The following is a 55939-nucleotide window of genomic DNA, read 5'->3' as shown; positions in this document are numbered from 1 at the left end:
GTTTCAAAAAGAAAATTACTTCCATCTACAGAGGGAAGGTAGAAATTTGGAGCAGGATCTCCAAGGGTGATATCAGCCATATGGTGACCTCCTTTATGATTCATTGCATCTCTTACCAAACGTATGCGGCTCCTTGTTCAGTGGTTCTTAAAATAATGGATCATCCATAAGCATAACCAATTGGGGTTAATATCAAACCATCTTCCAACTGGACAATCTCCATCTATATCTTATAGAATCATTCTATTAATCCAAGGTATAGATGAAGGTGGAGGGTATATGAAGAAAAGGTGGAAATATATTGGTATTAGTCTTCTTGTCTTAGCTGCAGCTGGAGTAGCAGCTTTTCTGATTTGGACACAGCAGACATATAAAGCATCTCCGGAATTGGAAGAAAGGACGGAAATTCCGTCCCGTATAGATGGGTGGATCACTTACATTCCGCAAGGTGCCGTCAAAGGAGGAATCGTCCTTTATCCAGGAGCGAAAGTAGAGCCGGAAGCATACAGCTATATTGCCGAAAATTTAGCAGATGATGGATATGTAACAGGAATTCCTGAAGTCACCCTTAATCTTGCCATGTTGGACAGCGATAAAGCAGAACAATTGATCGATGACTATCCGAATGTTAAGCACTGGTATGTTGGCGGTCATTCCCTTGGAGGGGTCGCAGCTGCATCTTTTGCCTCCAGGAATATGAATGAGGTCGACGGGTTAATTTTACTGGCCTCCTACCCTGCCGGAGATGATTTGTCCGGAACTGACTTTCCCATCCTTTCGATATACGGGGAGAAGGATGGACTGACGACGCTTGATAAGGTCGAAGAGACAAAAAAGCTGCTTTCCAATCAGACGACTTGGAAGGAAATACCTGGTGGTAATCACGGTCAGTTTGGTGTTTACGGTCCTCAAAAAGGAGATAAGGAAGCTGAAATAACCGTATGGGAGCAGCAGGACATCATTATAAACGATATGACGGACTGGATACAGGACATGGAAGAGTAAGCAAATGCATGTCCCAACCAGGCAATATAACACTAAAGAAAATCCGAACAGACCTGAATTGGTCGTTCGGATTTTCTTTAGGAGTGGGAATGATCATTTACCTATATGAGGATCGATCCCATAAGGATGGCCGTCATGAGGAGCGGAAACATCCAATCTTTCTTACGGATAGTCATGGGTCTGTAAAAGGTACGATTCCAACTACCTGTAAACCCTTTGGATTCCATTGCGACAGCCGTACGTTCTGCCTTTCGGATGGCTCCTGCTAGTAGAGGTATGAGATAACGCTGGTATTGCATCCATCTTCCTTGCAGGCTGGAAGCGTATTCGATGCCCCGGATCCGGTGGGCTGCACGGATTTGTTGGAATTCGTCCTTCATCATGGGAAGAAAGCGGTAGCCTGCCAAAATGCCATAGGCGAGTTTTGGTGGCAGCCGAAGCTGCTGCATCAAGCTTAATAAAAACTCCACCATATTTGTCGTAAAGACAAACAATAAGGAAAGCGATGCAAATGCGATGATGCGGAAGGATAAAGATAATGCCATCAGCCAATCTTCTTTTGGGACGACCCATCCGAACAAGGAAACCGTTTCCTTAGCATCTGCAGGAACGTCCGCGAATGCGATGGTTGTCCATAACATCCCAAAGGAGAAGATGGAAAATATCATTAAATAGATCACATACAACTTCTTATTTACATTTCCGAACAAAAAAGTGACGGCAATTGTTGCAGCAGAGAAAACCGCCGGGGTGACAGGATCGTATCGTAAAGCCAGCACGAAGACAACGGCGAGGATCGTCAATGCTTTCACTGTCGGGTTAACGTTATGAAAAGACATGAGTCCGCTCCTTTGCGTCCCTTGAGGATGTCAGTTGCAGCCTCGGGGGTGTTTCCAAATGGTAATCTTCCAATGATTCTATTTCCCATAGTTCTTCCGTAGGTCCGTCCCATTGAATACCGCCTTCCTGGATAACGATTGTCCTTGTTGCAAAACGGTCGACAAGCTCCATGTCATGAGTGATCATGATGATGGAGGTGCCCTGGTCGTGTTTTTCTTTCAGGATCTGCATAAGACTTTCGGTAGAACCAGCATCCTGACCGAATGTCGGCTCGTCCAGAATAAGTAGATTGACATCCAAAACGAGCATGGTGGCGACACTGAGTCTCCGTTTCTGTCCTTGACTCAAAAGGAATGGATGAGAATGTTCCAAGCCTTCCAATTGACAGAGTCGAAGCGTCTTCCGGACTATTTCCTTCGTCTCTTGTTCATCCATTTCTCGCTCTTTCAAACTGTAGGACACTTCCTCAAATACAGAATCTGTTATGAATTGGTGTTCGGGATTTTGAAAAACATAACCGATTTCGCGGCGAAGAAGCTTCTCTTTCCAGCGTGTGATCGATCTTCCTTGGAAAGCAACATCTCCGTTGGACGGCTTTATAATACCCGCTAAAAGCTTGGAAAGACTGCTTTTTCCACTTCCGTTCGCTCCAACGACGGCCACCCATTCCTCAGGATGGATATCCAAATGGATATTATGAAGGACTTCTTTCCATGCCACGTTATTTGCTGACAATAGCGTTCCCTCAGTCGCCGGCTTTTTTATTTCGGGAGCTGGTAAAGGAATTGGCAGCGATACATACTCACCTATGCTCAGCGGTAGCTTTCCCTTCCATCCAAGAGCCATGGCAGTGCGGGCAGAGTAGGGGAGCCAGACGCCTTCTTTCATCAAGGTAGGCCCATAGGTTTTCAAATTTTCCAGAAGTGGTCCCTCACTAAACATATGTCCATCTTTCTCAAGGACGATTACGCGTGTAAGAAGAGAAAGCCAGCCTTCCAACCGGTGTTCGATGACTACTAAAGTCAGTTTACGCTTACGCTTTATTTCTGAGAGAATCTCGATGAATTCTCTAGCCGAAACCGGGTCCAGATTCGCTGTTGGTTCATCTAATATCAGCACATCCGGCTCCATTACGAGTGTACAGGCAAGAGCCAGTTTCTGCTTTTGGCCGCCGGAAAGGACGTGGATTTTTTCTTTCTTGTATTGTTCCAGACCAACCCAGGAGAGCGCCTGTTCGATAAGATCCTGCATTTGCGAAGGAGGTACGGCCAAATTCTCAAGACCAAAAGCTACTTCCTCCTCTACTGTAAGCATACAAAACTGCGTTTCAGGATCCTGAAATACGACGCCTACTTTTTTTGCTGCTTCTCCCGGTTTATAGGTGCACGCATCTTTTCCTGCTATCTTGACGGTACCGGTCATGGTGCCGTCAAGTTCTTCAGGGTAAAGCCCCGTCAGGCAATGCACCAGGGAACTTTTTCCCGAGCCACTTGGACCAAGTACCAAAACGCTGTCTCCTTGTGCGACATTTAAATTTATATCCTTAAGTACCGGCTGCGGGTGTTGGTCATAAGTCAACGATAAATGGTCAACTTCAAAAATCATTTTCATTATGCCGCCCGCTTCCTACGACGTTCTTTACCCAGAGCAAATCCTGACAGCACTCCTGTTTTGGCAAGGGCATCGGCAATTGCTTTTCCTGCCAGCCCGGAGATGAGAGCTCCACTTAGAAGTCTAATGATGAACATAGCTGCTACGTAATCCGTACTTAAGGCGCTGTACCCCAGGCGGAAATATTCCCAGAAAAAGCTGAACACGGCAGCCATCATACCGGAGAGCATAAGTGTAAGGAGTTGGTAACTCTTATAACGGGTGATGGCGAAGGCGGTCTCTGCCCCAAGTCCTTGAATGACGCCTGTCAAAATGAGCATCGGTCCGGACGCATTCCCGAGCAGCATTTCCACAGTGGCGGCAATGGTTTCCGATAAGAATGCAGCGCCTGGTTTCCTTAGTATGTAGGCGGCGATAATGGAGACAATGAACCATATTCCATATATGAAGTCATATCCAATCGGACCCATTAATCCGGACAGAACTTTGCCTACAGGTAGAAAAGCTAAGTAAACAACAGCGAATACGACGGCAAGAACAGACATGACGACGATTTCTTTTAATTTCCAGTTCTTCATTCCTCCTCCTCCTTTTTAGATGGGCTGTTTGCAGAAATGCTCACAGTCATCACGGTGTGGGAGGATCCACCGGCTTCTGTTTCCTTAAACACGTTTTCCAAACCGTGAAAGATGTCGTGGATATCCCCCTCCAGCCTGGTGGAATAGTGGGCAGGTGTTACAGAAATGCCTTGTTCTCTCATCCTTTCAATCTTTTCGTAAATCGTTTCCATATACTTACCTCCACCTAAAGGGTATAGAGAAAACTTAGCTGCCACCGCCTGTTTGACAGCTGCTGTATTCCTGTTCATCACGTTAGATGTTTCATCCAGGTACACATCACCAGTAGAATCGCCAGGGCAGCCGATGGAAAACGTCCCCTGAAATGCGGCATGAACCCCTGTGACGGCGGTATGGTGAAAGACGGCTTTGGCTACGTCAAAGACGTGTTCCAAACGTCCGCGAACCGTCGTCGTAACATGATCCGTTTTCATCCATACTTTGGATGTGTCGGTCTGTTGAAGGCTTGTCATGATCATATCCTGAAAGTCATTACACATAGGATGGACAGAAAAAGAGCAGCCGGCAATTTTTGAATTTCCACATACTTGAGTCATATAATTTCCTCCTTTTTTAAACACAAAAAAACTGCATTCCATGGGAATGCAGTCCAACAATCGAAAAGAAAAGCCAAAAAAGAAGTCTGATCGCGAGAGTCAGGCTGCACTTCCCCACGCTAGTATTATCTAGTTCGGGTGCTAAGGGTCGGATAAACCTCTCAGCCGCAAATGCAGCTCCCCCAGTGCAAGTTCCATGTTATGCAGTTGTCTTGGATGCCTTCATCTTAGCGAATATTTTAATTTTTGTAAATGGTTGTTTTTCTTGAAACGTATGCAGGGGTCCGGTCGTAGAATGTAGTAGTATAAAATTTCCATAAAGGAGAGATGGTATGAGCAATCAGCAATCCCTTCGATTCACGTCAAAGAAAAGCAAGTGGTTATCCGTCTTCTTGGTTCTGGTAATGGGAGTGGTACTTATTGATGCGATAGGCGGACTGGAGTGGGGGGTATTTATGATTCCCGGCCTTTCGAATTCTTACATTGCCAAGGTGATCTTTGCAGTTGTTATAAGTGCGCTCGTCGGCTGGATATATTTTGGGACACGATATATCATCGATCACGAGGAGTTGAAAATCGTCTACGGTCCTTTCCGGAAGCGTGTACCGCTTGACCAAATCAGGAGAGTGGAGGAAGTGAAGGATATACTTCAGGCACCTGCCCTTTCCTTTGACCGCCTGGAAATTCACTATGGAACAGCGGAGTCCATTAAAGTATCCCCGAAAAATAAATCGCTGTTTCTGAAGGAGATTGGGAGTAGATGAGAAAGTACGGAGCACTTTCATGAATATATACAAAAAACAGGAGACAGCTAAGGGAAAGTGGGATTCCTTTTTTAAGGATAACTGGGACAGTCCATATATGATCGTATCAAGCGGGATCTACGATTGCAGGAAGTTAGATGGGTTCACATATGTGGGGGAAAAAGCAGAAATTATCGGTCTCATCACATACGTGGAGAGTGAGGAGGAAGTGGAAATCGTATCTCTGGACAGGTTGAGGGAAGGAAGAGGGATAGGTTCTCTTCTGATTGATAGAGTCGAGAGTGTAGCAGATGGTCGAAGGATTAAGGTAATCACGACGAATGAAAATATTCATGCTATCCGTTTCTATCAGCGCAGAGGCTTCCGATTGAAGTCCGTCGTTAGAGGAGCGGTTGAAAAAGCGAGATTAGTAAAACCATCCATCCCCCGCTTTTCTTCTACAGGGATACCAATTTTGGATGAAATCGTTTTGGTGAAAGGAGATGGGGAAGGTGAGTGAAATGACTCTGGTGAAGCCTGCCTTGAAGTGGAAGGATGCTTACATAAATTATTATAAGGAATGGCTGGAAAGTGGAGAAACGATGATACCATGGGTCATAGAGAAAGATCCGTATGCTTTTGACGAGATGATAGAATTCCTGGAAAATAATGAACGAGGAGTCTATCTTCCTCCCGGGTGGGTACCGGACACCACCTATTGGATGATGGATAAACAAGAACGAATAATCGGTGTTACCAACATACGCCACAAATTGACAGATCGTCTGAGAAAAGAAGGCGGTCATATAGGATATGGTATCCGACCTTCGGAAAGAAGGAATGGTTATGCAACGACATTACTGCGCCTTTCATTGGAGAAAGCCTGGGAAATGAAGATAACGGATGTCCTTGTCGTATGTGATCAGTGGAATACAGGGTCCTGGAAAGCTATTTTGAAAAATGGGGGGAAGGAAGACCAAGACTTCGTGGAAGAGGACGGCAACGTAGTCAAGCGGTTTTGGATAAGCAGAAAATAAAAAGAAAGCAGGCCGGTGAATAAGGTCTGCTTTCTTATATGGTTATAATTTAATAAGTTTAATTTTGTAGGATTGTTCCCCGTCATTGAGGGCGATATATGGGACTCTTTCAAAGGGGAAATACTCAATTGCCCGTGGAATAATCTCCATCTTATCAAAGAGCTCCTTACTGCTTATCAAGTCATGGAGGTCAACGTGGAATTCTTTCCCGCTGACAGAGGAAAACCTGGCGGAACCATAGCCTTCTTCCAACATATGTTTCAAAATATCCATGGAATGCTCCTTACAACGAAAAGAATAGATGTAACTACTCTTATACTTTCCCGATATAATTTTTCTCAAACCTACCCATAAAAAGATCCAGGAACCTGCAGGTTCCTGGATCTTTTTTGCGTTTAATAATATGGGGAGATCATTAGGTAAACAATGACGCCTGTCAGGCTGACATAGAGCCAGAGGGGCATCGTCCAGCGGGCAATCTTCCTGTGTTTGTCGACGCGCATGGAAAGCCCCCGGAATAGTGTAACAAGTGCTAATGGTACGATCAGCGCTGCAAGAACGATATGGGTGATCAGGATGAAGTAATAGATAGGTACGATTATTCCTTCCCCACCAAAATGAGTAGACTCAGCCATCGAATGGTAGGTCAGGTAAGAAATTAAGAACAATGCTGTTGTTGTGAAAGCGGCGAAAATGAACCGTTTATGCCATTTAATATTCTTTCGAATAATCATAAACAACGCTGCCAATAGAAAAACGAACGTAAAGGAATTAAAAACTGCATTTAATAGAGGAAGCAGTGTAATATCAAAACCTGTATCGCCTTCTATTTCAGGTACAAATAATAGTGCCACAACAATGGCGTTAATGACAATTGAAAGCCCCACGACCCAAGGGACGTAATTGAAATCTTTTTTAATCTCCATGTGAAATTCACCATCTCTCTTTAAGTTGTCCAATCTAAGTATATTAAAAAAAACCGAGAAATTCACTAATGAAGATACAGCTGTCGTGACAAAAATAGTAACTTTATGGGTTCTCTGTGTAGAAATTTCTGAAAATAATGATTGTAAAACGCTTACAAAGGCATTATACTATCACTAAACCGATTTACTAAACCGATTTATTAAACTTAAAAGAAAGAGTCGATGTATAAAATGACAGTGACAATAGCCGATGTGGCAAAGCATGCAGATGTATCGAAGAGCACGGTTTCTCAATATTTGAATAAACGCTACACGTACATGGGGGAAAAGACAAAGGAAAGAATTGAAGCTTCGATTCAGGAGCTTGGTTACCAGCCTAATATCGTAGCGCGGAGTTTAAAGCAGAAATCCACAAAGACAATAGGTGTCATTGTAGCGAATATCCTGCACACATTTACTACAGAAGTAACAAGAGCGATCGAAGACTATTGCCACGGGGAAGATTTCCATACGATTATTTGTAACGCAGATGATGATCCTGTCAAAGAAAGACATTATATTGAAATGCTGCGGGCGAAGCAGGTGGATGGGCTGATCATTTTCCCTACAGGGAACAATCTTAGCTTGTATAGACAAATGAAGGACGCTTCGTACCCTGTCGTGTTTCTCGACCGCACGATAACCGACGTCCACATTCCGACCGTATCGCTTGATAATCGAAAAGCATCCAAACTTGCGGTCGACCACCTAGTAGAAGAAGGGTATGAGCGGATCGCTGTTATTACGACATCCATCCTTGAGCATATTTCTACTAGGATAGATAGAATCGAAGGTTACAAAGAAGCGATGAGTAACCATGGCATCGCGGTTTCAGAAGATTATATTGTCAGCGCTGAACCTCAGGGCCTGACAGACCAATTGGAAGAGCTGTTGAGATTGGATACACCTCCGGATGCTCTCCTGGCCGGTAACGACCTCGTTTTGATCGAAATTTTGAAATATGCCAAAAGGAAGAATGTGGTTATACCGGATGAATTGGCGTTGATAGGAATTGACGATGTTTCCTTCGCAGGATTTTACTCTCCGGCCATTACCACCGTTGCTCAACCAACTTTTAAAATGGGGAAAAAGGCCGCGGAACTGCTTCTCAATCAAATTACTAAAAAAGAGATACGGGAGTCTGATCTTCGGTTCCAGCCGACTTTGATGATCCGAGACTCTCTAAAGAAGGGGAAAGGAGATGGTGATGGGAAATGAAAGATGTTGCGACGATAGGAGATGCAATGATTACATTTGACCCTTTGAAAAAAGGACCGCTGAGGAATGTTCATACGTTTGAGCGTAAAGCAGGGGGCGCTGAGTTTAACTTCGCCATTGGCTGCGCAAGACTTGGGCTTGAAACTGCTTGGATCAGCCGACTTGGAAAGGATGAATTCGGAAAGTATATTCGCAATTTTGCAAGAGGGGAAGGAATTGACGTATCAGAAGTGAAGCTTGTGGACGGACACCCTACCTCCATTAATTTCAAGGAGATCAAAGAGGATGGAAGTGGCAGCACGTTCTATTACAGGAGTGATTCCCCTACACAGACACTCACAGAACAGACGTTCAATATGGATTTCATCCGCGATACGAAGGTGCTCCACATAACAGGAGTATTTGCTGCGATCAACCCGGCAAAAAACATAAGATTGTTGAAGCGGGTGATTACATATGCCAAAGATCATGGGGCATTAATTTCCTTCGACCCGAATATCCGTTTGAAGCTATGGAGCAGAGAAGAAGCAAAAGAGTCCTTAAAGGAGTTGCTGCCTTATGTAGATATCATGCTTACCGGTGTCGAAGAGGCGGAACTGTTATTTGGAGTGACGGACCCACGTGATATTGCCGCTGCGTGTACCGCTTATGGAATAACTACTGTGGCTGTAAAACACGGAGATTTAGGTGCTTATGCGTTTAAAGATAATCAATCCGCTACTATGCCTGCCGTACCTCCAGCCAAAGTGGTTGATACGGTAGGCGCCGGGGATGGATTTGATGCCGGCTTCATTTATGGTCTGCTTCAAGGATGGTCCTTGGACCGAACGTTAGCATTTGCTAATACCATTGGATCCATGGTGGTAAGTGTACACGGGGATAATGAAGGACTGCCTGAATTGGAAGATGTATTTGTTCAGCTTGGAGAGAAAGAAATGATAGAGAGGTAGGGGAGCTTATGAAGTTACAGCTTGCATTGGATAGAATGACCAAAGAAAATTGCATCGATCTTATCGAAGAAACGAAGGCATACGTGGACTGGATTGAAGTCGGGACAGGTGTCATTAAAGAGTACGGTGTTTCTTTTCTCGCTGAATTAAAAGCCGCGTATCCTGAATCGACTTTGGTTGCAGATATGAAAACATGTGATGCCGGCAAGCACGAGTCGGAACAAGCTTTCAGGGCAGGTGCAGATGTCACTACGGTTATGGCCTTTTCTGCGGATCAAACAATTAAGGATTCTCTTCTAATGGCAGAAATATACGGAAAGCGAGTCATGGTCGACCTGTTAAATGTTCAAAATGAAACCAGGCTGAAAGAGCTGTCGAACCTTGGTGTCGACTTGGTTGGTCTTCATTATGGAAAAGATATGCAGAAAAAGAAGGGCGCGGAGATGGATGAGTTATTTTCGTTAGTTAAAGAGTATCCAGACTTTGATATAGCGGTAGCTGGTGGGATAAGCATAGATAAAATAAAGACCTTGTCCGAGTACGAACCGCAAATCGTCATTGTGGGCAGTGCACTAACGAAAGCAGAGAATCCAAAAGCGGAAGCGGAAGCTATAAAGGGGGCGATGAAGGTTGAAGGAAATTATTGTTGAGGTAGCCAAGGAAGTCACGGATGTGCTTCGTAAGATAAATGAGGACCAAGCCTTGAAACTTGCAGCGGAATTAGGCAAAGCAAATCGGATATTCGTGACGGGAGAAGGCCGGTCGGGTTTGATGGGAAAAGCGTTTGCGATGAGGCTTATGCATGGAGGATTTGAAGTGTATGTAACCGGGGAAACAATTACTCCAACTATCGAAAAAGGGGATCTTCTTATTGCTATAACTGGTTCCGGTACGACCTCAGGTCTTGTCCAATATATGGAAACGGCGGCTGGAGCAGGAGCGAGAACCGCTGTTGTTACTACGAATTCGGATGCGCCAATTCTGGATAAGTGCGATACATATGTTCTTGTTCCTGCAGCGACGAAGAGAAGAAACGCGGGTGAACCGGAAACCATTCAGCCTCTTGGTAACCAGTTTGATCAATCCGTCCACCTCTTTTTGGATGCTGTGGTTATACAGGTAGTGGGTGGCGATCAAGAAGAAATGGCGGCAAGACACGCCAATTTAGAATAGGAGGGGAAACTGTGCAGGAAGAGATCTTAAATAAGCTGTGCCTGACTCCTGTCATCAGAGGGGTAGAACGAGATAAGATTGTTCCCATTACGGAAGCCTTGCTTGGAGGTGGTATAAAAGCAGTGGAGATTACGGCAGAGACACCTGGAGCGGCAGCCATGATAGCTGATGTGAAGAAAGAGTTCGGAACTAGGATGCTGGTTGGTGCTGGTACGGTGCTTGATCCAGAAACGGCGAAGGAAATGATTGCTTCAGGAGCAGAATTCATCGTATCTCCGGGATTGAACATCGACACAATAAAGCTTACCCACCGATACCGGAAACTATGTGTTCCGGGAGTCCTCACTCCAACGGAAATCAGCCAGGCGCTAACGTACGGAGTTGCAATGGTTAAAGTATTTCCAGCGCATGTTATGGGCCCGCAATATATTAAAAGTCTAAAAGGTCCGTTCCCTGACATTAAAGTTATGGCTACAGGGGGGATTCATCTCGGGAATATGGAGGAATATTTGACAAGCGGCGCGGATGCTGTCGGGATTGGAAGCCAGTTGGTCCGACCCTCTGCCTATCAAAAGACCGAAGATTACACGTTGTTGGAACAGTTAACCGAGGATTATGTCTCGATGGTGAAGAAAAAAATAAATCTATCTTTTTCTACTATGTAAGCGCATCCAATAGGAGGAGGACAATTAATGAAGAAATTACTAATGGCTTTTTGTTCTTTTGCAATCATCGCTTTTGTCTCAGCAGGCTGCAGCAATGGTGAAGCTAAGAATTCTTCCGGAGAAGGAAGCATCAAGATCGTAGCCGCTCATAACCAAACATCTCCGGAAAACCCTTATCAAATTGGGATGGAAGCTTTCAAAGAAACGGCTGAAAGTGCAGGCGCGGGAATTGAAGTAGAAGTTCATGCAGGCACATTGGGAACAAGTGAATCAGAGTTGGTGGAGAAATTAAAACTTGGCGGAGCAGATATCGTTCTTGTTTCTCCCGGCTTTATGTCTAAAACGGGAATTGAAGAGATTGACCTTTTTGCAGTACCCTATGTATTTAAAAATTATGACCATTGGGAAAAGGTAGTTGACGGTTCCATAGGAAAGGAAATGGCCGATATCATCAATGAGAAATCAAAGAATGATTTTAAATTGCTGGGATATTGGTCGGCGGGTGTACGACATTACTATGGAAAGAAACCTCTTAAAACAATCGAAGACATTAAGGGCATGAAATATCGAACACAGACCTCCGGTGCAGTAGCGGATTATTGGGAACAGGTCGGCGCGGTTCCTACGTCTGTGGCATGGGGAGAGCTGTACCAGGGAATGCAGCAGGGCGTTGTGGATGCGGCTGAAAACTCCTATCCGTATTTCGTGCAGCAAAATCATCACAAAGTAGATAATGGTAAATATATTACTGAAACAGCCCATGACTATACGACACGTTTTCTTTTGATTAACGGTAAAAAGTTCGATAACTATTCAGAAGAGCAGAAGAAAGCAGTCTTAGAAGCTGCCGAAGCATCCGTAAAGGCAGAAAGAGAAGCGGTAAATGCCCAGGAAGAAGAGTATAAGGAGCAGGCAGTAAAAGATGGGGCGGAAGTGAACGAAATTGATCGCCAACCATTCATGGATGCGGCTGAACCGATCCAAAAGGAGACGGCGGATAAAGTTGGTGCGCAGGATATCCTTAAGCAAATCAAAGAATTGGAATAGAAAGGAAGGGAGCCGGCCGATCCCGGCTTCCTAATTTCATCAGGGAGGCCAAGTGTAGATGATAAAACTACTGGAAAGAGTCCAACTGACCATCGGTGTTGTGTTCCTTCTTACTTTCTTCGTTACGATTGTCATTCAAGTAGTCACTCGATTTATGGGCATTTCCGCTATATGGACCGAAGAGCTCGCTACGTACTCCTTCATATGGTCTGTATTCATGGGGGCTGGTGTCATGGTGAACCGGAGGGAACATTTTCAGTTTGATTTCTTATTAAGGAAAGCAAAAGGGAAATACAAAAACGTTCTGTATTTGATTAATGATCTTATCATTCTATTATTCAGTACAGCTATCGTATATTTTGGATGGCAGGCAGCCGTCAGCTTCTGGGATTATGAATGGGTATCTATAGAGGCTATGAAAATGGGCTATGTGTGGATTTCCGTTCCTGTTATGGGAGCTACGATGGCAGTTTACACGCTTGGCCACGTTATTAAAAACATTAAGGAATTCTCCAAAGAGGAGGCAGCACTATGATCGGTCCATTATTAGTCGGCATTTTTATTTTATTGATGGTCATAGGGATTCCCATCGCTTTCGTCATTGGAATCGTTGCTCTCGTGGGCATATTTAATATCCCTTATATTCCTGAAGTCACCATCCCGGTTAAAATGTTCAACGGCTTGGATTCATTTGTCCTGCTGGCAGTTCCCTTGTTCATCCTTGCAGCGAATCTAATGAACAGTGGAAAGATATCCCAGAAACTCATTGATTTTTCTTTGTCCATGGTCGGGCATATAAAGGGTGGACTGGCCCATGCCAACATCCTTGTATCTATGTTGTTCGCCGGGGTGTCTGGAGCTTCCCAGGCAGACACAGCAGGAGTTGGGAAAATTTTAATTCCCAATATGAAAAAGCAGGGGTATGATACCGGTACGGCTGTCGGAGTTACTGCAGCCTCTTCTACTATTGGAGTTATCATCCCGCCCAGCATTCCTATGATTATATACGCTGGACTTACGAATGTTTCTGTAGGTGCTCTATTCCTGGCGGGCATTATCCCGGGGATCCTCGTAGGCATTTCCATGATGGTCATTGTTTATTTCCTGGCTTTAAAGAAAGGATACCCGACCTATCAAAAAGCCTCAATATCAAATTTCTTCAAGCAGTTTTTTGATGCGGTCCCGGCATTAATGACTCCTGTCATCTTGATTGGAGGGATCATCACAGGCATCTTTACAGCTACAGAAGCAGCAGCTTTCGCCTCTATTTATACGGTTATCGTGGGGATGTTTTATTACAAGACATTGAAAATCAAGGATTTTCCTAAAATTCTTGTTGATACACTTACATTAAGTTCCCTTTCCTTGTTTGCGTTAGCAGCTGCAAATGCGCTTGGAGAATTGATGAGTTATTACCAGTTGTCCACTTGGGCGGAGCAATTCTTCGCAAACAACATTGACAGCAAGTGGGTCTTCCTGTTAATTGTTATCGCTTTCTTTTTATTTGTTGGAACATTTATGGATGCCATACCTGCCATGATTCTGTTTATCCCTGTCCTGCTTCCCGTGGCATTGACTTTCGATGTAAGTCCGGTACTGCTGGGGATCGTTACCGTTATGACGCTTGCTGTAGGATTGGTTACCCCGCCTTACGGACTATGTCTCCTACTAGCTGCGAAGATCGGAAAGCTGCCTGTGGAGCGTTCGTTCAAAGCAGTTATTCCTTATATAGCAGTGGTGGTTGTCGTGTTGTTATTCGTGGCATTTCTACCTGACATCGCCTTTTATCTGCCGGAAAAGATGAGCCCTGACATCTTCTCCGGTCAATAAATACTGACAACAAAAGAGTAAGGATTATAAAACCGCGATATTCTTCCATATTTGGAGGAGGTCGCGGTATTTTTTACTATGTACATTTAAAAAAGGAAATTATAAATACCTATAAATTCATACTGTATGAGTCATTGGCCGTCTCCGGTTCAGATATTAACTAATACGATATGACTGTAGTTCTTATTTATGGCGAACGGAGGTTAAAAGAATGGCGAGTTGTTCCGATTGTTTTGATTGTTTCAATACGGATACTACGGTATCTTGTGATTTTGTTAAGGATAAAGTCTGCGTAGGATGGAGCATGCCGCAGGGAGTCAACCAAGATATATATGTGACAAGTGGAGTGAACGTTTTTAGTTCCGGTTTCGTTGCGTATGACTCTGGTGCTGCCGAGTTTATCAGCGTCACTTTTTATAATGATGGAACGCAGGTAGGCACGTCTTTAATTGTATATGCGGGGGGCAGTGTAAGCTTTACCGCAACGAACTTTACGCGCATTGAAGTCACTGTACCTGATAGCGAAGAAGGAGATATTTCCTCCGGGTTAGTTTGTTTGACGCCGCGTTATCAAGTCAATTGTGATGCAGTGTAAAAAATTCCGGCTATGGGCAGGAATTCTTACTATTATGGAAGGGAGAAACAGAGTAATGGCTATAAACTTTTATGATGGAAGTGGAGATTGTGTCCGCGGTTTAAGAGGACCTGAAGGCCCGGCAGGTCCGGCAGGTCCACAGGGAGAGGCAGGTCCGGCAGGTCCACAGGGAGAAACAGGCCCGGCAGGTCCACAGGGAGAGGCAGGTCCGGCAGGTCCACAGGGAGAAACAGGCCCGGCAGGTCCACAGGGAGAAACAGGCCCGGCAGGTCCACAGGGAGAGGCAGGTCCGGCAGGTCCGCAGGGAGAAACAGGCCCGGCAGGTCCACAGGGAGAAACAGGTCCGGCAGGTCCACAGGGGGAGGCAGGCCCGCAAGGAGAAGTAGGACCCGCTGGTCCAGCAGGTCCTGTTGTTACGGAAACATCTGGATTCGCGGCTAATACAGAAGGAGCTCTAATTGCTGTGGTACTTGGAGGAACAACCGTTCCATTACCGAACTCACAGAATGTAAAAAATATCACAGTAGATCCTACAGACACGGTATTTACTATCACACTTTCCGGGCGTTATTATTTGTCCTACAAAGTAAATACAACAGCTGCATTACTATTGGGAGCAAGACTTACGGTCAATGGTACTCCATTGGAAGCCTCTGAGACCAACCCTGTGTTAAGTGTCAGCAGTTTTAATGCGGATATTATAGTATCCCTGGATGTGGGAGACACGATTAGCCTTGAATTATTCGGCCTCCTGGGTGCAGCAACTTTGCAGGATGGTCAAGGAGCTACTCTTACAATCATCCGTATTGATGACGAATTAGTATAACGAGAAGTATTTCGCCAGCTTCTTTTAAGAATTAGGGGAGCCGGCAAATGCTTCTTGTAATACGCATAGAAATATACGCACGTATTAACAGATGGGTACAGGTGGGGGAGTACATGGAAGAGGAATGTCTTCTCTAGGTGAACATAGTGCTCCCCTTATAGCTGCTGTTCGGTCACCGAAGGCTTTCATGTGATGGGAGATACATAAGGATAGATGGATATCCAGACATACGCATCCATTTTCTTCTGCAGGGATGACGTATGCGTTGGGAAGAAATTCAGTAACATATCCCTCGAATTTGCAACCATCCGGTGCACATAGATAGTACGTCTCTTCTATTTCTACGGGGAAGGTACAGGGGGTAACGACGTCACCAGCACGATCATAAATATCTACGGTAACGTGTGTGCGGAAAGCTGCTGAAATTTTATTAAGCAGAACCCGGCTTCCGTCCCTCAAAGGGAAAGAGCGCTGTTCGGATGTTTTCTCAATCTGCCAGTAGAACGTATCTGGACCAGCAGACGTTAGGATAGTTCCTTCTGCGGTGGTTAAATAACAGGGGAGCTCCCTCCGTTGAAACTCGCGAGCCGGGGAGCCGGCGGAGTAAGAAATATCCAAGGTCAAAGTCCCCTTGCATCCTTGCCCATAAGGATCTGGAAGAATGGTGATCGATTCTAAATGATCCTTTTCAGCCAGGTGCGTATCCCCGGAAGCGAGGGAAGCCTCTTCCCTTCCATTGACTAATATAGTCAGCTCACAGTTCCCGGTGCATGTATGGGTTACAGCATAACAGCTTTCTACAGCATTAAGTCCGACGGTTGTATAAATGGGCGAAGGGTCTTCTGAATCATTTCTTACATAATAAGGAATACAAATACACTCTTCTGCTTCGGAAGTGGAATTAGGAACGAGTACGCGGCGCACCAATTCTTTACATGTACGGGTTTCCATCCAGTCATATACTTCTTTAACACGAACGCAGGTTGATTCCATCTCTTTCATACCCCGCCCTCCTCCAAAAGTCACTTGTTTTGATAACGTATGTGCGAATGCCCAGATCGGTGAACTATTTTTTGCTGTATTTACACATACGGCGCCGGTTTGTTTAGAAAGTGGAAAGCATGCCGAAAATATCGCTGCGATTGCTCCCTGAGGTTGCGGGGAGATGGGTAGAAAAGGTGGAAATGTTCTAGATCATAGTCAGAATTGTTGTATAATGTGGGAAAAGGATAAGAGGAGGAGGACACATGGACCCGTTCGATGTCATTGGGAATTTACATAATATCAAGCCTGTCTTCCAACCGGTGATTGGAGCAATCGATCATGATGTGATCGGATATGAGGTATTGGGACGTATCCAGGATGAAGACCGCTGGAAGTCATTGGGCCCTTTTTTCCAAGATGAAGATGTGCCGGAAGAATTCAAAGAGGAAGTCGATCAACACCTGTTGAAACTTGCAATGGACGAGATGTTGGAGAAGGAGAAGGACGGAATGCTGTTCATCAACCGGAATGCCAGCCAGCTCCTCGTGAACGATGGAGAAGCTCTTCTGGAGACGCTTCTTTTGTATGACCAAAAAGGTTTTCACTTGAACAGGGTCGTGATTGAAGTGACGGAGCATGATTTTGATGAAGATTTCGAAACGCTCGGTCACCTTCTCCTATATTACAAGACGTACGGTATTCAAGTAGCCGTAGACCACGTCGGAGCAAAAAGTTCGAACATTGACCGAATCCGTCAATTAGAGCCGCATATTCTTAAAATAGATTCAGGCATTATCCGTAAGCATAACGGGGACGAATTCCAGGATGTCATGTTTTCCTTGTCTATGCTGGCCCACAGGATAGGAGCAGCCCTCTTATTTGAAAACATAGAGGATGATTTCCAGCTTTATTTCGCATGGAAAAATGGGAGCAGGTACTACCAAGGGTATTACTTAGCGTATCCGTCGTTTGACCTTGTTGAAAAGGAGTCACTGGCTGTCGATCTGTCCGAAAAGGTAAAAAGATATGTCCATAGACAGCGCACACTTATAGAAGAACGGCTGCTATTTGTAAGGCAATGGGAAGAAAAGGTGAAAGGACTGCTGGTAAAATGGGAGGGCCCTAAAAAAGCGGATACTTTCATTGCAGAAGTGACGGATCTTTTTGATGAGGAGAGTTTTCGGATGTTCGTTTGTAATGGAGAAGGGCAGCAAGTATCTGCCAACTTTCGGAAGCGTGACGATGAATGGCAGATGGAGCCGCACAAAAAAGGATCTAACTGGGCTTTTCGTCCATATTTCCTTGAGAACGTTATGCGTATGAAGGCTTGGAATACCGGGCTGTTGTCCGACCTTTATTCCGATATTGAAACGAAGGAAATGGTTCGTACCTTTAGTTTTCCGCTTACGGACACTCATTTTCTCTTCATCGATTTACGCTATGCTTATCTCTATAATCATGAGTGTTTACTGCAATGACGTCCATCACTTTTCATCCAATGACGAAGAAGCTGGCGATAGAATCTCTTTGTTTCGCTTATGAGCCGCCCTATGATTTTTATAATGTATCTGTAAACGAAGAAAATGTGAAGGAGCGTTTGGATGGAAGCTATGTGGCAGCGTTTGTAGGGGAGGACCTCATCGGCTTCTATTGTACTGGTCCGAGTGCCCGCGTCCCCGCTGGGTATCCTTTTGGAGCCTATGAGCGCCGTTGTACGGATATTGGAGTAGGGTTGAAGCCGTCCTGGACGGGACAGGGAAAAGGAACACCGTTTTTCAAAGCTGTACTGGATGAGGTGGAAAAAGACTCCGAAAGCTGTCTGCGTCTATCTGTTGCCACGTTTAACAGGCGTGCCATCCGTCTTTATTCACGGATGGGTTTTCGGGCAGATCAAGCCTTCTATAGTGGTCCGGACAAGTTTATAACTATGATCAGAGAAGCGACTGGAAAGAAGGAATAAGGCGGGTGAAAGATATTCTTTTTTAAGGGGTGTTACTTTGAATCCGGTAATGGTGGATGTGAAAGAGAAGTTAGAAACGGATCGGTTAATCTTAAGGATACCTGAACCAGGGGACGGGGCTGAGATCAATGCGTCGATTCGCAGATCAATAGAGGAACTGCGTCCTTGGCTTGGTTTCGTGCAGCTGCTTCCCACAGTAGAAGAAACAGAAGCGAACGCGCGCGAATCCCGTGCGAAATTCTACCTTCGCACAAACCTCCGGTACCTTCTGTTTGAGAAAGAAAGCGGCAGCTATGTCGGGACGTGTGGATTCCACAGGATCAATTGGAATGTCCCGGCAGTAGAGATCGGGTACTGGTTGGATAAGCAGGCAACAGGTAAAGGGTACATGAGGGAAGCGGTATCGGTGCTGACAGATTATGCATTCAGAGGATTACATTGTGCACGGGTGGAAATACGGTGCGAGTCCGGCAATCGACGGAGCAGAGCTGTCCCGGAAGGGCTGGGGTTTGATCTTGAAGGGATCTTAAGGAATGAAGACAAATCTGTTGATGGATCGAAACTTACGGATACGTGTGTGTACGCAAAGGTGAAGACCGATGTATGACGTCACCATCATTGGTGCCGGTGTATGTGCTGCCTTCCTTGCTTGTCGTCTGGCACAGAAAAGAAACCCTTTATCCATCAAAATAATAGATAAAGGAAAACCTCTTGCCAATCGTTTTTGTGGGTCGGAGATTGGACAATCGTGTACGTGCGGTCAGTTATGCGATCGTTATTTCGGCTTTGGCGGTCTCGGAAAATCCGAAGGGAAATTCAATTATACCAATGCTTTTGGAGGAGAACTGTATAAAAAAATCGGCTCCAGAAAAGCGATGGAATACATGAAGGCTGTTGATGACATTCTTTGTGATTATGGTGGGGACGTGAAGAGGATCTATCACACGTGGAATAAGGAATTGGCAGCAGAAGCGCGTGAACACTCCCTGGAGATGCTGACCACCTCTGTCCGGCACTTGGGAACAAAAGTATCAAAACGTGTTTTTCAGAACATGTTTGAAACCTTGAAGAAATCCATCAGCTTCTCTTTCCAGACCGATGTATATGAGGTCACGTCGAATGAGAACGTTTTTCTTCTCCGCACGAGTGAAGGGATCATCCGAACAAAAAAGGTGATTTTCGCAACAGGAAAAAGCGGGAGTGACTGGATGCTCAATCAGGCAGCGGAACTAGGATTAAAATCTTCGAAAACAAGGCTTGATCTCGGGCTTAGAGTGGAGATGAAGCGTGGCCAGCTAGACAGCATTCTGGATCGCACATTTGAAACAAAATGGAGGATAGCAGCGGACGAATGGGAGGCTACGACCTACTGCATGAACCCGGACGGAAGGATTATTAGAAAGTTTCAGCACGGATGGACGATGGCAGATGGGCAGAATCAATACGAGGGAGGCGGTCCGAGCGGCAATTTAAATTTCACCCTTTTCGTTCCTCAGTATTTCCATACATACGAAGCTGCTATGAAAGCAGCATCCAGGGTGCTGGGAGGAATTAATCGAAAGGATGAAAGAATTCTCGTCCAGCGGCTCGGGGATCTTCGGCAGAACAAACCAACGTCAACATTGACTTACAACCGGGTCAAACCTTCCCTTGCGGCGGACCCTGGTTTTCTTAAAGATGAAGTTCCCGATCTTTATATTTCAGCGATGGAAACGCTGCTCCGAAGGTTAGAGAATTGGACTGGTGTAACTATGGATGAGGATACCCTTCTTTATGGAATGGATGCTAAATTTTATGAACCGAAAATGTCGACAGACCGCTGCTTTGAAACGGAGATTTCCGGACTTTATCTGGCTGGAGACTGCTCTGGCGAAACGCATTCTCTCTCCCAGGCAGCTGCCTCCGGTGTACACATCGCGGATGTGATTTCAAAACAATTAAGCCCATGAAAAACGGTACCTTTAATCAGTAATCCTATAAGAAAAGCGGGAATGAGAAAGGGAAATCAAAACACCTCTCATCAATAAAATGAGAGGTGTTTTGATTTAAAATGGATTGGTTGCCCATTGAAGCGATTGTTTAATGAAGATACGCTGCTCCAGTTTCAACTGGGAAATAATGAATTCTGCCAGGTCTTCCGGCTGCATGAATTTGTCTTCGTTCTTCTCCTCCAGCTCGTCACCAAAGACAAGTTCTGTTGCGACAAGACTCGGGTTCATGGTGAAGACGCGAATGTTATGGCGGCGAACTTCCTGCATTAATGCTTCCGTCATCCCCTGGACAGCGAATTTAGAAGCGCTGTAGGAAGTTGAACCTGCTGTGGCTTTGAGACCGTTGCTGGATGAGATCGTGATGACATCTCCCTTATTCTTATCCACCATGTGAGGAAGGACGGCTCTAGTGACATGGTAAGTACCATAGACATTTACTTCAAACGTCCGTTTCCACTCTTCAGGCTCCAGCTCAAGGAACGATCCGTTCAAGCCGATCCCCGCGTTATTAATAAGGATGTCCGCTTTTCCCAAATCTGCCTCCAATGTTGCTACGGCTTTATTGACCGCTTGGATGTCCGAAATATCTACCGGAGCTGTGACGGCTTTAACACCATACTTCGCGGCTTCCTTAGCCACCTCATGGAGAGAACTCTCCGTTCGGGCCATCAAGCCAAGGTGAACACCCTCTTCTGCCAGTGCCAAAGCAGTGGCCTTACCAATCCCTCTTCCTGCACCGGTTATGTACGCAATTTTATTACTTATCTGTTGTGCCATATTCATCCTCCTTTCTTTTGATTTTACGACGTATACAGCCTTCTTGCAAAAAGGAAGCACGATAAAAAATCATTCCCACACATTTACTATACATAAAAAAATTATGGTCAACAAAAGCGTACCTGAAAAACAACTCAGGGAATCGAAAAGAATAATGTAAAGTTACCTTGACGTAAAGGTAACTTTACATTATTCTTTTTATAGAAAGGGCGGTAGGGTAATTGTGAAAAATCATTTAGTAGCCTATAGAAAAAAACATCAATTATCACAGGATCGTCTGGCAGAAAAGTTAGGGGTTTCCAGACAGACGATTATATCCATCGAGAAAGGAAGATATGATCCGTCCCTGCCTTTAGCATTTAAAATTGCACGTATTTTTCAGGCTGCCATTGAAGATATATTTATTTTTGAGGAGGAAAAATAATGGATTATTATCCACTGGCGTATAAAGTAGCAGGTGGACTATTCAGTGTACAGGCGCTGTTCTTCATTCTTATATCTGTTCTTGCAGGAACGCTGTCGTCCATGCCTGCTTATTTAATGGTATCGATGGCGGTCATGAGTTTTTCCATGGCGTATCTGCACCCACAGTTCAAACAGAAGGACGAGCGTATGCAACTGATTCGTTATAAAGGATTGTTCTATTCTTTTTTTGCCATGCTTATCTATATGTTTGCTTTACTTACGCTGCTGGAAGCAGGAGTTAACCTTACGGCCTCCATGGTCATCCAGATGTTGATTGCGTTGAATATTTGTACAGTATTCCTTTCCTGGGTAATTCTATCCAAAAAGATGTAAAGGAGGGATTGGAGATGGAATGGTTTTTTCCGGTAGCCTTCCTCGTCACATTTGGAATTCTATATTGGACAGCTCGTCGAGAAACAACGAAGAACGCTTTATCTAAGAAAGGATTTATCAAAATTCTATCCATATCCGCCATTGTGTTTGCAGCGGTTGTCATATTCGTCAGTGTCTGGAATCGCTGACATCCAATGGTTCTGCTGATTTCCGTCCATTTAGACAAACTAAAGGGGAAGGGAGGTCATCTTATGGGTGAAAAGAAAAAGAACAAAAATAAGAAAGATCTTAACGCATTAAGAAGAGAAAAAGGGGAGACAAACGATACAGGAAAACAAAATCCATATCGTTAAAGGGAAAAACGTCCGGAATTTCCGGGCGTTTTTTTGTGCGTATTTATAAAACATCTTCCAGGGCGCTCTTGGAAGGTTCCATACTGATTCTTATCGGGTGGGCCTTTTTTCTCGTGAATGTATTATTACTGGTTTATTTCTACCAAAGTATGGCTATTTATAACTAAAATATTCCTTTTATAAATATTAACCCAAATATTTGGGTTAATATGGTTAAGGTTTTATTAAATTCTGTGAGAGAGGGTTGAGAACATGCACAAGAGGTATTTGCTTATTCTAATGACTGTCTTGGCTTTTTTCCTTGCTGCCTGTGGCTCGTCTGAAGAAACCGGTTCTTCAGATAACCAGGACACAGCAGCAGAAGAAAAGAAAAAAGACGAAGGTGAAGAAAAAGAAAAGAAAGAGGAGAAAGAGGAGAAAGCAACAGATGAGGAGGAAGCTTCGCCCAATGGGGGGGAAGTTATGACAGATAATATCACCGAACAATCAGAAGGCGATGTTGAAGTGCTATATACGAATGAAGATCCTGGTTTCAAAAACGATATGGACGGATTCATTGTGTCTGTAGAGAAGTATCAGGTCCTGAAAGTCACGGACATGAACGATGACATGTACATAGAATTCGATGATCAAAACGACGGCTATGTTGTCGTTGCGGAAGTGAAAGTGAACAATACGAAAGATAAAGCGATGTATTATCCGAGTTTTCTAAGGCTCCAAGGGATGAACTCGACAGATTTTCTTACCTCTTCCCGAACTTTCGTAAGAGATGAGTATCCAAAGTCGGAAGTGGAAGAGGAAACCTCTAAATACGCTGCAGGGGAAGAAGTAACAGGTCTGGTTACATTCACAATGACCAACGATCAATTCGATGTGCTCCAAAGTGTTAAACCGAAGTTGGTGATCGAAGGGGGAGCTGCGGATAATAGCAGCTTCAGCGATTCTTACAAAGGAAACGAAACATTTGATTTCGTATACGGTGAACAACAAAAAGAAGAAGTAGAAGCGGAATCTAATCTATATCCGGACGAGTTGACAACAGGAAACCTTGCGAATAAGACGATGATATTTGAAGAAGAGGGTATCGACGAATCCAAGCAGCTTGGGGATGTCCAAGTGACACTGGATGGCGTCCAGTATGCTGAGATCGTACCGACTGCTGGTAATGAAGCGAGGTTCTCGAACTTTGGTGACGCGGGCATGGTTGCGCTCACCATCAAGCTCTCGTTGGATAATCAATCCGATCAACCTGTGAGTATATGGAATTTAGGGTCTAGAGTAAATGTAGATGACGGCCGGGCTTCCGTGCTTTCACAAGGCATGGTTGAACCATCCGATCCGCAAGCCGTTGAAGCGGGAGAATCCGGAGAGAAATACCACGTCTTTCTTTTCAGAAAAGACGATTTTGAATCTTACGGGTCTTTCCAACTTGAATTCGGTCCGTTCATCGCTGATGATGGTGAAAAAATGTACAAAGGGGAAACGGTCACGTTCGACCTTCCAAGATAGAATATAAACAAACTTAATGAATAGTGTCGTGAGTAAACGAGCCTCTCTAACGAAAGAGGCTCGTTCTTTAAAAGGCATTATCCTTGATGAGTGATTCGCTTATATAGAAAATTTCATCCAATATTTTCAATAGATATTAAAATCAAATTACATATTGATAACCCACCTTTCTTTGTGGAGGGAACGCGTTAAAATGAGGCTGCAGGATACTATAAACTTCGTGCTAAAAGGAGAAGCAGCCAGTGAGAGTACAGACATTGATTCAATACACATCTATACAGGCTCCACTAAATATGGAAGAACAAAGGAGCATGGTGAAAGGGGTCACTGCCGATTCCCGTGCCATGGAGGAAGGATATGTGTTTGTGGCCGTGCCCGGATATAATTCGGATGGTCATGCTTTCATCAGCAACGCGATAGAAAAAGGAGCGGTCTTAGTTGTTGGAGAGAAGCCATTGGAAGGACTTCCGGTTCCTTATATCCAAGTGGATAATAGCCGGAAGTTCCTTGGTCAAGCAGCAGCTGCATTCTACGGATATCCGGCCGAGAAGAAGACAGTCATAGGAGTCACCGGAACAAACGGGAAAACGACAACCAGTCATATCCTAAAACATATTTGTGAACAGAATGGCTATACTTGCAGTTTGTTCGGCACGATCGACAATATTGTAAATGGTGAAACGCTTCCGGCCGATCAAACCACACCGGATGCACCCACTATACAAAAGCTGCTGGCAGAAAGTGAGGACGATCTAATTATTATGGAAGTGTCCTCTCATGGTCTGGAGCAGTATCGGCTGGAAGGCATCTCCTTTGATTATGCTGTCTTCACAAACCTCACCCATGACCACTTGGATTATCACAGGACAATGGAAGAATATTTTCAGGCGAAGTCGAAGTTGTTTACGATGCTGAAAAAGAATGGAGCAGCCATTATAAACACAGACGATCCGTGGGGAAGTAAGCTTGCCTCCTGTTTCGAAGATAAACCTTTGAAGACGATTGGTCAGGATCAAGGTTGTTCTCTGAAAATGGAAAGCCTTCTTGCAGCATCGTCCATGGTACTTCTTAGAGAAGAAAACCAGCATGTGGTCCTACCTTCACCATTGGAGGGGGAGCACAACTTATACAACACCGCCCAAGCCTATGCCGTAGCGAAAAGTCTTGACATTCCTACCGATGCTGTTTTGGAATCATTACAGCAGTTTGAGGGAATTAAAGGCAGGTTCGAAGTGATTCGGACGGATTTTGATGTAACGATCGTCATTGATTACGCTCATACAGCAGATAGTATCTCCCATACATTACAAGCGGTACGAGCTCAAGGGGCATCCTCTATATGTCACGTCTTCGGTTTTAGAGGAAACAGAGACGTATCTAAAAGGGAGAAAATGCTTCTTGCTTCTCTGAAACATGCGGATCGAACGGTATTGACGATGGATGATTTAAACGGTATTTCTGTAAGTGAAATGAAAGAAGAGGTGACCATGATCCAGGAAACTTTCGCAGGTGACCGAGGGACCTTTGTATCGGACAGAACGATCGCTATTGAGAATGCTGTACTGGAGGCTGATAGCGGTACATGGGTGGTTATCACCGGAAAAGGGCATGAGACCTACCAACAGGACTTCTGTTATTCCGTTCACTCCGATAGAGAAGCAGTGGATTATATCCTTGAAAAAAGGAAAATACGTGTTTGAAGCTTAAAAATAAATGAAGAAAAAACACAGCAGAATATTATCTGCTGTGTTTTTTCCATTTAACACCATTGGTAATAGTTCCGATTATTCCTACTCCGAGGAACAAGTAGGCAACGATTATAGACATTTCTTCTAGTTGGTTTGTCCATAATCGGTATAGGCCGACCATGACTAACAACAGGCTGCCAATAAGGCCGATGCCGCTTTTCATTTGTTTGTTCACGGCTCATCCCCCTTTAAACTTTCTTTAAAAATATCATACCATGGTATTTTCTGCACGATTTAAAAAAGAAGGTATGTAAATGCTAACTGGTATAGACAACTATATAAATGGATGATATCTTATTACTTGATAAAACGTTTTCATCAAGATTGAAGGAGGATTTACTATATGCTGAATTTTTTACAACGGATCGGAAAGTCGCTGATGTTTCCGATTGCCACCCTGCCTGCAGCAGCATTATTGGTCAGGCTTGGGATGGACGATATGTTTGGTATTCCATTTATGACTGCGGCAGGGAATGGAATACTGGAAAACCTTGCTCTCATTTTTGCGATAGGTATTGCCATGGGATTTGCGAAAGACGGTAGTGGGGCGGCAGCTCTGGCTGGCGCGGTCGGATACCTTGTACTGACAAACGGGATCACCGCCATCAATGATACGATCGATATGGGAGTGTTTGCCGGAGTAATCGCAGGAGTCATTGCTGGATTATTGTATAACCGCTTTAATGATGTTAAATTCCCTGAATTTTTATCATTCTTCGGCGGAAAACGGTTTGTTCCGATCATTACATCCCTCGTCATGGTCATTTTATCGTTCGTACTCGGATATTTGTGGGTATATCCACAATATGCGCTTGATGCGGCGACCGGCTGGATCTTAAACGCCGGAGAAATTGGTGCTGGTGTTTATGGCGTTTTGAACCGTCTGCTCATTCCTGTCGGTCTGCATCACGTTATCAATACATTTATATGGTTTGATTTCGGTACATTCACAACGGCGGCGGATGCCGTGGTTCATGGTGAAATCAATCGTTTTCTCAACGGGGATCCGAATGCGGGCTATTTCCTTGCCGGCTTCTTCCCAATTATGATGTTCGGCCTTCCGGCTGCATGTCTTGCCATGTATATGGCTGCAAAGAAGCACAGGAAAGCAGCTGTCGGTGGGATGCTCTTAAGTATCGCCCTTACATCTTTCCTGACCGGGGTTACAGAACCGATTGAATTTTCGTTCATGTTCCTCTCCCCCCTTCTTTATGTCGTCCACTCGATCTTAACAGGGGTAGCTATGGCGTTAGCCTACGCGTTTGACATCCGTCACGGTTTTGGATTTTCTGCCGGATTGATTGATTTTGCACTTAACTACAACATTGCAGAAAACCCGGTTTCTTTGATCTTGATCGGATTAATCATGTTCGTCCTGTATTTCGTATTGTTCTATTTCCTAATTGTAAAACTGGACTTAAAGACACCTGGACGGGAAGACGAAGAGGATATTATGGAGGAAGAACAGGAAGAGAACGCCTACGATAAGAAGGCAGCCCGATATCTTCATGCACTCGGTGGGCCAGATAACATCGTCTCGCTCGATTATTGCACGACTCGACTGCGCCTGCAGATGACAGATCGGGAAGTAGTGGATGAGCAGGCATTAAGACGATTGGGTTCCAAAGGAGTCATGAAAGTCGGTAAAACGAATGTACAAGTTGTTGTTGGCACAACGGTCGAATTCTTGGCATCCGCCATGCAGAAACAAATAGAGACCGGCTTGCTTCCTTTATCGGATTCTGAAAAGGAAAAGGCCGGAACGATGGAACAGGTTGAATCCGAAGGTTATACACTGGAGTCCGATGAATTTCAGATGCCTGTGGATGGAAAGATTCTGCCGCTGACCGAAGTTCCCGACCAGGTTTTTGCTCAAGGTATGATGGGGCAGGGATTTGCTGTGGATCCGGCAGGGGATGTTTTCTGCTCGCCCGTCGACGGAGAAGTAGTTCAAGTTTTCCCGACGAAACACGCCGTCGGAATCGTAATGAATAACGGATTAGAGATTCTCATTCATGTAGGGCTGGATACGGTCAAACTGGAAGGGAGAGGGTTTGAAAGTCTCGTAAATGCCGGGCAGAAAGTGAAGAAAGGAACGCCGCTGCTTCGTGTTGATTTAAATTATGTCTCTAAGCACGCACCTTCTCTAATTACACCGATTATATTTACGAATTTAAAAGAGGAATCATTCCAGCTTTTAGCTACGGAGGATAAGATGCAGGGAGACAAAGGTCTTCTATCGATAAAGTAAGGGAGGATAATCGTGACAGATATCATGCAGATCCACAACGTCAGAATCGTTACGGATAACGAGGTTATAGATAACGGCACCATTCAAATAAAGGAGGGTAAGATAGAAAAAGTCGAGAAGGGGACGATCGCTCCTCAAGGAACCGTCATTGATGGAAGAGGGAACACGTTAGTGCCGGGGTTTATAGATGTTCATGTGCACGGTGCGGCCGGGCACGATGTCATGGATGCTTCGCGTGAAGCTTTGGAGGGTATGGCATTAAAGCTGACCGAAGAGGGAACGACTGCGTTTCTTGCCACGACGATGACCCAGTCCAAAGAAGCGATCGAAAAAGCGCTTGAAAACGCCGGAGACTATATCAAATATGGGCAGACCCCTGGAAATGCAGAAGTAATCGGCATTCATTTAGAAGGTCCCTTCATTAATGAGAACAAAGCGGGTGCACAGCCGGTGGAGCACATTATTCCACCATCTGCCACATTATTTGATAAGTGGCAGGAAGTGAGCCGTGGTAACATCCGGCTCGTCACCATGGATCCGGAATCAGAAGCTGGGCTGGAACTATGCCGCCACCTTTCTTCGGTAGGTGTGACAGCATCTATTGGTCATAGTGAAGCGACGTTTGATCAGGCAGTTAAAGCTGCAGATCACGGAGCGAGTCACGTCACTCATTTGTTCAATCAGATGAGTGGTTTCCACCATAGAGAACCGGGAATCGTTGGTGCTGCTTTCCTTGATAAAAGGTTGAAAGTGGAAATAATTGCGGATTATATTCATGTTCATCCGGAAGCTGTTCGAGCGGCTTATCAAATGATCGGGCCGGACAGGCTGATTTTGATCACCGATGCAATGCGGGCTAAGTGTTTAAAAGATGGAACGTATGACCTGGGGGGACAATCCGTCTATGTCTCCGGAAAAGAAGCAAGATTAGAGGACGGCACCCTTGCCGGCAGCATCCTTCGTTTGGAAGAGGCTGCGGAAAAGATAAAAAAAGCCATGAAGATGAGCTGGCATGACTTTGTCCGGATCACCTCCCTTAATGCAGCAGAACAAACAGGAGTAGCAGATAAAAAAGGGACGATTACTGTTGGAAAAGATGCGGATATTGTTCTCCTTGATGACCAAACACAGGTGAGTATGACAATTTGTAAAGGCATTATTGCATATGACAGGAGGGGTAATGGTGCAGTTGATCATCGTCGATGACTATAAAAAAATGAGTGAACGGGCGAAAGATATTATTGTCCATCAAATTGATAAGAAACCGGAAACTGTACTTGGGCTTGCGACAGGGGGTACACCGATTGGAACGTATAAGGAGCTTATCCGTGCAAATGGAGAGAACACAGTGGATTTCTCCAAGGTTTCAACGATCAATCTTGATGAATATATCGGTTTAGATGAGGAACACCCAAAGAGTTACCGGTATTTTATGAAAAATGAGCTGTTTCTTCATATAAATATCGATGAAGCAAACACCTATGTGCCAAAGGGTACGTGTGAAGATTTGGATAAGGAGTGCAGGCGGTACGAATCCTTAATTGAGGACATCGGTCCCCCTGATCTGCAGCTCCTCGGAATCGGGGAGAACGGTCATATCGGCTTCAATGAACCCGGCAGCAGCATGGAAAGCGAAACACATGTGGTAGAACTGACCCCCTCTACCCGAACAGCGAATGCCCGTTTTTTCAATACGAAGGAAGAGGTCCCTACCCATGCGATAACGATGGGCATCCGCTCCATTATGAAGAGTGAACGAATACTCCTGTTGGCTTCCGGCAAGAGAAAGAGGAAGGCTATTGCCCGTTTATTGGAGGGAGAAGTCGACGTGAATTTTCCAGCTTCCGTTCTTATGAATCACCCCAATGTTACGCTGATTCTGGATAAAGAAGCATACGGAGTGGAGGAAGGAAACGATGCTTGATAAGAAATCACCTCTTCCGATGTACTATCAGATCGAAGAAGATATCAAAGGAAAGATTGAATCAGGGCTGTTTGGTGTTGGGAAGACGATACCATCCGAAAGGGAGCTGAGTGAACAGTACGGTGTTAGCAGAATGACGGTAAGACAGGCCGTTTCCAATCTTGTAAATGAAGGGGCTCTGTACCGGGAAAAAGGAAAGGGTACCTTCGTTTCTGAGAGAAAGATCGAGCAGCCTCTTACGGGAATGACAAGCTTCACCGAAGATATGAAGAAGCGTGGAATGACAGCAACGAGCAGACTGATCGGATTTTCCGTCATCTCTGCTCCTCCGGACATAGCCAGAAAGCTGCATTTGGAACAAGGAGAAGAAGTTTATGAAATCCAGCGTATACGGTTTGCTGATGGGAAGCCTATGGCTGTTGAACGGACGTTCCTCCCGATCGCTCTTGTGCCGGGAGTAGATGAATCGATTGTAATGGGATCTTTATATGAACATATAGAAGAGAATCATGACTATAAGATCGACAAAGCGACACAGGTAATTGAGGCGACGACTGCAGATCAGGAGCAGTCTGAGCTTTTGGCCATTCCTTACGGGGCAGCTGTCCTTCATATAGAAAGGCTTAGTGTCCTTACAAATGGGACCCCTTTTGAAGTGGTGAAATCTTCCTACCGCGCCGACCGATATAAATTCATCAGTGAAATACACCGGACGTAAGGAGGGAAGGTCTATGAGCTATTTACTTAAAGTAATTCAGAAACTGAAAGACTTGGAACAGACGGGCATCCCGGAGAAATTGTCTGAATCTCTGGCAGACAGAATACAGGCCGGAGGGATTATCTACATGTTTGGCTGTGGTCACTCCGGACTGCTGGCGCAGGATGCATTTTACCGTGCTGGAGGTTTGGTACCTGTCAAACCGATTTTTATCGAGCCGCTCATGCTGCACCAAGGGGCACTACAGTCATCCAATAATGAAAGGACGGATGGATTTGTCCTTTCGTATTTAGAGCAGGAGACCATCACAGAGAAAGACGTGATGGTCGTGTTATCCACATCCGGAAGAAATCCTGCACCGATTGATGCAGCTATGTTTGCTAAAGAATCCGGTGCCTTCGTTCTGTCCATTCAGTCGCTCTATTACACTTCCTCTCAAGAATCCAGGCATGTATCCGGCAAACGCTTGGAGGATGTAGTCGATGCCGTAGTCGATTCTATGGTGCCGGTTGGTGATGCCGTGGAAGAAAGAGAGAACCTGGATACGAAGTTTGGACCCGTCTCCTCTGTCCTTGGATCGGCCCTTTTGCATTATTTGATGGCAAATGTGATGGATGTGCTGCTGGCAAGAGGAATGGAACCGCCGATATTTAAAAGTGGAAATGTCGATGGTGCGGACGATCATAACTCCCGCTTGATCGAAAAATACAAGGGGCGGATTTCATTTTAAAGAATTCTCTAGTAAAATGAGGTGCAATACAAAATCCTAATTTGAAGGTGTTAATAATGAAACATATCATCATAGGAGCAGGGATACTTGGTGCCTCTACAGCTCTCCATTTAGTAGAAAAGGGAGAGGAAGTCGTGATTATCGATCGGTTCGAGCCGGGGCAGGCAACAAGAAACGCCGCTGGTATTATCTGCCCCTGGTTAACAAATAGAAGCAACAAGGACTGGTATGAACTGGTTATCCGAGGGGCTGCATACTATGAACCGCTCGTTGAACGGCTTGTTGAATACGGAGAAAGAGAAACCGGCTACCGAAAAACAGGTGCCATTAACCTATTCGATACGGATGAAAAACTGGATCGTAAATACGACCTTGCAGTTGAACGCAGACGAGAAGCAACAGAGATGGGAGAGTTGTCCAAGCTGACAACAAAAGAGACGAGGGAGATGTTCCCGTTGGTGTCCGAGTCTTATCGTGCCCTTCATATAAGTGGTGCCGCAAGAGTGAACGGCGACAAAGTTGCCCAAGCCATGCTGAATGCTTCCGTGAAATTAGGGGCCGCGTATATAAAGGGAGATGCACGTTTACTCATGCATAGTGGAAATGTGGAAGGGGTCGAAGTCAATGGTCGGACCATTAATGCCGACAGGTACCTCTTGACCTCTGGAGCATGGATGAACCAGCTTTTTCAGGATGTAGGGCTTAAATCGAACGTCCATTTTGAAAAAGCTCAGATCCTGCATTTTGAAATGCCTGAGTTTGCGACAGAGAATTGGCCGGTAGTACTGCCACCTTTCAATCATTATATCCTTTCCTTTGATAAAGGGAAGATTGTGGTCGGGGCAACAAAAGAAAAACGCAGTGACTTTAATGTAGACGTAACGGCAGGAGCTGTTCATCAATTGTTGGACAAAGCACTTCGAGTGGCTCCGGGTCTGGCGGAGGCAGCTCACGTCGAAACAAAGGTCGGATTCCGTCCGTTTACCAAGGGGAATACACCTGTCCTCGGAAACGTTCCTGGGTTAGAAAATCTGATAGTCGCAAATGGACTTGGAGCCTCCGGGTTGACCAGCGGTCCTTATGTCGGTTTACAGTTAGCAAACCTTGCATCGGGAAACACCGTTGATTTGCCATTAGAGAACTACCCTCCATCCTCTTTATTTTTATAAACTTCCATACCACTCTCACCACAGGAAACCTTTTTAAAGGGGTACTGTGGTGATTTTTAATATACGATAATTTAATTATGTAAACGAAGATATAAGACAAATGGTTTGTCTTATATCTCAGGGAGAGGCCCGCTAGCGTTGAATGGTTGGATGTATGCAGCATGAATGAAGGGATAGGAAGAAGAATGGGTCCGTTTATGCACTCTTCACGGTCGCTCCTTGTTGACTTGCTGCTTTCAATAAGGTCATTTTGTCCGAGTTTGTCAGTTTGCTCCAAATACCCACTTTAATTTTCATCATTTTTTCCTCCTGTAATGGAATTAGTATGGTGGCTTTTGGCGAACAAACAGGTCCAGTTTGTTAATACTTAGCATATACCGTCATTTCAGAAATTTTAAACAACAAAAATATCTACAAAATTCGATTCCTTCTCCAATTCTTAAGAAGGTTATAGTACCTGTACGTCGAATATGTATATATGCAAAGGGGTATGAACACCACCTTTGACATTTTGTTATTAGTGAAGGGGGAAGCTGGATGATTTCTTATCAAGTTCAATCGGAGAAAGGGTTTACGGGAAAAGTCGGTGAACTCGTCTGGATGCTGGAACACACCCGTGCGATCACAATCCAGGAAGTAGCGGATCTTAGTACGGAAGAACTTGATTGGTCCATGGAGGGCGGAAATTCTATCGGTGCGCTTCTCTCGCACATAGCTGCTGTCGAATATGTCCACCAGCTCATTAGTTTTGAACAGAGGGACATGGATGAATCGGAAAGAAAAGAGTGGGGGGCAGCACTCGAACTTGGGGAAAAGGCAAAACAGCATGTGCATGGCATGTCTATCGACGATCTTCTGGATGTATTGGAAGCGACGAGGGATCAGACGCTGGACTACCTCAAGGGTAAAAATGATGACTGGCTTTACAAAGAAGATGTATGGTCAAACGGAGTGACCTTTAATCATTATTATTTATGGTTTCATGTGTTGGAAGACGAGATTAATCATCGAGGTCAAATAAGGGCATTGATTCGTTCCATGAAGGAGAAGAAAGTTTCTTCCTGAATCATATTAAAAATGCAGGAGACGGTGAAAACTGTCTCCTGTTTATGCATGTACATGTTAAAGAGAAGAACCTGTAATCCTGAACAGCTTCTACTGTCGATAACAGAAGAGCAAATCAAGCAAGAAAGGACGGGGAGAAGGATGATACACCGGTTCATCGACGGTCATAACGATACCCTGCTAATGCTGGAAGATGGGGTGGATAAATTTTTCAAGGGAATTCCTAACGGCCATTTAGATTATTCAAAGGGTATGGCGGCAGGTTTTGCGGCAGGTTTCTTTGCGGTGTTCTGTCCCAATCCCGACACAGATCCTGCTCAGGTGACTTACAAAACGGAGCAGGGGTATGAGAAATCCTTTCCCGCTTCTTTGGATCCTGATTATGCGTGGAAAATTGCCAATACGTTAATTTCCCGATTTTATCAGCTGGAGGCTTGCTCTGAGGGGAGGTTTAAAGCCGTTCGAACGGTGGAGGATTTGGATAAAGCATGGAATGGAGAATGGATGGGCGGGATACTTCACATGGAAGGAGCGGAGCCGATTGATGAGGGGCTGGATGCTCTGCATGTTTATTACCATGCAGGACTCCGCTCCCTCGGGCCGGTTTGGGCTAGGAAAAATATCTTTGGAGAAGGCGTCCCTTATCGCTTTCCATCCTCTCCGGACACCGGGCCGGGAATAACGGAGGCTGGAAGGAGGCTCGTGAAGGTATGTAATGCTCTTGGTGTGATGATTGATTTATCTCACATAAACGAAAAAGGTTTTTGGGACATTGCCACGCTGACAGACGCCCCGCTTGTCGCAACCCATTCAAATGCTCATGCCATTTGTCCAATATCCAGGAACCTGACCGACCGGCAGCTGGATGCGGTCAAAGACAGCGGAGGGCTCGTTGGTGTCACTTACAGCACCAGCCCCAACATGGTGACAGAAGACGGTGTCAATAGACAGGATGTACCGCTTTCTGCAATTGTAAAACATATTCATTACATGATCGAACGGATGGGCATTGACCACGTCGCACTTGGATCAGACTTTGACGGCACGCGGATTCCATACTCAATGCATGATGTGACGGGTGTTCCAAAGATCTTAAGAATACTGGAGAAGGAAGGAATGACAGAGGGGGAAATCTATAAAATTACACAAGGTAACTGGAGGAGAGTTCTTTCGAATACTTGGAAGTAATGATGGAGATAGACACATGAAATACCGGTGTGTGCCCAGAAACAAAAGAGAGCGCACACCGGGAAATATGGTTATCTGTGTTGTTGATAAGTAATGTCTTTTGTAAGGGATTGAATATTGTTGTACTCCGCATCGGAAAGAGGAGCTGCGTCCAAAAAAGTGAGGTTCTGTTCCAACTGTTCCACAGAGCTTGCACCAAATACGGCTGTCGTAACGGCCGGATGATGAAGGACATATTGGAGGGCAACAGCTTCCGCACTTTTTGAAGTGTTGCTTACTTTTTTCCAATCACGAGCGATGGACATCACTTCATCAGCATCATACTCAAGGATGCCGTCGCCTGCTTTATCGCGCGCTTTTTCTATTCCACGGTCAGACAGGATGCCTTTAGCAAGAGGGCCGCGTGCCAGGACGCTGATCTCATACTCATGGAGCAGGGGAAGGATCTCTTCCTCCGGCCTTCGATCGAGAGCGCTGTATTGCATCATGACGCTGGCAATCGAGGATTTCTCTGCAAATTGCTTTATCACATTCGGACGAATGGAGGATATGCCGTATTCCCTGATCCACCCTTCTGATTTTAAATCTTCGAACGCTTCGATTGTCTCATCAATCGGGTCATCAATGGTACCGCCGTGAAGCTGGTATAAGTCGATATAATCCGTTCCTAACCGTTTTAAGCTGTCTTTGACGCTGCTTTTAATGTGTTCTTTGGATGGATCCCATGTCCAACCTTCTTCCCCCGGTGTAAAACGGTTCCCTACTTTCGATCCGATAATTAAATCCTGGCGGCGTCCTCGGATCGCTTCCCCTATTAATTCTTCATTCTTTCCGTAATCGTAGAGGTCTGCGGTGTCCAAATAGTTCACCCCGCTGTCAATGGCCCGATCGATGATTGATTTTGCTTGTGCTTGATCGGTTCCGAGGGACATGCAGCCAAGGCTGATTTCAGATAAATACAGATCTGTTTTCCCTAATTGACGTTTATTCATAGAATCATCCTTTCTTGTGAGTACTGGTAGTTGTGATGCTTTGTCTCTGCCTTTCCTATGTTAAAATGAAGAAAGAGTTTAGAGAGGATGAGCATCTTGAGTAATTTTGAAGAGAAAACATATAAAACAGAAACAATCTATAAAGGGAAGATCGTTCAATTAGATATTGACAGTGTAACATTACCCGACGGGAAAACATCTAAACGGGAATTAATCAAACATCCGGGCGCCGTTGCGGTCATAGCTCTAACGGATGAAGGGAAACTGATCTGCGTCGAGCAATACCGGAAACCACTCGAGAAGAACCTCGTAGAAATCCCTGCAGGAAAACTGGAACCGGGAGAAGATCCGAAGGCCTGCGCGTTAAGGGAATTGGAAGAAGAGACGGGTTACACGAGCGATGACTTAAATCTTATCACTTCCTTTTATACTTCACCAGGTTTCGCTGATGAAATCGTCCACGTCTATTTTACCGATCGTGTAGAAAAATTGAATGAAAAGCCTGCAGGGGATGTGGATGAATTTGTGGAATTGATGGAAATAACCGTAGAAGAAGCGGAACAGTTGGAGAAGGAGCAGAAGATCCACGACGCAAAGACCGCTTATGCGATTCTTTATTTAAAATTAAGAAGGAATGGATAAGAATGAAAGATTACTTTGTCGATCTTCATGTTCATATAGGGAGGGACTGGGAAGGCGGCCCTGTTAAAATTACAGGATCAAAAACGCTCACACTCACAAACATTTTCCTGGAGGCCAGCAGACGAAAAGGCCTTGATTTGATCGGTATTATCGACGCTCAGTCACCCGCTGTTTTGGATGAGGTGGAAGATTTGATCGATCGGGGATATGCGGAAGAAGTTTCCGGAGGGGGAGTGCGCTCCGACAGCACCACCCTCCTCTTAGGTTCAGAAGTGGAAATATATGATGCATCCTGTCAGGGTCCCATTCACGTTCTCTGCTATTTTCCTACCATAGATACGATGCGTCGATTCAGCTTATGGCTTTCGAAGAAAATGAAAAATGTCAGCTTAAGCTCTCAGCGCTTTTATGGTACAGCGAGAGAACTGCAGACTTATGTTAGAGAAAATGGCGGCCTTTTTATACCTGCCCATATTTTCACTCCATTCAAAAGCCTTTACGGTAAAGGTGTAAAAAAGTCGTTGAGAGAGATCCTTGATTCTGATAAAATCGATGCGGTTGAACTTGGATTGAGTGCAGATACGGAGATGGCTTCCCAGTTAGCTGAACTCTCTCCTTACACCTATGTTACGAATTCTGACGCGCATTCTCTTGGTAAGCTTGCCAGAGAGTATCAACTGGTAAGAATGGATGGATTGTCATTGGAAGAATTAAAGCTTGCATTACATAGAAAAGATGGACGCGGTATCGTCGCCAATTATGGTATGGATCCGAAAATGGGGAAGTATCATAAAACCGTTTGCGGAAACTGCCTGCATCCGGTGGCGGCAACCGGCTGTACATGCAGAAAAAGCCGTCTGGTTAAAGGTGTTTCCGAAAGAATTAAGGAACTGTCGGATGAGGGACAGGTAACAAAGCGCCCTCCATACGTGTATCAAGTGCCTCTGGAAACGCTGCCGGGTATAGGAAAGCAAACGTATGAAAAACTCCTTGCTGCTTTCGGGTCTGAGATGGCCGTCATTCATGACGTTCCATCTGCGGAACTGGAAGAAATCGTTTCCTCCTCCATCGTCCATTATATCATTCAAATGAGAAAGGGAGAGCTTGATATAGCTGCCGGCGGAGGCGGTAAGTTCGGAAAGATCCATTAATATAGAAGGTCCTTGGTCTACTTTTTTCTTTTCGCTCATAGATTAGTCATAGAATGAGTGGACAGAAGGGTGGAGAAGTGACGATGCAGCACGGAGTGAGAATGGTTCAAAATGACGTCAAGACACACATGAATATATTTGTGTTTATCTTTGTGCTATTCATTATGGGAATGGTCTTTGGAGCGGTCATCGTAAACAGTATGAACTTTGTTCAGAAACAGGATCTTTTCTTTTACTTGGAGCAGTTTTTCGAGCAGCAGACGTCCGTGGAAGGGTCGAGCAGAGCGGTTCTGTGGCAGGACAGCATCTTATACCATATGAAGTATATGCTGCTGCTCTTCCTTCTCGGTATCTCCGTAATAGGAATGCCGATCATTACGGTTCTTCTTTTCATCAAAGGACTCGTTATTGGTTTTTCGGTCGGCTTTCTGGTAAATCAGATGGGTTGGTACGGGCTTGTCATATCTTCTGTTTCTATCGCACCGCAGAATTTGATCATTATACCCGTTTACCTGATTGCTGGGTCGCTGGCATTGATATTCTCCTTGACTCTGTGCAGGCAGCTTTTTATACGGAAGGTGCACCAACCTATTTTGAAAGCGTTCGGTAGATACAGCGCGTTGTTCGGAGTCTTGCTGATTATTCTGCTGGTAGCATCACTGATCGAGGTATTCGTATCTAATTCCGTGTTGGAATACGTACTGAAGTGGATTTATAAATGATTAAACTATCACTTAATAATGATTATCGTTAACAGATAATAATCATTATAATTTGACACTCGTTCTGTCTCTGAATTATAATGAGAATGCAATTGCGAGGGAGGGACGAACGATATGGAACATCGTATAGAGAAAATTAAAAAGCAGCTACATTCCCAAAGTTACAAATTGACGCCTCAACGGGAAGCTACCGTCCGTGTTTTATTGGAAAACGAAGAAGATCACTTAAGTGCAGAAGATGTTTACCTCCTCGTAAAAGAGAAAGCACCGGAGATAGGATTAGCGACCGTATATCGAACACTGGAATTATTATCCGAATTAAAAGTAGTTGATAAGATTAATTTCGGCGATGGAGTATCAAGGTATGACTTGAGAAAAGAAGGAGCCGAACACTTTCATCATCACCTCGTATGTATTGAGTGTGGATCAGTGGAAGAGATTGAAGAAGACCTGCTCGGTGATGTGGAAAAGATCATTGAAGGGCAGTGGGGCTTTGAAGTGAAGGACCATCGATTAACGTTTCATGGTATATGCAGGGTCTGCCAGAAACAAGCAGTCGCGGTTTCAACAAGCACAGAAACTGAAGAGTGATAGAATCGCCGCTATGAGTATGCATAGTGGCTTTTTATTTTGTTATTCTATATTTACAAAAAGCATGAAATCGTGTACGTTAGTGCTAGATGGAACGGAAAGAGGACGGTTTTCTTACCTATGGCGTCTCCATTGATTATTTACGTATAATCAGCAGGAATTTAGGCATATCCTTAATCAAGGTATGATTAAAGGAGATGGAAATTCATGTCTAAATTTCAGCACGGGCTGAAGGATTTACTGAAAGTCCTCATTGTATTTACCATCTGCACTTGTATATTCTACATGGCGCTTCGAATGGTCCATGGAGAATACGAAAGGCAGCATCGGTATGATCCTCCGGGGGGAGCGGCGGTCAAAGTCTATCAACCTGCCGAGCAATCGTGGACGGATCGGTTATCGATATTTTTCCAATTAGGAGAGTAGATCGACAATGCAATTCGCTTTGGAAGATTTTTTTCATTATTTGACTGTCGAACGCGGCCTGTCCCCGAATACGATTCAATCGTATAAGCGCGACCTTACTCAATACCGTTCTTTCATGGAGGAACGGGAAGGGATGGAGAACTGGGGGCAGATTACGAGGGCGCACATCATGAAATACATGCATCATTTGAATGACCAGGACCGCTCTGCTGCCACTGTTGCCAGGTTTCTTTCTTCCATCCGTCTTTTTCATCAGTTTTTAATTAGAGAAAAAGTGACAGATCAAGATCCCAGTTTACATATTGAAACTCCAAAGAAGGAACGAAAGCTTCCAAAGGTTCTTTCTTCAGAAGATGTAGAGAAATTGCTGAACATTCATGCGAAAGACCCGCTTTCTGCGAGGAATAAGGCGATGTTTGAAATGCTCTATGCTACCGGCCTCCGCGTGACGGAGCTCGTTTCACTTAAAGTGAGTGATCTGCATTTGACGATGGGGTTTGTACGGTGTCTTGGAAAAGGATCGAAGGAAAGAATTATTCCTTTAGGTGATATGGCTAAAGAAGCTGTGGAGCATTACCTTGAAGCTGGTCGTGGATCGTTAATAAAGCAAAAAAAGACGGAAGAGCTTTTCGTGAACCATCACGGGAATGCGCTCTCCCGGCAAGGATTCTGGAAGATACTGAAAGCGGTTGCTAGGGAGATGGGTGTGAACAAGGAGCTGACTCCGCACACGCTGCGCCATTCATTTGCCACGCATTTGCTGGAGAACGGGGCAGATTTGAGGGCGGTTCAAGAGATGCTTGGACATGCGGATATTTCCACGACTCAAATTTATACGCACGTTTCGAAAACAAGATTAAAGGATGTGTACCGCTCTTATCATCCCCGTGCGTGAGATAATTTTTTTATTTTTAGTTGTCTGACATCCTACAACTTAATTTGTGGGGTAAATATTCTTGAAATTGGGAAATTAAACATTAGGAGGGATCATCAATGGATGCATTCAAGCGAGTATTTGTAATCGTAATGGATTCTGTTGGAATCGGGGAAGCTCCCGATGCCGAGAAATTTAATGATAAAGGAGCCGACACCCTCGGTCATATTGCCGAACATATGGGGGGGCTGAAAATGCCTGTGATGGGCAGTCTCGGGCTCAGTAACATCAGAGAAATCAAAGGGATTGATCCAGTAGATCATCCAAAAGCCCACTATACGACGATGGTGGAAGCTTCTAACGGAAAAGATACGATGACCGGACACTGGGAAATCATGGGTCTGTATATCGATCAGCCGTTCCGAACATTTCCAAATGGGTTCCCGGACGAATTACTGGATCAAATCAAAGAGAAAACCGGACGTGGGATTGTCGGAAATAAACCTGCATCCGGAACGGAAATTCTCGATGAGCTCGGCGATCATCATATGAATACCGGCGATTTGATCATCTATACGTCTGCAGACTCGGTCCTGCAGATAGCGGCTCATGAAGAAGTCATCCCACCGGAAGAGCTTTATGAAATCTGTGAGTTCTGCAGAGAACTGACTAAAGATGAAAAATACATGGTGGGTCGTGTCATTGCTCGTCCATTTGTCGGTAAACCAGGTGCATTCGAAAGAACGTCTAATCGTCATGACTATGCATTGAAGCCGTTCGGCCGTACGGTAATGAATGAAATGGCAGACAACGGCCTTGATGTCATCGCGATTGGAAAGATATCAGATATATATGACGGGGAAGGGGTAACGGAAGCGATCCGCACGAAAGATAACATGGATGGGATGGATCAACTGGTAAACTCCATGGATAAGGAGTTCCAAGGCATGAGCTTTTTAAATCTGGTGGACTTTGATGCGAAATATGGTCACCGTCGTGATCCCAAAGGATACGGAGAAGCTCTGGAAGCCTACGACGCCCGTCTTCCGGAAGTGTTGGATAAAATGCGTGAGGATGACCTGTTGATCATTACGGCAGATCATGGAAACGACCCTGTTCATCACGGGACGGATCATACGAGAGAGCTCGTGCCGCTTCTTGTTTGTCATAAGGGAATTCAAGAAGGAACGGAGATCGCGCAGCGTCGTACGTTTGCTGATATAGGGGCAACGATATCTGATAATTTTTCCATTACTTTACCGGAATACGGAACTAGCTTTTTAAAAGAAATTAAATAAAGGGGAGTAGAAAACATGGTTCAAACGAAAATCAAGGAAGCATCATCATTTATACGGGAGCAGTTAACTCATCAACCGACCGTTGGACTTATTCTTGGATCGGGCTTGGGTGTTCTGGCTGACGAAATTCAAAACCCCGTCACAATCGCTTATAAGGAAATTCCACATTTTCCAGAATCGACGGTTTCCGGACATAAAGGACAACTCGTGATTGGAGAGCTTGAGGGCAGGCAGGTAATCGCTATGCAGGGCCGTTTCCATTATTATGAAGGCTACAGCATGCAGCAGGTGACCTTCCCTGTCAGAGTTATGAAGGAGCTTGGCGTTGAGACGCTGTTCGTCACGAATGCGGCTGGTGGAATTAACGAAACGTTCCAACCTGGCAACTTGATGATTATTACGGACCATATCAATAATATGGGAAATAGTCCGCTGATCGGGCCGAACGATGAGGATCTTGGTCCCCGCTTCCCGGATATGTCAGAAGCTTATGACCGTGACTTAATCCAACACGCACACCAATCGGCAGAGCGCCTTAATCTTAAGGTTCAGCAGGGAGTTTACGTCGGAAATACCGGACCTGCCTATGAAACCGGTGCAGAAGTCCGCATGCTCCGTACACTTGGTGGAGATGCTGTCGGTATGTCAACGGTGCCGGAGGTAATGGTAGCGAACCATTCCGGGATGCGTGTACTAGGCATTTCCTGTATTTCTAATATGGCAGCGGGCATTCTTGACCAGCCCCTGACCCATGAAGAAGTGATCGATACGACAGCACAGGTAAGGGAAGACTTCCTCGGTTTTGTTAAAGATCTTCTTCGTGGTCTTCCGGCTTAAGAGCATTTAAACATTTGCGGTGCTCCTGCCTGTGGTGAGAGCACCTCTGATAATTCTAATTCCTAAAAAGTAAAGGGTGGATGCGAGATGCGTATGTATGATGTGATCGTTAAGAAACGCGATGGTGGAGAATTGACGAAAGAAGAAATTGAATTTTTCGTTGATGGTTATACAAAAGGCGAGATACCGGATTATCAAGCTTCTGCACTAACGATGGCTATTTATTTCCAGGGGATGACGCCGGAGGAAACAGCAACATTGACACAGGCTATGGTAAATTCAGGAGAAACGATCGATCTTTCCGCCATAGATGGCAAGAAAGTGGACAAGCATTCCACCGGTGGTGTAGGGGACAAGGTTACATTCATTGTTGGACCGCTCGTAGCATCCGTAGGGATACCGGTTGCGAAAATGTCGGGACGCGGACTGGGTCATACCGGTGGTACGCTGGATAAACTCGAATCTATAGCGGGTCTCGAAATCGAGATGACAAAAGAACGCTTTATTGAAAACGTAAACAAACATAAATTAGCAGTAGCGGGGCAAACTGGAAACCTTGCTCCTGCCGATAAAAAGCTTTATGCTCTTCGTGATGTGACAGGTACCGTGAACTCCCTTCCCCTTATTGCAGGGTCTATTATGAGTAAGAAAATCGCATCCGGTGCGGATAGTATTGTGCTCGATGTGAAAACCGGTTCCGGAGCATTCATGAAAACATTGGAAGATTCTGAGGCGCTCGCGCGTGAGATGGTGGATATCGGCAATAATCTTGGCAGACAGACAGTCGCAGTAATTAGCGATATGAACCAACCGCTTGGATTTGAAGTGGGTAATGCCAATGAAATTAAAGAAGCTGCAGAAATCCTCCAAGGTAAAAGAGTAGAAGATTTACGGGAGCTTTCCTTGGAAATCGCTTCCCATATGGCGGTTCTTGCAGAAGTATTTGCCTCCTATGAGGATGCCTATGCTGCCTTAGAGCAAAATATTGAGAACGGGAAAGCATTCCAATCCCTTCGTACCCTTGTAGAATCACAGGGGGGAGACGTTTCTATGATTGATAATCTTGATCTGCTCCCCAAAGCAAAATACGAAGTCGCGGTCGAGGCGGAGGAAGCGGGATATATCGCTGCCATTGATGCAGAGTCAATCGGTATTGCTGCCATGTACCTTGGTGCGGGGCGTGCGACCAAAGATGACGAGATTAATCATGGAGTGGGAATTACATTGAAGAAAAAAATTGGTGATCCAGTAAAAGCTGGAGAGGCCCTGGTTGTTCTGCTGAGTGATGTTGAAACTCCTCAAGACTCCATTGATAAAGTGAAGGAAGCGTACACAATCGCACAAGAAAAAGTTTCTAAACCAAAGCTGATTCATAACATCATCAAGTAAAACAAATCCCGGCAGGCAGTGCCGGGATTTTATCTTTTTCAGCTTATCGTTCTTTTGTTTTCTGTAGTGAAAATTACGTTTTCTTTAATTTCCCAATCTACAACCTTCCATATTATTTTCAACGTCTCTGCGGGGGCGTTGTTTGTATTTGTTCAGTATTTTTCCCTTATGTATAGAAGATGCTGGTAAGGGAAGAATAGGGGCACTTAAAGCCAATGGGAGGTCTTGTTTATGCGAAAATTGATTGGTACGATCGCCGCAGTTTTCTTTCTTTTGACTGTCATGCCGGGAACGGTTTCCTTTGCCGAGGAAAAAGCAGCTTCCGACATCACTCAATCAGCGAATTCCGCTGTACTCTTGGAAAAAAACAGCGGAATGCTGCTATACGATAAAAATGCGGACAAACAGCTGCCGCCTGCCAGTATGACGAAAATTATGACGCTGCTTTTGATCATGGAAGAATTAGAGACCGGTGGTATTAAACTCAACGAAAAAGTAAGAGTCAGTGAACATGCCGCCTCCATGGGGGGATCGCAGATCTTCCTTGAAGAAGGAGAAGAAATGACGGTGGAGGAAATGCTGAAAGGAATCGCTGTAGCCTCTGGAAACGATGCCAGTGTAGCGATGGCAGAGAGAATTGCCGGCAGTGAAAAGGCGTTTGTTGACCGGATGAATGAGAAAGCCAAAGATCTTGGATTAAAGAATACCCAGTTTAAGAATCCAACCGGTCTACCGGCAGAGGGTCATTACAGCACGGCACATGATATGGCTGTCATGGCAAGAGAACTGCTGCTTCATGAAGAAGTGACGAACTATACGAAAATATATGAAGATTACTTAAGAAAAGGTACAGATCAGGAATTTTGGCTTGTTAATACCAATAAATTGATCAAGTCCTATCCAGGCATGGATGGTTTGAAAACGGGTTATACATCAGAGGCCAAGTACTGCTTGACTGCATCTGCCACCAGGGACGGGATGCATATGATTGCGGTGGTCATGGGTGCTGAAAATCCAAAGAAAAGAAACGCGGATATTACAAGCCTTTTAGATTATGGTTTTGGACAGTATGAAGCTGTCAAACTCCATTCCAAGGATAAAGCAATGGACGTGGTGACGGAAACAAGAGGGAAACCGCGTCAAATTAAGCTGTATCCTGAGAAAGACGTGGTTGTATTAAAGAAAAAGAATGAAAAGAAAGCCGATTACCAGACAGAATTGAAGAAGGGCGGACAGATCGACATTCCTATGGATAAAGGGACGCACATGGGGTGGGTAGCCGTTAAGAAAGACGGGCAGGAAGTGGCTAAAGTGCGTCTTGAAACGAAGGATCAAGTAAAGAGAGCGAGTATTCTTGAACTGTGGGAGCGTTCCTGGAGGAATTTGACGAGCTTTCAGAGGTTTTAGCATTTTTGGGCTAGTATTGTTTTCATGCAGGAAATAGAGGTGGAAAATACGAAAGTCTTAGTGTGACTCTTATATCGTATGAGGAGGGGAACCACTTGAGTCTTCGTGTACAATTTGCTGTGAATGAAAACGTATTGCTTGTTCGTCTGGATGGAGAGTTGGATCATCATGAGGCTACCCAGCTTCGAGAGAAGTGGCAGACACATTTAAAGAATCCCGGAGTCGAACATGTAATCGTCAATTTAGAGAAGTTGTCCTTTATGGACAGCTCCGGACTTGGAGTAATGCTTGGCCGTTACAAAGAGGTTCAGGCGAGAGGGAATGAAATGATGCTTTGTTCCATACGTCCTGAGGTGAAACGACTGTTCGATATGTCGGGAATGTTTAAAATCATGAAGCATGTTGAGGACGAAGCGACTGCGCTTGAGGTACTGGGGGTGGCATCATGCGAAATGAAATGACCATCGAATTCACGAGTATCAGTGCCAACGAATCTCTGGCGCGTGTATCCGTAGCAGCTTTTATCAGTCAAATAAATCCGACGATGGAAGAACTGACGGATATTAAAACGGTCGTATCAGAAGCCGTAACCAATGCAATTATCCACGGGTATGAAGAGAAAGCGGATGAAAAAGTCCTTTTAACCTGCGCTATTGAAGGGGAAGAGATTGAATTAATCATCCAGGATCGTGGGCGCGGCATTGAGAACATCGATATGGCGAAAGAACCTTTATACACCTCAAAACCCGAGTGGGAAAGGTCGGGGATGGGTTTTACAATTATGGAGAACTTCATGGACCAAGTCGATATTACATCAGAGCCGGGGATGGGGACAACGATTCGTATGACGAAACAATTGACCTCCTCCCGTGCTCTATGTAATTGAGGGACTGCGAATGAGCGATACGACAAAGGAACGTCTGTCCGACAAAGATGTCAAAGACTTGATAAAGAAGAGTCAGTCCGGGGATCATAAGGCGAGAGATTTCCTTGTCGAGAAGAACACGAGGCTCGTTTGGTCTGTCGTGCAGCGCTATTTGCGCAGGGGATATGACCAGGATGATTTATATCAAATCGGATGCATTGGACTTTTGAAATCGATCGACAAATTTGATTTGAGCTATGATGTCCGTTTCTCCACATATGCCGTACCCATGATAATCGGGGAAATCCAGCGTTTCATCAGGGATGACGGGAGTGTGAAAGTAAGTCGGAGTCTTAAAGAGCTTAATCATAAGGTGCGTGCGAAGAAAGAAGAGCTGTTAAAAGAGAACGGACGCTCTCCTACGGTTAATGAACTCGCCGATGCCCTTGGACTTACAACAGAAGAAATTGTTCAGGCAGAAGAAGTAGGGCGCTCGCCGCAGTCGATTTACGAGACGGTTTATGAGAATGAAGGAGATCCAATCACGCTTGTCGATCAAATTGCAGAAGAGGATAACAATTGGTTTGACCACCTTACCCTGCAGGATGTCATGAGCAGACTGGATAAACGTGAGCGGTTGATCATCTATCTCCGCTACTATAAAGACCAGACGCAGACGGAAGTAGCAGAACGTCTTGGAATTTCTCAGGTTCAGGTCTCGAGATTGGAAAAAAAGATCCTCGCAGACATGAAAGAAACGATGACCGATACAAGTTGAGACTGTACCCAGTGAGGTGCAGTCTTTTTTTGTTTGTCCAAATCCTCATCTCGGTGATTCTGTATGATTTCACCCAACACACACATAATAAGTGCAACAAAACAATCCAGGGAGGCGAATGATATGACGCCGATCTATATCCGCATGAAGCAGTCGATTTATGTCCCGCCCGGTGCGGTCATCCGCCTCTCGGATATCGCGCGGGTCGTGGGTCCCGGACGTCACTTGGAAGAAGTCGAACACATGGAACTTCATCAGGTTACTAAAGAGGATCAGAATATCGTGGTGATCGACTCATTCATGGTCATCGAACAAATACTAGCCGGAAATCCGGACGTTGAGATCGAAATGATTGGACCGAGCCAGTGCGTAGTCCATGTAGAGGATCGAAAGAAAGAACCTTCACCATTATTGATCGCAGGAATCTGGATTTTGTTATTCATCGGTGCAGCGATGGCAATCATGAACTTTCACTACGATGTCAGCATGGAATCCGTTCAGCAGAAGCTTCACTTTATGTTGACAGGAGAAGAGGAAGAGCACCCGTTGTGGATCCAGGTTCCATATTCCATAGGACTGGGGGTCGGTATGATCCTCTTCTTCAACCACTGGTTCCAGAAGCGGTTTAATGAAGAACCGAGTCCAATGGAAGTGGAGATTTTCAATTATCAGGAAGACCTCGATCATTATGTGGCCATCAAAGAAAATAAGGTGGAAAAACAGGATGTGGATCATTGAAATATTGATCGGTCTAGCTGCGGGCATCGCGGTCGGGACAGGGTTCGTCGCTTTTCTGACGGTGCTTGGAATCGTTCCCCGGCTGATGCAGTTGAGCCGGTCGCAATCCAAACTCCGTGTTTACGAGACCGCTATTATCCTGGGTGTTTTCTGCGGCATCTATTTATCCTTTGGAGACGTGCCTGTCCATATGTCTCTGGTCGGAATCATGATTTGGGGTCTCTTCCATGGCATATTCATCGGGATGCTCGCTGCTGCATTGACAGAAGTGTTGAACGTATTTCCCTTGTTGTTCAAGCGCATAGGAGTAGATGGCTTTTTGTTTACGTTATTAATGGCGTTAGTGCTGGGGAAAATAGCAGGTTCCTTGTTTCAATGGATTATATTCGTTAAATGAGCATCAGGAGGTTACATCATGGAAAAGCAAACGATGAACGAGAAGAACTTTGAAAAGGTAAGTAAAACGTATCAGCCCAAACCGCCCATCGTCATGAATTGCCTCAAAGCCTTCATCGTAGGAGGGCTCATTTGTGTCTTTGGTGAGCTGATCAGCCAGATGTATGTGCATTGGTTTGACTTTAAAGAAGAGAATGCAATGAATCCCACCGCGGCGACGCTTATTCTACTCGCTGCGCTGGCGACGGGTTTTGGTGTCTATGATAAACTCGGACAATTCGCAGGAGCGGGTTCTGCCGTGCCGATTACGGGTTTCGCCAACTCCATCACTTCCGCAGCCTTGGAACATAAATCGGAAGGACTGGTGCTCGGCGTTGCTACGAACTTATTTAAGCTTGCGGGTTCCGTCATCGTCTTCGGAGTCGTTTCTGCTTACGTGCTGGGAATCATTCGTTATTTGTGGTCGATTATATTTTAGGAGGTAAACATTATGGGAAAAACAGGAAAGCAATCATGGTCTTTCAATGATGCCGTCTACCTCCAGTCGACCGGCACATCTGTAGGACCGATGGAAGGGGAAGGCCCCCTGAAAGAAACATTCGATATTATTCATGAAGAGCTGCACTGCGGAGAAGCTAACTGGGAACTCGCAGAACGAAAACTGATGATGGAAGCTGTTCATACAGCCTTTCAGAAAGCTGGTGTCGATCAATCCGCTATCGACCTCTTCCTGGCTGGGGATCTGTTGAACCAAAACGTGACAGGAAACTATGTGGCGAGACAGCTTGGGATTCCGCTCATCGGAATGTTTGGAGCTTGCTCGACAAGTATGGAGACGCTGGCAACCGGAGCAGCTCTTGTGGAATCCGGTTATGCGAACCAAGTGCTGGCGGCCGTCAGTTCCCACAACTGTACAGCAGAAAGGCAGTTCAGGTATCCGACAGAATACGGAGGACAGAAGCCGAAAACCGCGACGTTCACTGTGACAGGCAGCGGCGCGGCCATTCTTTCCAGAGTCCCTTCGGAGGTGAAGGTGGAAGCGGCCACTATCGGGAAAGTCATGGATTACAGCATCAAGGATCCGTTCGATATGGGCTCAGCGATGGCTCCTGCGGCCTGGGATACGATTAAGACACATCTAGAAGATATGGGGAGGATGCCTTCGGATTACGACTTGATTGCGACAGGAGACCTCTCGTCTGTCGGTACTCCGATCCTTCGTGATTTAATGAAGCAGGACGGGTACGACATATCAGATGTTCATAAGGACTGCGGTAATCTCGTTTATCACAGTGACCAGCCGGTTTTTGCCGGGGGAAGCGGGTGCGCTTGTTCCGCGGTCGTTACCTACGGAAAAATTGTTCAGGATTTAAAAGCAGGTAAGTATAAGCGTGTCCTTATTGTAGCAACGGGTGCCCTCATGAACCCGATGATGATTCAGCAGAAAGAATCGATACCTGGCATCGCACATGCCGTCGTATTAGGAAAGGGGGAACCGTCATGACTTTTTTGTGGGCTTTCCTGGTGGGCGGAGGCATTTGTGTCATTGGACAAATTCTGTTTGATGTATTTAAACTGACGCCCGCACACGTTATGTCCTCTTTTGTTGTAGCAGGGGCGGTCCTCGATGCCTTCGATCTTTATGATAACTTAATTGAATTTGCCGGCGCAGGGGCGACCGTACCGATTACGAGCTTCGGGCACTCCCTCCTGCACGGGGCAATGGAGCAGACGGAGGATCACGGACTGATCGGAATTGCCATAGGAATCTTTGAACTGACATCTGCCGGGATCGCTTCTGCCATCCTGTTCGGATTCATTGTCGCTGTGTTTTTTAAGCCGAAAGGATAATGCTATAGCAAGGAGATGAAGTGATGCCTGAACAACAAAAGACGCCAATTGTCATGAAGCTGGAGCAGAATCGCAGGATTATGAATGAGCGTGTCGGGGTGGAGCAGTCCTTTGATATCGGGTTCCGCACCCTTCACGTTTTCGATCATGAAGTAAATATCTATTACGTGACAGGTTTGTGTGAAACACCAATTATCGTGGAATTGATGCGGCAGTTGTTTGAAATAAATGAGACAGCAGACAAAAAAATGCCCATTTTTGAAAGGATTAAAAGCGATATTCCACACCAGCAGGTGGAAGAAGCCGATGATATGGAAAAGTGTATTACGCAGCTTTTATCCGGTCTGATCGTCATTTTTATCGAAGGAGAGCCGAAAGCGTTTATTGTGGATGTTCGTTCTTATCCTGGACGGACACCGGAAGAGCCGGATACGGAGAAAGTCATACGCGGTTCTCGTGACGGATACACAGAAAATATCATAGAAAATACAGCACTGACGAGAAGGAGAATCCGGGATGAACGGCTCCGTCATGAAATCATGCAGGTCGGAGAACGAAGCAAAACGGATATCTGCCTCTCTTATTTACAAGATGTAGCCGACCCGGGTCTCGTTCAATTGATAAAGAAAGAAATTCAAAATATTGATATCGACGGGCTGACAATGGCGGACAAGACATTGGAAGAATACCTGGTTAATCAGGGAAGGAACCCGTTTCCTCTGGTGCGTTATACCGAGCGTCCGGATGTCGCTTCTGCTCATTTGTTTGAAGGGCATGTATTGATCATGGTCGACACATCCCCGAGTATGATTATCACGCCGACGACTTACTTTCACCATGTCCAGCATGCAGAGGAATTTAGACAATCACCCGCTGTTGGTACATTTGTGCGATGGGTAAGGTTCTTCGGTATTTTCTCTTCCGTTTTTTTACTTCCATTATGGATGCTGTTCGTTATGCAGCCTGATTTATTACCAGAGCCTTTATCATTCATAGGGCCGAATGAAGAAAGCGCCATTCCAATCATTTTTCAAATTTTACTCGCCGACTTAGGTTTGGAGATGCTGAGGATTGCGGCTATTCATACTCCGACGCCGTTATCGACGGCCATGGGGCTGATCGCTGCCGTATTGATTGGACAGATAGCGATCGACGTTGGGATGTTCGTGCCGGAGGTTATTTTGTACGTTGCGGTCGCTTCCATCGGTTCTTACGCCACCCCGAGTTATGAATTGTCGGTTGCCAATAAAATGTCGAGAATCACACTCGTTATACTTGTTTCCATCTTTGGTATTAAAGGATTGTTGATTGGTTTTATGGCCTATATCCTATTGCTGGCCCATACGAAATCGCTGAACACGCCGTACCTATGGCCGTTTCTTCCTTTCAACTTAAAAGCTGCCATGCAGATTGTTTTCCGTATGAGCATGCCGACTCTCAAAGTACGCCCGAGCGTCGTTCACCCGCAAAACAACCAGCGACAAAAATAATCGTATTGCCGGTTCTTTAGCAATGTGATAAATTAAAATAAATCTGAAAATGTCCTTTGATGTCAAAGGACATTTTATTTTTAACAAACACATCCGGTATCGGACATAAAGGCGGGATACGATGAATCACGAAGTGAATAATAGAGGACATCTCATGATCGGCGGCGTGTCGGTCAAAGAGTTGGCAGATCAATACGGAACACCTCTGTACGTTTATGACGTAGGGAAAATCAGATCGAATGCACGAGCATTTGTAGAAACGTTTCGTGAGTATGATGTACCGGCTCAAGTGGCCTATGCAAGCAAAGCTTTTTCCAGTGTGGCGATGCTGCAGGTGGCAGGACAGGAAGGGTTGAGCCTGGACGTCGTTTCTGAAGGAGAACTTCATACGGCGCTTGAAGCCGGGTTCCCTGTGGGGAAAATCCATATGCATGGGAACAACAAAAGCATAAGGGAGCTGGAGATGGCTGTTGATTACGGCATCGGCTGCATCGTAGTGGACAATTTCTATGAAATGGAGCTTCTTGATGCGATATTGACAGAGAAGAATACGGAAATTGACGTACTTCTTCGCGTGACGCCGGGTATTGAAGCTCATACGCATGATTACATATTGACCGGGCAGGAAGATTCGAAGTTCGGTTTCGATCTTGGCAGCGGGCAGGCAGAACTTGCCTTCGAAAAGCTGAAGGATCACCGGAAGATACATGTCATCGGTCTGCATTGTCATATCGGTTCTCAAATATTTGAAACGAATGGTTTTGAAATGGCAACAAGGAAGCTTTTTGAAACATTGGAAGAATGGAGAGAGAAGCACGGTTACGAAGCGAGTGTCCTTAATTTAGGCGGAGGCTTTGGGATTCAGTACACGAAGGAGGACCGTCCGCTGGATTTGGATCAATATGCCCATTCTTTGATCAAGGAAGTCAAACATTTATCGAAGCAGTACCAATATCCTATGCCGGAAATCTGGATCGAACCTGGTCGCGCGATTGTTGGAGAAGCAGGGACGACTATATATACGCTCGGCTCTCTTAAAGAAGTCCCTGGAGTACGGACGTATGTCTCGGTAGATGGTGGAATGACGGACAATATCCGTCCTGCTCTCTATCAGGCGAAATACGAAGCTGCTTTGGCAGAACGCATGACAGAAGACCCTGTCAAAGAATATTCAATTGCTGGGAAGTGCTGTGAGTCTGGAGATATGCTAATATGGGATGTGGCGTTGCCGGAAGTTGAGCATGGGGATAGGCTTGCAGTTTTCAGCACAGGAGCGTATGGTTATGCTATGGCAAACAATTACAACCGCTTTCAAAAGGCGGCTGTCGTGTTTGTCGAAGACGGAAAGCATCAGCTGGTCGTGCGGAGAGAAACATACCAAGAGATGACACGGCTTGATTTGTCTTACGAAAATGGAAAGGGGTAGAGAAAATGAAAAAAGCAACAATTCAATTTGAAAATGGAGAAAAAATGGTGATTGACCTATATGAAGAGGCGGCTCCAGGAACGGTAGCGAACTTCGAAAAACTTGCAAATGATGAGTTTTATGACGGTTTGACATTCCACCGTGTTATTCCTGACTTCGTTATTCAGGGCGGATGTCCGAACGGGACAGGTACAGGCGGCCCAGGCTACACGATCAAATGTGAAACAGAAGGTAATCCACACAAACACGAACGCGGATCTCTTTCAATGGCCCATGCTGGAAAAGATACGGGAGGAAGCCAATTCTTCGTTTGTCATTCCCCGCAGCCTCACCTGGACGGTCGTCATACAGTCTTTGGTAAAGTGATTGATGGTGTAGACATCGTCGACCGTGTCCGCGTCGGAGATGTAATGCAGAAGGTAAGAGTCGAAGAGAAATAATTGCAGAACCTGATATGAATTGATGATCACTGCCGTATTCCTGTTGGTTCTCCTTGTCGCTCCATTAAGTTTGTTTATTCATGAATGGGGGCATGTCTTTTTTGGTTTAGCCTTTCGCTCCGAATGCAGTACCTTGCAATTAGGACGGGGGTATCGGATTATAGATGTCCGCAGCAGGAAATTTCGTCTGGTCATTTGTCTGTTCTTTTTTCAAGGAGCATTCTCCATAAATGAAAGGGAACCCTCCTTCACAAGGCAGGAACAGGGATGGATCAGTTTCGGTGGACCTCTCTTCAACATAGGGGCGGCCGGCCTTGTCTGGCCGCTGCTTGGTATACATATTTTCTGGTCCTTACTGTTCTGGTTCAACCTTTATCTTGCTGTTGCGAATATGATCCCCTTTACCGTAAATGGCAGAAAATCAGACGGCTGCCATGTGTGGTCCAGCTTCCGCAGGCATGGGGGTTGAATATCGATGGAGAATCCTATATCCTATTACAAGAGTATGAGCTTGTAAGCTTCCTGCTTCTTAAAATGGACCGGGATAAAGGGCATTTGTTATGTTATCTGTCTTCTTTGGTCAGGGATGCTGGTAATCACCTGTTTCTGGGGCGCCATCATTCAGGGGGGCAAAGTTAGGCTATCGCTTGAAAGTAACACACGGATTTCAGCCGTTATAAAGTACGGTAGTTCCAGGACCTTTTGTGCCTCTACGGCAAAATTGGAAGTTATTTTCATAATTGAGGGGTTAATATGCTAATTCGATATAAAAAATCATTTGAAAAGATTGCCATGGGTTTACTTTCTTTCATGCCGGAAGTATCCGATGTGAAAACTCTTCAGGAAATCATTAAAGAGTACGATTCTAATCCTGATTGGAATTTGTTCTTGTGGAAAGAAGAGGACATTCTCGGTGCTGTCGGCGTACGTCTGGAGAACGATGAGGCTGTCATACAGCACGTATCTGTCAACCCTTCCCATCGAAATATGGGTATTGGAAAGCAGATGATCCGGCGCGTTCGTGCACATTACGGAGAGCAGGTGCGTGTTTGTGCAGATGCTTCTACGGAATCTTTTGTAGATAAATGTGACGAAGAGAGTGCTTCTTCCCAAATTTGAAAGGAGGTGTCCGCTGGCGGCACCTCCTTTCCGTTTGGATTCCTTAGGTTTGTTTGTTGCGGAGCTTATGTTTATAGACGAGTTGGGCATTATCCAAGTCACTGGGCGATCCGTACGCGACGCCCCAATCCAGGCACATCTGCTGCACTTCCTGTCTTAAGTAGAGATCCGTCAATGGAATATTCCAGCTGTGATAGGGCAGATCTTCCTGCAGATCCGATTTGATTCTGTTTAGATGCTCCAGGTAGGATTCTGCATCCACGCCTAATTCTTCTATCTCTGAAAGGCCGGATTCTGCTCGAAGAATACATCTTTTGATTAAGGTGTCTGCACCTTTCTTATTGTCTCTTCGATAATGATACATACAAACAGCTGTCTGTATAAAGAGGACCCATATAGAAGAGCGGTTTTTCGGGTCGACCTCTTTCCAATATTCTTCCAGTACTTCGTGGCATTCGAAGTAGTCACGGGTACCGTGAAAATGAGCAAGAAATTTTACATAAGGTGTTGGATACATAGTGGAAACCTCCGATTCTCCATTTCATTGTATAGAAACAGAGATCTGTTATGCAACTATCCGACTGTCTCCGTCTGTTGATTCGGAGGTTTTTTTGATACGATAGGAAAGAAGTACAAACGTGAAGGAAGAATGCTATGATGAAAAGCTATCAAGTAAAGGTGGAAGGATTCGAAGGTCCACTGGATCTCCTTCTGCATTTGATCAACCGCTATGAAATTGATATTTATGACATACCAGTGTCGCAGATCACAGACCAGTATATGCATTATATTCACACGATGCAGGTGTTGGAGCTTGATCTTGCGAGTGAATACTTGGTGATGGCAGCCACCCTTCTCGCGATTAAAAGTCAAATGCTGCTGCCTAACACCGCTGTTGTCGATGATTTCGAAGAGAGTGAGATGGAAGAAGATCCGCGTGAGGATCTTATGAGACGTTTAATAGAATATCGAAAATATAAGCAGGCAGCTGAAGATCTGAAAGACAAAGAATTGGATGCAAACCGTATTTATACACGTCCTCCGCTCCGTACAGAGGATCTTTCGGAAGAGAAAGTAGAAACGGTGAAGCCTGGGGAAGCTTCCATTTATGATATGATCCAGGCGATGGGGCGTCTTTTGAACAGGAGTAAACAACCGTCATCCCAGGAAGCAAAAGTGAGGCGGGATGAAATCCCCATTCAGATGCGGATGGATGAGATTCTGACGAAGATCGAAACGCATTCTGGAGGAACCCCTTTTGACCAATTGTTCGAGAGGAGAACCAGACCGCACATTGTCGTTACCTTTATCGCGCTTCTTGAATTGATGAAAAATAATGATATTGTTTGTGTTCAGCAACAACATTTCGAAGAACTGATTGTGTTTAAGATGGAGGATGCACCATGGAGTTAGAAGAAACAAAAGCAATTATCGAAGGTCTTTTGTTCGCAGCAGGAGACGAAGGTGTGACAAAGAAAAAACTGTCCGTACTGCTGGAAGTGGACACGAAGACGGTCAACGGGATATTGGAAGAAATGAAAAAAGATTATAATGGAAAACACAGGGGCCTTACCATTATGGATTCCCAAGGGACTTTGCACTTGACAACCAAGCCGGAGCATGCCTCCTATTATAAGAAACTGTTGGATACACCAGGCTCAAC

Annotated in this window: 68 protein-coding genes and 1 riboswitch (2 of these 69 cut by a window edge); of the genes, 56 read left to right on the top strand and 12 right to left on the bottom strand. The window is 45.1% G+C overall.

Translation table 11 applies throughout. The features are described from left to right. Positions 1 to 80: the start of a peroxiredoxin family protein gene (locus QRD89_RS10750; RefSeq protein ID WP_286095235.1), read on the bottom strand. Its footprint begins 454 nt before the window's first position; the window shows 80 of its 534 coding nt (coding positions 1-80); the start codon lies at positions 78 to 80; its stop codon lies off the left edge, out of view. 199 nt (positions 81 to 279) lie between these two features. On the opposite strand from QRD89_RS10750, the gene QRD89_RS10745 reads away from it, so the two are divergent. After that, positions 280 to 1005 carry an alpha/beta family hydrolase gene (locus QRD89_RS10745; protein WP_286095234.1) on the top strand — a complete coding sequence of 242 codons (726 nt, stop codon included), beginning with the start codon at positions 280 to 282 and terminating at the stop codon, positions 1003 to 1005. A gap of 101 nt (positions 1006 to 1106) precedes the next feature. On the opposite strand, the gene QRD89_RS10740 is transcribed toward QRD89_RS10745, so the two are convergent. From QRD89_RS10740 to QRD89_RS10725, 4 genes are read right to left on the bottom strand one after another with little or no spacing between them, the layout of a single operon-like run. Further along, positions 1107 to 1844: an energy-coupling factor transporter transmembrane component T family protein gene (locus QRD89_RS10740; protein WP_286095233.1), complete on the bottom strand. Its 738-nt coding sequence runs from the start codon at positions 1842 to 1844 to the stop codon at positions 1107 to 1109. After that, positions 1831 to 3456, bottom strand: a complete 1626-nt coding sequence (locus QRD89_RS10735; RefSeq protein WP_286095232.1) for an ABC transporter ATP-binding protein — start codon at positions 3454 to 3456, stop codon at positions 1831 to 1833. Before QRD89_RS10735 ends, QRD89_RS10740 begins: the two co-directional genes overlap by 14 nt. Further along, positions 3456 to 4034 (bottom strand): ECF transporter S component, encoded by a 579-nt coding sequence (locus QRD89_RS10730; protein ID WP_008639777.1) that lies wholly within the window; start codon positions 4032 to 4034, stop codon positions 3456 to 3458. Before QRD89_RS10730 ends, QRD89_RS10735 begins: the two co-directional genes overlap by 1 nt. After that, positions 4031 to 4630: a YkoF family thiamine/hydroxymethylpyrimidine-binding protein gene (locus QRD89_RS10725; protein ID WP_008639779.1), complete on the bottom strand. Its 600-nt coding sequence runs from the start codon at positions 4628 to 4630 to the stop codon at positions 4031 to 4033. The genes QRD89_RS10730 and QRD89_RS10725 overlap by 4 nt, the downstream gene beginning before the upstream one ends. Before the next feature lie 94 nt (positions 4631 to 4724). Continuing rightward, a riboswitch (TPP riboswitch) is annotated at positions 4725 to 4824 on the bottom strand. A gap of 138 nt (positions 4825 to 4962) precedes the next feature. Between QRD89_RS10725 and QRD89_RS10720 the strand changes: the two genes are divergently transcribed. From QRD89_RS10720 to QRD89_RS10710, 3 genes are read left to right on the top strand one after another with little or no spacing between them, the layout of a single operon-like run. Further along, entirely contained in the window at positions 4963 to 5394 is a 432-nt protein-coding gene (locus tag QRD89_RS10720; protein ID WP_008639781.1) for a PH domain-containing protein, read from the top strand. 19 nt (positions 5395 to 5413) lie between these two features. Then, positions 5414 to 5893, top strand: a complete 480-nt coding sequence (locus tag QRD89_RS10715) for a GNAT family N-acetyltransferase (protein ID WP_286095231.1) — start codon at positions 5414 to 5416, stop codon at positions 5891 to 5893. A gap of 1 nt (position 5894) precedes the next feature. Further along, entirely contained in the window at positions 5895 to 6410 is a 516-nt protein-coding gene (locus QRD89_RS10710) for a GNAT family N-acetyltransferase (RefSeq protein ID WP_286096879.1), read from the top strand. A gap of 42 nt (positions 6411 to 6452) precedes the next feature. On the opposite strand, the gene QRD89_RS10705 is transcribed toward QRD89_RS10710, so the two are convergent. After that, a complete protein-coding gene (locus tag QRD89_RS10705) occupies positions 6453 to 6683 on the bottom strand; it encodes a hypothetical protein (RefSeq protein ID WP_026577295.1) in 231 nt (76 codons plus the stop codon). A 122-nt stretch (positions 6684 to 6805) separates the two neighbouring features. Beyond that, complete coding sequence (locus QRD89_RS10700) at positions 6806 to 7336, bottom strand: DUF420 domain-containing protein (protein ID WP_026577296.1); 531 nt, start codon at positions 7334 to 7336, stop codon at positions 6806 to 6808. A gap of 231 nt (positions 7337 to 7567) precedes the next feature. On the opposite strand from QRD89_RS10700, the gene QRD89_RS10695 reads away from it, so the two are divergent. From QRD89_RS10695 to QRD89_RS10650, 10 genes are all read left to right on the top strand, one after another. Further along, positions 7568 to 8593 (top strand): LacI family DNA-binding transcriptional regulator, encoded by a 1026-nt coding sequence (locus QRD89_RS10695; RefSeq protein WP_008639795.1) that lies wholly within the window; start codon positions 7568 to 7570, stop codon positions 8591 to 8593. Further along, entirely contained in the window at positions 8590 to 9543 is a 954-nt protein-coding gene (locus QRD89_RS10690; protein ID WP_286095230.1) for a sugar kinase, read from the top strand. Before QRD89_RS10695 ends, QRD89_RS10690 begins: the two co-directional genes overlap by 4 nt. Before the next feature lie 8 nt (positions 9544 to 9551). Further along, on the top strand, positions 9552 to 10193 hold the full coding sequence (hxlA, locus tag QRD89_RS10685; RefSeq protein WP_008639797.1) for a 3-hexulose-6-phosphate synthase: 642 nt from the start codon (positions 9552 to 9554) through the stop codon (positions 10191 to 10193). Beyond that, entirely contained in the window at positions 10174 to 10716 is a 543-nt protein-coding gene (gene hxlB / locus QRD89_RS10680; RefSeq protein WP_286095229.1) for a 6-phospho-3-hexuloisomerase, read from the top strand. Before hxlA ends, hxlB begins: the two co-directional genes overlap by 20 nt. A gap of 11 nt (positions 10717 to 10727) precedes the next feature. Then, positions 10728 to 11381: a bifunctional 4-hydroxy-2-oxoglutarate aldolase/2-dehydro-3-deoxy-phosphogluconate aldolase gene (locus QRD89_RS10675; RefSeq protein WP_286095228.1), complete on the top strand. Its 654-nt coding sequence runs from the start codon at positions 10728 to 10730 to the stop codon at positions 11379 to 11381. 27 nt (positions 11382 to 11408) lie between these two features. Next, the gene (locus QRD89_RS10670) at positions 11409 to 12428 is read left to right on the top strand and encodes a TRAP transporter substrate-binding protein (protein ID WP_286095226.1); all 1020 of its coding nucleotides are present in this window, start codon (positions 11409 to 11411) and stop codon (positions 12426 to 12428) included. A 58-nt stretch (positions 12429 to 12486) separates the two neighbouring features. After that, positions 12487 to 12963, top strand: a complete 477-nt coding sequence (locus QRD89_RS10665) for a TRAP transporter small permease (protein ID WP_008639802.1) — start codon at positions 12487 to 12489, stop codon at positions 12961 to 12963. Beyond that, positions 12960 to 14258: a TRAP transporter large permease gene (locus tag QRD89_RS10660; RefSeq protein WP_035387985.1), complete on the top strand. Its 1299-nt coding sequence runs from the start codon at positions 12960 to 12962 to the stop codon at positions 14256 to 14258. The genes QRD89_RS10665 and QRD89_RS10660 overlap by 4 nt, the downstream gene beginning before the upstream one ends. 211 nt (positions 14259 to 14469) lie before the next feature. Next, positions 14470 to 14853, top strand: coding sequence for an S-Ena type endospore appendage (locus QRD89_RS10655; RefSeq protein WP_286095225.1), 384 nt, complete (start codon positions 14470 to 14472; stop codon positions 14851 to 14853). A 55-nt stretch (positions 14854 to 14908) separates the two neighbouring features. Further along, a complete protein-coding gene (locus QRD89_RS10650; protein WP_286095224.1) occupies positions 14909 to 15679 on the top strand; it encodes a BclA C-terminal domain-containing protein in 771 nt (256 codons plus the stop codon). Between the two features lie 84 nt (positions 15680 to 15763). Here QRD89_RS10650 and QRD89_RS10645 read toward each other — a convergent pair whose 3' ends face one another. Then, entirely contained in the window at positions 15764 to 16681 is a 918-nt protein-coding gene (locus QRD89_RS10645; protein WP_286095223.1) for a hypothetical protein, read from the bottom strand. Between the two features lie 245 nt (positions 16682 to 16926). On the opposite strand from QRD89_RS10645, the gene QRD89_RS10640 reads away from it, so the two are divergent. Genes QRD89_RS10640 through QRD89_RS10625 form a run of 4 tightly spaced genes read left to right on the top strand, consistent with a single transcriptional unit; the run spans position 16927 to position 20572 of the window. Next, positions 16927 to 18141, top strand: a complete 1215-nt coding sequence (locus QRD89_RS10640; protein WP_286095222.1) for an EAL domain-containing protein — start codon at positions 16927 to 16929, stop codon at positions 18139 to 18141. Further along, positions 18138 to 18623, top strand: coding sequence for a GNAT family N-acetyltransferase (locus tag QRD89_RS10635; RefSeq protein ID WP_286095221.1), 486 nt, complete (start codon positions 18138 to 18140; stop codon positions 18621 to 18623). The genes QRD89_RS10640 and QRD89_RS10635 overlap by 4 nt, the downstream gene beginning before the upstream one ends. Positions 18624 to 18660: 37 nt before the next feature. Next, the gene (locus QRD89_RS10630; RefSeq protein WP_286095220.1) at positions 18661 to 19230 is read left to right on the top strand and encodes a GNAT family N-acetyltransferase; all 570 of its coding nucleotides are present in this window, start codon (positions 18661 to 18663) and stop codon (positions 19228 to 19230) included. Next, positions 19223 to 20572 carry an NAD(FAD)-utilizing dehydrogenase gene (locus tag QRD89_RS10625; protein ID WP_286095219.1) on the top strand — a complete coding sequence of 450 codons (1350 nt, stop codon included), beginning with the start codon at positions 19223 to 19225 and terminating at the stop codon, positions 20570 to 20572. Before QRD89_RS10630 ends, QRD89_RS10625 begins: the two co-directional genes overlap by 8 nt. Before the next feature lie 96 nt (positions 20573 to 20668). On the opposite strand, the gene QRD89_RS10620 is transcribed toward QRD89_RS10625, so the two are convergent. Then, positions 20669 to 21391 carry a 3-ketoacyl-ACP reductase gene (locus QRD89_RS10620; RefSeq protein ID WP_286095218.1) on the bottom strand — a complete coding sequence of 241 codons (723 nt, stop codon included), beginning with the start codon at positions 21389 to 21391 and terminating at the stop codon, positions 20669 to 20671. A gap of 223 nt (positions 21392 to 21614) precedes the next feature. Between QRD89_RS10620 and QRD89_RS10615 the strand changes: the two genes are divergently transcribed. The 5 genes from QRD89_RS10615 to QRD89_RS10595 all read left to right on the top strand — a co-directional run bounded on the left by QRD89_RS10615 (position 21615) and on the right by QRD89_RS10595 (position 25751). Next, entirely contained in the window at positions 21615 to 21815 is a 201-nt protein-coding gene (locus QRD89_RS10615) for a helix-turn-helix transcriptional regulator (RefSeq protein ID WP_008639817.1), read from the top strand. Further along, a complete protein-coding gene (locus tag QRD89_RS10610; protein ID WP_286095217.1) occupies positions 21815 to 22189 on the top strand; it encodes a permease in 375 nt (124 codons plus the stop codon). The genes QRD89_RS10615 and QRD89_RS10610 overlap by 1 nt, the downstream gene beginning before the upstream one ends. Before the next feature lie 14 nt (positions 22190 to 22203). Next, entirely contained in the window at positions 22204 to 22377 is a 174-nt protein-coding gene (locus tag QRD89_RS10605) for a hypothetical protein (protein WP_161484898.1), read from the top strand. 417 nt (positions 22378 to 22794) lie between these two features. Beyond that, positions 22795 to 24051 carry a DUF5068 domain-containing protein gene (locus tag QRD89_RS10600; RefSeq protein WP_286095216.1) on the top strand — a complete coding sequence of 419 codons (1257 nt, stop codon included), beginning with the start codon at positions 22795 to 22797 and terminating at the stop codon, positions 24049 to 24051. 242 nt (positions 24052 to 24293) lie between these two features. Then, a complete protein-coding gene (locus QRD89_RS10595) occupies positions 24294 to 25751 on the top strand; it encodes a UDP-N-acetylmuramoyl-L-alanyl-D-glutamate--2,6-diaminopimelate ligase (RefSeq protein ID WP_286095215.1) in 1458 nt (485 codons plus the stop codon). A gap of 37 nt (positions 25752 to 25788) precedes the next feature. Here the strand turns inward: QRD89_RS10595 and QRD89_RS10590 are convergent, their stop codons facing one another. After that, positions 25789 to 25974, bottom strand: coding sequence for a hypothetical protein (locus QRD89_RS10590; RefSeq protein ID WP_026577307.1), 186 nt, complete (start codon positions 25972 to 25974; stop codon positions 25789 to 25791). A 168-nt stretch (positions 25975 to 26142) separates the two neighbouring features. Between QRD89_RS10590 and nagE the strand changes: the two genes are divergently transcribed. The 8 genes from nagE (at position 26143) to QRD89_RS10550 (ending at position 34844) form a co-directional block, all read left to right on the top strand. Then, entirely contained in the window at positions 26143 to 28050 is a 1908-nt protein-coding gene (gene nagE / locus QRD89_RS10585) for an N-acetylglucosamine-specific PTS transporter subunit IIBC (protein WP_286095214.1), read from the top strand. Positions 28051 to 28062: 12 nt separating this feature from the next. Then, the gene (gene nagA / locus QRD89_RS10580; RefSeq protein WP_286095213.1) at positions 28063 to 29256 is read left to right on the top strand and encodes an N-acetylglucosamine-6-phosphate deacetylase; all 1194 of its coding nucleotides are present in this window, start codon (positions 28063 to 28065) and stop codon (positions 29254 to 29256) included. Beyond that, positions 29231 to 29974, top strand: coding sequence for a glucosamine-6-phosphate deaminase (gene nagB / locus QRD89_RS10575; protein WP_353477918.1), 744 nt, complete (start codon positions 29231 to 29233; stop codon positions 29972 to 29974). The genes nagA and nagB overlap by 26 nt, the downstream gene beginning before the upstream one ends. Then, a complete protein-coding gene (locus QRD89_RS10570) occupies positions 29967 to 30692 on the top strand; it encodes a GntR family transcriptional regulator (RefSeq protein ID WP_286095212.1) in 726 nt (241 codons plus the stop codon). Before nagB ends, QRD89_RS10570 begins: the two co-directional genes overlap by 8 nt. 13 nt (positions 30693 to 30705) lie before the next feature. Further along, the gene (locus tag QRD89_RS10565; protein ID WP_286095211.1) at positions 30706 to 31422 is read left to right on the top strand and encodes a sugar isomerase domain-containing protein; all 717 of its coding nucleotides are present in this window, start codon (positions 30706 to 30708) and stop codon (positions 31420 to 31422) included. A gap of 53 nt (positions 31423 to 31475) precedes the next feature. Further along, on the top strand, positions 31476 to 32591 hold the full coding sequence (locus tag QRD89_RS10560) for an NAD(P)/FAD-dependent oxidoreductase (protein WP_502875719.1): 1116 nt from the start codon (positions 31476 to 31478) through the stop codon (positions 32589 to 32591). Positions 32592 to 33128: 537 nt separating this feature from the next. Continuing rightward, complete coding sequence (locus tag QRD89_RS10555) at positions 33129 to 33656, top strand: DinB family protein (RefSeq protein WP_026577314.1); 528 nt, start codon at positions 33129 to 33131, stop codon at positions 33654 to 33656. Positions 33657 to 33797: 141 nt separating this feature from the next. Beyond that, positions 33798 to 34844 carry a dipeptidase gene (locus QRD89_RS10550; RefSeq protein WP_062514113.1) on the top strand — a complete coding sequence of 349 codons (1047 nt, stop codon included), beginning with the start codon at positions 33798 to 33800 and terminating at the stop codon, positions 34842 to 34844. A gap of 71 nt (positions 34845 to 34915) precedes the next feature. Here the strand turns inward: QRD89_RS10550 and QRD89_RS10545 are convergent, their stop codons facing one another. Next, positions 34916 to 35836, bottom strand: a complete 921-nt coding sequence (locus QRD89_RS10545; RefSeq protein WP_286095209.1) for an aldo/keto reductase — start codon at positions 35834 to 35836, stop codon at positions 34916 to 34918. 96 nt (positions 35837 to 35932) lie between these two features. Between QRD89_RS10545 and QRD89_RS10540 the strand changes: the two genes are divergently transcribed. The 23 genes from QRD89_RS10540 to QRD89_RS10430 all read left to right on the top strand — a co-directional run bounded on the left by QRD89_RS10540 (position 35933) and on the right by QRD89_RS10430 (position 54276). Beyond that, complete coding sequence (locus tag QRD89_RS10540) at positions 35933 to 36478, top strand: NUDIX hydrolase (protein ID WP_008640162.1); 546 nt, start codon at positions 35933 to 35935, stop codon at positions 36476 to 36478. 2 nt (positions 36479 to 36480) lie between these two features. Continuing rightward, on the top strand, positions 36481 to 37629 hold the full coding sequence (locus tag QRD89_RS10535) for an endonuclease Q family protein (protein ID WP_286095208.1): 1149 nt from the start codon (positions 36481 to 36483) through the stop codon (positions 37627 to 37629). Between the two features lie 53 nt (positions 37630 to 37682). Continuing rightward, positions 37683 to 38351, top strand: coding sequence for a stage II sporulation protein M (spoIIM, locus tag QRD89_RS10530; RefSeq protein WP_235601466.1), 669 nt, complete (start codon positions 37683 to 37685; stop codon positions 38349 to 38351). Between the two features lie 114 nt (positions 38352 to 38465). Beyond that, positions 38466 to 38942: a ferric iron uptake transcriptional regulator gene (gene fur, locus QRD89_RS10525; RefSeq protein ID WP_008640158.1), complete on the top strand. Its 477-nt coding sequence runs from the start codon at positions 38466 to 38468 to the stop codon at positions 38940 to 38942. Between the two features lie 207 nt (positions 38943 to 39149). Then, positions 39150 to 39368 carry a YqzK family protein gene (locus QRD89_RS10520; RefSeq protein WP_008640157.1) on the top strand — a complete coding sequence of 73 codons (219 nt, stop codon included), beginning with the start codon at positions 39150 to 39152 and terminating at the stop codon, positions 39366 to 39368. Between the two features lie 7 nt (positions 39369 to 39375). Continuing rightward, complete coding sequence (xerD, locus tag QRD89_RS10515) at positions 39376 to 40263, top strand: site-specific tyrosine recombinase XerD (RefSeq protein WP_008640155.1); 888 nt, start codon at positions 39376 to 39378, stop codon at positions 40261 to 40263. 98 nt (positions 40264 to 40361) lie between these two features. Then, positions 40362 to 41540, top strand: a complete 1179-nt coding sequence (deoB, locus tag QRD89_RS10510; RefSeq protein WP_286095207.1) for a phosphopentomutase — start codon at positions 40362 to 40364, stop codon at positions 41538 to 41540. A gap of 15 nt (positions 41541 to 41555) precedes the next feature. Further along, positions 41556 to 42377 (top strand): purine-nucleoside phosphorylase, encoded by an 822-nt coding sequence (locus QRD89_RS10505; protein ID WP_286095206.1) that lies wholly within the window; start codon positions 41556 to 41558, stop codon positions 42375 to 42377. Between the two features lie 87 nt (positions 42378 to 42464). Beyond that, positions 42465 to 43766, top strand: coding sequence for a pyrimidine-nucleoside phosphorylase (locus QRD89_RS10500; protein WP_286095205.1), 1302 nt, complete (start codon positions 42465 to 42467; stop codon positions 43764 to 43766). A gap of 231 nt (positions 43767 to 43997) precedes the next feature. Next, positions 43998 to 45173 carry a D-alanyl-D-alanine carboxypeptidase family protein gene (locus QRD89_RS10495; RefSeq protein WP_286095204.1) on the top strand — a complete coding sequence of 392 codons (1176 nt, stop codon included), beginning with the start codon at positions 43998 to 44000 and terminating at the stop codon, positions 45171 to 45173. 95 nt (positions 45174 to 45268) lie between these two features. Next, on the top strand, positions 45269 to 45634 hold the full coding sequence (gene spoIIAA, locus QRD89_RS10490) for an anti-sigma F factor antagonist (RefSeq protein WP_008640150.1): 366 nt from the start codon (positions 45269 to 45271) through the stop codon (positions 45632 to 45634). Further along, positions 45619 to 46059 carry an anti-sigma F factor gene (gene spoIIAB / locus QRD89_RS10485; protein WP_008640148.1) on the top strand — a complete coding sequence of 147 codons (441 nt, stop codon included), beginning with the start codon at positions 45619 to 45621 and terminating at the stop codon, positions 46057 to 46059. The genes spoIIAA and spoIIAB overlap by 16 nt, the downstream gene beginning before the upstream one ends. Before the next feature lie 10 nt (positions 46060 to 46069). Continuing rightward, positions 46070 to 46816, top strand: coding sequence for an RNA polymerase sporulation sigma factor SigF (gene sigF, locus QRD89_RS10480; protein ID WP_026577321.1), 747 nt, complete (start codon positions 46070 to 46072; stop codon positions 46814 to 46816). A 123-nt stretch (positions 46817 to 46939) separates the two neighbouring features. Further along, entirely contained in the window at positions 46940 to 47554 is a 615-nt protein-coding gene (locus QRD89_RS10475; protein WP_008640138.1) for a stage V sporulation protein AA, read from the top strand. Beyond that, positions 47541 to 47951 (top strand): stage V sporulation protein AB, encoded by a 411-nt coding sequence (locus tag QRD89_RS10470; RefSeq protein WP_286095202.1) that lies wholly within the window; start codon positions 47541 to 47543, stop codon positions 47949 to 47951. The genes QRD89_RS10475 and QRD89_RS10470 overlap by 14 nt, the downstream gene beginning before the upstream one ends. Positions 47952 to 47969: 18 nt before the next feature. After that, positions 47970 to 48428 (top strand): stage V sporulation protein AC, encoded by a 459-nt coding sequence (gene spoVAC, locus QRD89_RS10465; protein ID WP_008640130.1) that lies wholly within the window; start codon positions 47970 to 47972, stop codon positions 48426 to 48428. 12 nt (positions 48429 to 48440) lie between these two features. Then, positions 48441 to 49454 carry a stage V sporulation protein AD gene (spoVAD, locus tag QRD89_RS10460; protein ID WP_008640129.1) on the top strand — a complete coding sequence of 338 codons (1014 nt, stop codon included), beginning with the start codon at positions 48441 to 48443 and terminating at the stop codon, positions 49452 to 49454. Continuing rightward, positions 49451 to 49801, top strand: coding sequence for a stage V sporulation protein AE (spoVAE, locus tag QRD89_RS10455; RefSeq protein ID WP_008640128.1), 351 nt, complete (start codon positions 49451 to 49453; stop codon positions 49799 to 49801). Before spoVAD ends, spoVAE begins: the two co-directional genes overlap by 4 nt. A 23-nt stretch (positions 49802 to 49824) precedes the next feature. Continuing rightward, complete coding sequence (locus QRD89_RS10450; protein ID WP_286095201.1) at positions 49825 to 51291, top strand: spore germination protein; 1467 nt, start codon at positions 49825 to 49827, stop codon at positions 51289 to 51291. 121 nt (positions 51292 to 51412) lie between these two features. Further along, the gene (gene lysA, locus QRD89_RS10445) at positions 51413 to 52717 is read left to right on the top strand and encodes a diaminopimelate decarboxylase (RefSeq protein ID WP_026577323.1); all 1305 of its coding nucleotides are present in this window, start codon (positions 51413 to 51415) and stop codon (positions 52715 to 52717) included. 5 nt (positions 52718 to 52722) lie between these two features. Further along, entirely contained in the window at positions 52723 to 53157 is a 435-nt protein-coding gene (locus QRD89_RS10440; protein WP_008640120.1) for a peptidylprolyl isomerase, read from the top strand. Between the two features lie 22 nt (positions 53158 to 53179). Beyond that, positions 53180 to 53626, top strand: coding sequence for a site-2 protease family protein (locus tag QRD89_RS10435; RefSeq protein WP_039871831.1), 447 nt, complete (start codon positions 53180 to 53182; stop codon positions 53624 to 53626). 284 nt (positions 53627 to 53910) lie between these two features. Next, positions 53911 to 54276, top strand: coding sequence for a GNAT family N-acetyltransferase (locus QRD89_RS10430; RefSeq protein ID WP_008640114.1), 366 nt, complete (start codon positions 53911 to 53913; stop codon positions 54274 to 54276). Between the two features lie 43 nt (positions 54277 to 54319). Here QRD89_RS10430 and QRD89_RS10425 read toward each other — a convergent pair whose 3' ends face one another. Further along, positions 54320 to 54793: a DUF309 domain-containing protein gene (locus tag QRD89_RS10425; RefSeq protein WP_008640112.1), complete on the bottom strand. Its 474-nt coding sequence runs from the start codon at positions 54791 to 54793 to the stop codon at positions 54320 to 54322. A 137-nt stretch (positions 54794 to 54930) separates the two neighbouring features. Here QRD89_RS10425 and QRD89_RS10420 point away from each other — a divergent pair, with 137 nt between their 5' ends. Next, positions 54931 to 55689 (top strand): segregation/condensation protein A, encoded by a 759-nt coding sequence (locus QRD89_RS10420; RefSeq protein WP_026577327.1) that lies wholly within the window; start codon positions 54931 to 54933, stop codon positions 55687 to 55689. Next, on the top strand, positions 55680 to 55939 hold the 5' portion of the coding sequence (gene scpB / locus QRD89_RS10415; protein WP_008640108.1) for an SMC-Scp complex subunit ScpB. 328 nt of this gene lie beyond the right edge of the window; 260 of the gene's 588 nt are visible here — the first part of the coding sequence; its start codon is at positions 55680 to 55682; its stop codon lies beyond the right edge, outside the window. Before QRD89_RS10420 ends, scpB begins: the two co-directional genes overlap by 10 nt.

Origin of the sequence: Halobacillus sp. ACCC02827 (assembly GCF_030291935.1) — a bacterium.
Taxonomy (GTDB): domain Bacteria; phylum Bacillota; class Bacilli; order Bacillales; family Halobacillaceae; genus Halobacillus.
Note: the sequence above shows the minus strand (reverse complement) of the source record. Positions and strands in the feature narration are given on the sequence as shown.

Coding starts and splice junctions, on each gene's coding strand:
- QRD89_RS10745 (WP_286095234.1), top strand. CDS start 280: ATGAAGAAAAGGTGGAAATATATTGGTATTAGTCTTCTTGTCTTAGCT.
- QRD89_RS10740 (WP_286095233.1), bottom strand. CDS start 1,844: ATGTCTTTTCATAACGTTAACCCGACAGTGAAAGCATTGACGATCCTC.
- QRD89_RS10735 (WP_286095232.1), bottom strand. CDS start 3,456: ATGAAAATGATTTTTGAAGTTGACCATTTATCGTTGACTTATGACCAA.
- QRD89_RS10730 (WP_008639777.1), bottom strand. CDS start 4,034: ATGAAGAACTGGAAATTAAAAGAAATCGTCGTCATGTCTGTTCTTGCC.
- QRD89_RS10725 (WP_008639779.1), bottom strand. CDS start 4,630: ATGACTCAAGTATGTGGAAATTCAAAAATTGCCGGCTGCTCTTTTTCT.
- QRD89_RS10720 (WP_008639781.1), top strand. CDS start 4,963: ATGAGCAATCAGCAATCCCTTCGATTCACGTCAAAGAAAAGCAAGTGG.
- QRD89_RS10715 (WP_286095231.1), top strand. CDS start 5,414: ATGAATATATACAAAAAACAGGAGACAGCTAAGGGAAAGTGGGATTCC.
- QRD89_RS10710 (WP_286096879.1), top strand. CDS start 5,895: ATGACTCTGGTGAAGCCTGCCTTGAAGTGGAAGGATGCTTACATAAAT.
- QRD89_RS10705 (WP_026577295.1), bottom strand. CDS start 6,683: ATGGATATTTTGAAACATATGTTGGAAGAAGGCTATGGTTCCGCCAGG.
- QRD89_RS10700 (WP_026577296.1), bottom strand. CDS start 7,336: ATGGAGATTAAAAAAGATTTCAATTACGTCCCTTGGGTCGTGGGGCTT.
- QRD89_RS10695 (WP_008639795.1), top strand. CDS start 7,568: ATGACAGTGACAATAGCCGATGTGGCAAAGCATGCAGATGTATCGAAG.
- QRD89_RS10690 (WP_286095230.1), top strand. CDS start 8,590: ATGAAAGATGTTGCGACGATAGGAGATGCAATGATTACATTTGACCCT.
- hxlA (WP_008639797.1), top strand. CDS start 9,552: ATGAAGTTACAGCTTGCATTGGATAGAATGACCAAAGAAAATTGCATC.
- QRD89_RS10670 (WP_286095226.1), top strand. CDS start 11,409: ATGAAGAAATTACTAATGGCTTTTTGTTCTTTTGCAATCATCGCTTTT.
- QRD89_RS10665 (WP_008639802.1), top strand. CDS start 12,487: ATGATAAAACTACTGGAAAGAGTCCAACTGACCATCGGTGTTGTGTTC.
- QRD89_RS10660 (WP_035387985.1), top strand. CDS start 12,960: ATGATCGGTCCATTATTAGTCGGCATTTTTATTTTATTGATGGTCATA.
- QRD89_RS10655 (WP_286095225.1), top strand. CDS start 14,470: ATGGCGAGTTGTTCCGATTGTTTTGATTGTTTCAATACGGATACTACG.
- QRD89_RS10650 (WP_286095224.1), top strand. CDS start 14,909: ATGGCTATAAACTTTTATGATGGAAGTGGAGATTGTGTCCGCGGTTTA.
- QRD89_RS10645 (WP_286095223.1), bottom strand. CDS start 16,681: ATGAAAGAGATGGAATCAACCTGCGTTCGTGTTAAAGAAGTATATGAC.
- QRD89_RS10640 (WP_286095222.1), top strand. CDS start 16,927: ATGGACCCGTTCGATGTCATTGGGAATTTACATAATATCAAGCCTGTC.
- QRD89_RS10635 (WP_286095221.1), top strand. CDS start 18,138: ATGACGTCCATCACTTTTCATCCAATGACGAAGAAGCTGGCGATAGAA.
- QRD89_RS10625 (WP_286095219.1), top strand. CDS start 19,223: ATGTATGACGTCACCATCATTGGTGCCGGTGTATGTGCTGCCTTCCTT.
- QRD89_RS10620 (WP_286095218.1), bottom strand. CDS start 21,391: ATGGCACAACAGATAAGTAATAAAATTGCGTACATAACCGGTGCAGGA.
- QRD89_RS10610 (WP_286095217.1), top strand. CDS start 21,815: ATGGATTATTATCCACTGGCGTATAAAGTAGCAGGTGGACTATTCAGT.
- QRD89_RS10605 (WP_161484898.1), top strand. CDS start 22,204: ATGGAATGGTTTTTTCCGGTAGCCTTCCTCGTCACATTTGGAATTCTA.
- QRD89_RS10600 (WP_286095216.1), top strand. CDS start 22,795: ATGCACAAGAGGTATTTGCTTATTCTAATGACTGTCTTGGCTTTTTTC.
- nagE (WP_286095214.1), top strand. CDS start 26,143: ATGCTGAATTTTTTACAACGGATCGGAAAGTCGCTGATGTTTCCGATT.
- nagB (WP_353477918.1), top strand. CDS start 29,231: ATGGTGCAGTTGATCATCGTCGATGACTATAAAAAAATGAGTGAACGG.
- QRD89_RS10570 (WP_286095212.1), top strand. CDS start 29,967: ATGCTTGATAAGAAATCACCTCTTCCGATGTACTATCAGATCGAAGAA.
- QRD89_RS10565 (WP_286095211.1), top strand. CDS start 30,706: ATGAGCTATTTACTTAAAGTAATTCAGAAACTGAAAGACTTGGAACAG.
- QRD89_RS10555 (WP_026577314.1), top strand. CDS start 33,129: ATGATTTCTTATCAAGTTCAATCGGAGAAAGGGTTTACGGGAAAAGTC.
- QRD89_RS10550 (WP_062514113.1), top strand. CDS start 33,798: ATGATACACCGGTTCATCGACGGTCATAACGATACCCTGCTAATGCTG.
- QRD89_RS10545 (WP_286095209.1), bottom strand. CDS start 35,836: ATGAATAAACGTCAATTAGGGAAAACAGATCTGTATTTATCTGAAATC.
- QRD89_RS10535 (WP_286095208.1), top strand. CDS start 36,481: ATGAAAGATTACTTTGTCGATCTTCATGTTCATATAGGGAGGGACTGG.
- spoIIM (WP_235601466.1), top strand. CDS start 37,683: ATGAGTGGACAGAAGGGTGGAGAAGTGACGATGCAGCACGGAGTGAGA.
- fur (WP_008640158.1), top strand. CDS start 38,466: ATGGAACATCGTATAGAGAAAATTAAAAAGCAGCTACATTCCCAAAGT.
- QRD89_RS10520 (WP_008640157.1), top strand. CDS start 39,150: ATGTCTAAATTTCAGCACGGGCTGAAGGATTTACTGAAAGTCCTCATT.
- xerD (WP_008640155.1), top strand. CDS start 39,376: ATGCAATTCGCTTTGGAAGATTTTTTTCATTATTTGACTGTCGAACGC.
- deoB (WP_286095207.1), top strand. CDS start 40,362: ATGGATGCATTCAAGCGAGTATTTGTAATCGTAATGGATTCTGTTGGA.
- QRD89_RS10505 (WP_286095206.1), top strand. CDS start 41,556: ATGGTTCAAACGAAAATCAAGGAAGCATCATCATTTATACGGGAGCAG.
- QRD89_RS10500 (WP_286095205.1), top strand. CDS start 42,465: ATGCGTATGTATGATGTGATCGTTAAGAAACGCGATGGTGGAGAATTG.
- QRD89_RS10495 (WP_286095204.1), top strand. CDS start 43,998: ATGCGAAAATTGATTGGTACGATCGCCGCAGTTTTCTTTCTTTTGACT.
- spoIIAB (WP_008640148.1), top strand. CDS start 45,619: ATGCGAAATGAAATGACCATCGAATTCACGAGTATCAGTGCCAACGAA.
- sigF (WP_026577321.1), top strand. CDS start 46,070: ATGAGCGATACGACAAAGGAACGTCTGTCCGACAAAGATGTCAAAGAC.
- QRD89_RS10475 (WP_008640138.1), top strand. CDS start 46,940: ATGACGCCGATCTATATCCGCATGAAGCAGTCGATTTATGTCCCGCCC.
- QRD89_RS10470 (WP_286095202.1), top strand. CDS start 47,541: ATGTGGATCATTGAAATATTGATCGGTCTAGCTGCGGGCATCGCGGTC.
- spoVAC (WP_008640130.1), top strand. CDS start 47,970: ATGGAAAAGCAAACGATGAACGAGAAGAACTTTGAAAAGGTAAGTAAA.
- spoVAD (WP_008640129.1), top strand. CDS start 48,441: ATGGGAAAAACAGGAAAGCAATCATGGTCTTTCAATGATGCCGTCTAC.
- spoVAE (WP_008640128.1), top strand. CDS start 49,451: ATGACTTTTTTGTGGGCTTTCCTGGTGGGCGGAGGCATTTGTGTCATT.
- QRD89_RS10450 (WP_286095201.1), top strand. CDS start 49,825: ATGCCTGAACAACAAAAGACGCCAATTGTCATGAAGCTGGAGCAGAAT.
- lysA (WP_026577323.1), top strand. CDS start 51,413: ATGAATCACGAAGTGAATAATAGAGGACATCTCATGATCGGCGGCGTG.
- QRD89_RS10440 (WP_008640120.1), top strand. CDS start 52,723: ATGAAAAAAGCAACAATTCAATTTGAAAATGGAGAAAAAATGGTGATT.
- QRD89_RS10435 (WP_039871831.1), top strand. CDS start 53,180: ATGATCACTGCCGTATTCCTGTTGGTTCTCCTTGTCGCTCCATTAAGT.
- QRD89_RS10430 (WP_008640114.1), top strand. CDS start 53,911: ATGCTAATTCGATATAAAAAATCATTTGAAAAGATTGCCATGGGTTTA.
- QRD89_RS10425 (WP_008640112.1), bottom strand. CDS start 54,793: ATGTATCCAACACCTTATGTAAAATTTCTTGCTCATTTTCACGGTACC.
- QRD89_RS10420 (WP_026577327.1), top strand. CDS start 54,931: ATGATGAAAAGCTATCAAGTAAAGGTGGAAGGATTCGAAGGTCCACTG.